The organism is Pseudoalteromonas rubra, assembly GCF_005887095.1.
Lineage (GTDB): Bacteria > Pseudomonadota > Gammaproteobacteria > Enterobacterales > Alteromonadaceae > Pseudoalteromonas > Pseudoalteromonas rubra_E.
The window spans coordinates 1-57671 of record NZ_PNCI01000018.1; the positions used below are offsets into that span (position 1 = coordinate 1).

Here is a 57671-nt window from a genome sequence, read left to right on the forward strand (position 1 = left end):
TTATACCAATTTCACTTAATACCTGTTCTATTTGAAGGAGCAAATATGACGCTAACGGCGTTAAAAATTTCTCATTTAGAACAACTAAATAGCAAAATTTTTGCCTCGCCTACATGGATGTAGGTGCCTCAGCGATAGCAGGACGCGAGAGCGGTGTTATCGACCCTATTTTCTCGCCTCAAAATAGAACACTTAACTAAGCAGATTGGTATTACGACTTTTTGTGCTCCACAGAGTAAAGCTCGCAAAGAAAACTTCCACAAGTACAGGCTTGGACACTCAGTTTAGACCTTTAATCCAACCAGTTACTTATATATACTAAGGCCATTAATTGACAGTAACATGGCTCATTTCGACAAAGCAGCCTGTTTTATACTTAACCCAATTTCAGGAATTTGTATTGTGAGCGACACTAAAACCCAGGCCCGCAGGGTCTTTGAACAAAACGAGCGTTGCCCCATCCGTAATGTGGTGGCACAGATAGGTGACAAATGGTCGATTTTAATCCTGTTTGCACTGGTCGATGGCCCAGACCGTTTCAACGCCCTAAAATCAAGGATTCAGGGAATTTCGCAGCGGATGCTGACACAAACATTGCGTGACCTGGAACGCGATGGCTATATCAAACGTACCGTCTACCCCCAGGTACCAGTAAAAGTGGAATACGAGCTGACTGAACTGGGCCGGGGGCTCGCCAAACCCGCCTGGCAGCTGGTGTCCTGGGCCGACGATCACTTCGATGAAATAAACGCCGCCCGTACTCGGTATGACGAGGCCAATAAGCAGTAATTATTGTGCTTGTCGCTGCCTGAGCGCCGTGACCTGTTCAAAGCCAATCCCCCAGTTGTCAGTCGGGACTTCGTCAATGACCACAAACGTCGTCTGTGGATTTTTACCTAATACATCTACCATCAGCTGGGTGACACCTTTGATCAGTGACTGCTTCTGCGCGTTTGTCACGCCCTCATCGGTGACTTGAATATGAATATAAGGCATAGTTACCCCTGATATGTGTGTGGTAAATTCGCGTACATTTTGTTGACTATCCGCCACTGCCCCTGTTCTTTCAGCAGGCCCAGAAAGTCGATATAGTGATGTTCAAACAGCGGGCATAACACCTTGACCATAGCCTGTTGCCCAAGCCAGTCTATCGCCAGTATCTGATAGACAAATTCATCACCCTTTTCTGCCGGTGAAGTACGGTCGCTGACCAATTGCAGCCATTCATCCCGGGTGCGCCTCAAACCCGGCGCTTTGAGCCAGCAGTCGGGATGAAACAGGTTTCGTAATGTCTCACTATCGCCCTCATGCAGCCCTGTAAAGTAACATTGCACCATGGCCCGGATCTCACTCAGCTCCTTTTTCATTTCGACGTGATGCATTATGCCCCCTGCGCCTGTTCAGCCTGTAAGGCCGCGACAAAACCAGGCATGCAAGTAACCGCTTCAATCATGCTTGCAGTGCGAGGGGGTATTGTAATGTCGACAGGAAAGGCGGCTCCCCAACGCGAGTATACAGCCAGCAAAATATCAGCGACACAAGCATGCTGGCCACCCAGAAATGGCTGAGATTGCAACTGAGATTCAACCTGCTCCCATAACTGATTGATCACCTTTGCGGCCGCCTCAAACAGCTGCTGACGCACAGCACCGCCCTCAGCAACCTGAGCCACAAAAAACAATTTGGAGTAGGCTGGGTGCATGGTGGCATTGGCAAACAGCAAGTGCTCCACTGCACGGCGACGAGCGAGTCCCTGCTCTGTGGGAAACAAACGGCTGGGGTGCTTGCTGGTAAGGTGCAGCATAATCGCAGCCCCTTCAACCAGCTTGTCGTCGCCATCTATCAGTACCGGTACCTGTAGCCCGGGATTCACGGCGGAAAAGTCATTCAGGCTATCTGCGCGGATAAGCGTCACATCCTGCCTAAGCTCACGCAATACCGTATTTACGGCGAGTGAGCAGGCTTCCTGAATATAGTATAGGGTGTACATAGTCATAGTCCTTCTGTTGTGTTTCACGGGCGAATTCAGCGCTTCACCTGTGGATATGTTCAACCCTGTTAGTCTATGACTTGTGCATTGTTTGATATATAACCACAAAAGAAACCAAGTGTTCACACACAAGAAACAGTATATTCTTGATTTGATATGCTCCACTGTCGATAAGGATTATTTAAATGAATAAGTTACGTGCCATTGAACTCTTTGTGAAATTGGCGGAGATTGGCAGCTTTACCCGGGTTGCTGAACAGTTCAACACATCGAAATCGATGATCAGCAAAGAGATTAGCCGCCTTGAGGATCAACTGGGTGCGCGCTTGCTCTATCGTACCACCCGCCATCTCCAGCTGACCCAAGTCGGTGAAGGCTATTTACAACGTGCCAGAGACATTCTCAGTAAACTGGAAGAAGCGGACTCCTTTGTTCTGTCAACGCAGCAGGCGCCCAAAGGCAAGTTAAAAATTAATTTACCTATGGTGCTGGGGATCACAGATTTGGGGAAAGTGTTTGCGGACTTTATGCAGGCTTACCCAAATATAGAACTCGACATTCATCTTGGTGATGAGGATATAGACCTGGTTGAGCAAGGATTTGATCTTGGACTGCGCGCCACCAGCCGACCCATCGACAGTAATTACATTGGACGTGAAATAACCCGTTTTGACTATCACATTTGCGCCAGCCCCGAATACCTGGCAACGAACCCAACCATTGAGTATCCGCGGGATTTAACTCAGCATAACTGCTTTGAATACCGCTACTTTAAAGGAAAAAATATCTGGCCTTTGGATGAAGGAGTGAAGATTTCGGGCACACTCAAAGCGAACAACGTCCTTTTTATGCTGGAGTCCATTAAAGCTGGATTGGGTATTGGTATCTTACCTGAATTTGCCTGCCGGCAAGCAATTGCGAGCAAAGAGGTAGTCAGTATTCTGCCAGACAGTAAGAAGCCACGACTCACCCTGCTGGCACTCTATCCTGCCCGCCATCACGTTCCGGCCAGCGTGTTGCAATGCATTCAGTTTTTACAGCACTGGTTTACGCATCATTATCCGCATACTGACCAGATACTCTGATGCCGTATGAACCGGATCAAAGCGCTATCTCAACCACCCGCAATTGCTGAGATTCATCTCCCTGTGCCAGTACCTTGCCTTGTGGGTCTACAATCAGGCTGTTGCCAATGAAACGAACGCCCGTATTACAGTCGTGGTCCATACCCAAACGATTGGCGGCTATCACATAGACACCATAGTCTTTGGCCGCCTTTTTGATCACTTCCAGGCTATCCTCTCCGCAAAAGTTCGACGGATTAAGAATGATCTGCACACCCTGCTGCTTAAGCGCCTGCAGCCCATCTTCAAACCAGATGTCGTAACACAATAAGACGCCAATTTTGACACCCTGAACTTCATACACGCAGAAATCTTTACCAGGCACAAATCGTAACTGATCCGTTGACGCAAGATGCACTTTGCGGTGAATGCCTAGCAGACCATCCGGACCTGTCAGCAATGTACTGTTGTAGAGCTGCCCCTCATGACACTCAGCAAGGCCAGCAACAATACAAGCCGATTTTTCCTGAGCCAGGGCTTGCAGCATTAGTGAAGATGCACCCTGGTACAAATTTTCTGCCAGGTCAACGACTTGCTGGCGATCGAAGAATATGCTTCCCGTCGTGCACAACTCGGGCAGCAACAAGAGATCAAACTCATGAGGCATCATCAGCGCATGCTTGATGGCGTCACGGTTTTGCTCAGGCTCGGCAAACGCCACATCGAACTGAAAAAAGCCCACTTTCATCCTATTTCCTTACTTATCAAACCTGATCAAACTGACGAAACGTCAGATTAAAACGGGGACCTGCCCCTTCTGATGCCCGCGGCACCGCATGCTGATAGCGTGACTGAAAACCCTCGCCCATGATGAACAAGGAGCCATTTTCCAGCTCAACCGAGTGTACCTCCTGATGATCTTGGGTGTTGCGTATCAGAAAGGTACGCGCTGCGCCTATACTCAAAGAAGGAATAACATTAGTAGAACCAAACGCCGGCAAATCACAGTGAAAATCCATCCACTCTTCTCCGTCAGGATAATAAAGACATACGCACACAGGAAATACTAACCCGGTTTGCGCTGCTAGGCGCTGATGGATCTGCTCAATTAACTCAAACCAGGGTTGTTGTCTGCCGTGGAAAAAGCCGAACTGCCCCGATTTGGCGAGCCCCGGCTCCAACAAGTTAACTTTCCAGGGCAAAATAGCAGCCTCTGAGCCGTCTCCCATGGTAATGGTTTCAGGTTGTGAAAGGTCAAAGTGATCTGTCAACCACTGAAACAAAGCCTGGCTTTCTTCTTGAGTTAAAAAACCCGGGTCGTAGCTGTATTCGCAGTGTAGTGGTAGCTTCATACTTGATTCCTTTACGCGCTTAGGTTTTGCACTTTCACCTATCTTCTGACGGGTGTCAATAACAGGACATTACGTATATTGTGATTGGCCTTTTCACCTGACGCTAGGTAAAATGTCGGCCCTTGAAGTCGAAGCCAGTTGCAGGTTATTTGTGTTAGTCAATTACGCTCCCCCCACCGATCCCTATCTTGATATTCTCTATCAGGATGAACACATGCTGGTGTTAAATAAACCCAGTGGCTTGCTGAGCGTGCCGGGTAAAGATCCAAAGCACTGGGACAGTGTGATCAGTCGGGTTAATCTGGTGTATCCCAACGCAAAGATAGTCCATCGTCTGGATATGGCAACTTCCGGAGTGCTATGTCTGGCCATGCATAAAGCAGCGCATCGCTTTTTGAGTATTCAATTTCAGGATCGTCTGACCGCCAAACGTTATATTGCCCGGGTGCATGGTCATCTGAAACAGGAACAGGGTTCTGTGGATCTACCGCTGATCTGTGACTGGCCAAACCGTCCTAAACAAATGGTCTGCCACGAGACAGGCAAACCCTCTTTGACGCACTTTGAAGTGTTATCACATGAAGCCATGGCAACCCGAGTCAAGCTCACTCCGATCACCGGACGCTCCCATCAGTTGCGGGTGCATATGCTGTCACTCGGCCACCCCATTTTAGGAGATCGCCTCTACTCCCAAGGTGAAGCCCTGGCTGCAGCATCCCGGCTTCAATTGCACGCAGAAATGCTGCAGATCAGTCACCCTGAGTCTGAACAAATGATGACCTTTATTGCACCTGTGCCGTTTTAAACAGATCCAGCGCACTGGCGGTCATCGCACGTACACCGGTTTTTATGGTCAGCGGATAGTCCGGTGCAAACTTGCTCGAATGCAACGAAGGTAGCGCTTCACCCGAAAACTGAGCCTGCTGGTACGCCTCAGGCTCAACGCCACCCAACCAGAAAATCGTTGCCGGGATATTTTCCGGAGTGCGGCCATACAAGCCAAAGTCTTCGCCGGCCATCACAGGCTCAGCCTTGACGACGTGTTCATCACCAAGCTCAGCACGAATGCTCTTTTCAACCCGCACAGCGAGCTCAGGCGTATTGTAAGTCGAAGGAATGCTCTCTTCTTCGTGAACATATACAACCGGAGCGAGTTCTGGCGGCAAGCCCGCACTTTGCGCAATCCCCTTGGTCATGCGCTCCAGTGCGGCAATTTGCTGCGCACGGACATCGGGGTCGTATGAGCGCAGTGTCAGCTGAAGTTTAACTTCGTTAGAAATGATATTGTGTTTTGAACCACCATGAATGGAGCCTACCGTGATCACCGAAGGTTTTAACGGCGAAATTTCGCGGCTGGTAATGGTTTGCGCCGCAAGAACAATGCGTGATGCCAGCACCACAGGATCAACTGTGGTGTGAGGATATGCTCCATGTCCTCCCTTGCCTCTCACTGTGATATCAACTGAGTCCACATTCGCCAATGCATAGCCTGGCGCGATGGCAACCTGACCTGCCGGTAACGACGCACTGACATGTAGCCCCAGAACATGATCGGGCTTAGCAAAGCGGCTAAATAGGCCTTCCTTAAGCATGGCTTTCGCACCGGCCCCGACTTCTTCTGCAGGTTGAGCGACCATCATCAGAGTGCCCTGCCACTGATCGCGATTATTTGCCAGCTGCTGAGCGGTACCAATAAAACTGGTCATATGAATATCATGTCCACACCCATGCATGACACCGACCTCGTTGTTGTTGGCATCTTTAACCCGCACTTTAGATGCGTAGGGTTTACCGGTTTGCTCAACAATAGGTAAGCCATCGGTATCGGCGCGGATCATCACTGTTGGCCCCTCACCGTTGCGCAGTAACCCAACTACGCCATGCCCGCCAACCCGCTCGGTCACGTCAAATCCCAGTTGCTGAAGTTCATATGCCAGTCGCTTTGCGGTCTGCTCTTCCTGATAGGAAAGTTCGGGGTTCTGATGCAAATGCAAATAGAGCGCCTCTAACTCAGGCAAAGCCCGGGATACCTGGGTATCCAGTTGATAGGCCAGCGCGCAATGACTTACCAGCGCCAGCGATAGTGCAGATAGTAGTGTTTTCATCGTTGTTATTCTTACCGTTTTTTTGGATAACCAGCTTGCGAAGAAATTTTTCTAATTGCAACCTCTTTGCGTTATCAGGCTTGCAATAAAGGGCTCAACAGCACCGATTATTCCTTTCTTTCTGCATAACCTTTGCTAAGCTTAAAGTCTGAACAATCATCAAATTGCAGCCGTGAAAACGATTACTATCAATGACTTAAAACCTGGTATGTTTGTGGTCAGTGTCACCCGACAGGCAGGACACGTACGCGTTAAAAGCCAGGGCTGGGTACGCACTGAAGGCGCCATCGGCTCATTACAAAAAGCGGGCGTGCTCGAAGTTGAAATCGATCCGGACAAAACCCTGCAAGCCAAAACCGAGGTTCAGTCTGAACAGCCAAATGAACCACATCAGGATAATGTCACGGTGCATGACCCCTGGCACAAAAGCACCAGTGTTGAGGCCGAGCTGGGTCGTGCGAGTGCTTTATACGAGGAAGCCAAAGGACTGCAGGAAAAAGCCTTCGCTGACGTCAAAGCTGGTAAAGCCATCGCGGTTGAAGAGTTTAAACAAACGGCTTCGGGGTTTATTGACTCCATTTTTCGCAATCAGGATGCGCTGGCCTGCATTGCCCGGATCCGTGAAAAAGACAGCTATTTACTCGAGCATTCACTGAATGTGTCTATTCTGATGAGCATTTTTGCTAAACACCTTGGCCTTGAACGCGACATTATCGAGCAGCTCGCCACCGGCGCCTTGTTACATGACATTGGCAAAATCAAGGTGCCAAACGAAATCCTCAATAAACCCGGTAAGCTCACCGACAACGAATATCAGCAAATGATGGCCCATGCAAAATACAGCTATGAGATTGTTGGCGAAAGCGGACTGGGCCAGATAGCCACAGAGATTGCGGGCTTTCACCATGAACGTCTGGATGGCAGTGGTTACCCCTTTGGTAAACAGGGCGATGACCTGTCTCAGTATGTTCGCATGGCTGCCATCGTTGATGTTTACGATGCCCTGACAGCCGAACGCGTCTACAAGGTAGGGTTAACTCCAATCCGCGCCTTTCGTATTTTAAAAGAGGGTACCCCAGCGCATTATGACGCCGATCTGCTGGCCCATTTTATTAACTGTATTGGCGTGTATCCGGTGGGCACTCTGGTCAAACTCAAAAGCCAGCGTATTGGCGTAGTCGCTTCGAGTAACCCCCATGAGCCACTCAAGCCGGTGGTTAAAGTGTTTTATCACGCCAAGAACATGCTTTATACCGAAGTAAAAGACATTGACCTGGCAGATAAGCGTGTGACCGATGAGCTGGAAGCGGCGATCAAACCGGAAGAGTTCAGCATTGATCTGATCCGCTTTTTCCGCCACACCATGATGCCCTGACTAATAGCAATGTGTAGTTGGTATAAGTATTACTGGTTGTCAGGCCAGTCCTGCATCGCCTGCAGGGTAAACTCTATCCCATCAAAATCGAACATGGCTTGCTCTGGGGTGATCTCCACCAGCTGCAGGGCGCCCATGTTATCGCCTTCATACAATTCACGGTTATTCAGTTTAATCCAACGCTTTTGAGCATCGGTGGCGTAAATATGGGCCTGGTAACGCAACCTTGGCAGGCTGTTTTGCAGCTGCTCTGGCAGTAACTCAACGGGCGTTGCCCGGGCCGACCCACGGGTGCTGGACAAGACTTCAGAGACAATACGATCCGACTTAGGCGCAGTTTCCTCCACAGCCTGTTCAAATGCTTTCTTTAAATCATCGGGCACCCCAGCAAGAGCCTCAACCTCCTGGCGTTGGGCTTCTTGTCGGGCTGCGTTGGCACGAGATTGCTCCAGTGGCACACCCAGTACCCGATAGCCGCTTAAATCTTCCAGCGGCTGCTGGTTGTTCGACATTCTCTGATTTGCAGTAAAAACAGCCTGGTTAGTGGGCCGGAAACCTTGCTGTACCGCTGTATACTGATTACCGACGGGTTGCTGAACAATCTGACCATTGGCAGAGACCGGCACCAGCTGTTGCGAATAAACCGGTTGTCCCTGAGCATCAAAGCCAACCTGGACTGACATCCACTGATAGTGGATCTGACGCTGCGCGTTATGTATAACAGGATTAATCGCCGGATTGACACCCTGATTCATTGGTTGACTGACAACCTGACCAGTCTGAACAACAACCGGATTACCCATAGTAACCTGATTATGAGGCATCTGAGCATTTGCCGGTACTGTCGCAACTTTCGCTGCGGTCGTCGCCGGGCTGTCTTGCTTCTCTGCCTGATTCGCCACTGTAACATCTGCGGCGTCACTGTGTTCAGCGGCTGTTTTCGCAACCACCGCGTCGGCCGGCACCTTCTGAAAGGCTTCTCCGACAAAATAACCAGCACCCAAAGCACACACACTGATCAGCGCGCCACCCAGTGACAGACTTAAACGGCGATAAAAACGGACCTGTCGCTCATGACGTGATTGTTGATAATCCTGCTCAGAGTCGATTTGTTGAGATTGTTTTAATGCATTGATTAGGTACGACATATCACACCACTAAAAAATATACGAAAGACCAATGCCACAAATAAACATGGCAGCCATCCAGCCAGAAACCAGTACCGGCATGTTCACCCCGCGCTCTTTTGCCTGCGGAACCAGATCCAGTGGCAAGGCTTCTTTGGCAGCCTGTACGGCAACGGCCTTAGTCACCACTTGTTGCTGTGCAGAGTAGGTACCCAGTAAACAGCGGTCGGCCAGCAAGTTAATCAGCCGCGGAATGCCAGCTGTCACCTTATGCATATAGGCAATGGCCTGAGGTTCAAACAGACTGGTCTGGCAACCGGCCTTATTGAGACGATGCTTCACATAGGCAAAAACCTGAGATTCTGTCAGCGGCAATAAATGATACCGAGCCGTAATACGCTGTGCTAACTGACGCAACTCATTGCGTTTGAGTAGCTGCTGGAGTTCCGGCTGACCCACAAGCACTATCTGCAATAGTTTTTTATGGTCGGTCTCCAGATTAGTAAGTAATCGCAATTGCTCCAGCACGTCAGCAGCAAGGTGCTGCGCCTCATCAATGATCAACATAGTGTGGCCACCCTGCTGATGATTCTCCAGCAGACGTGCTTTAATGACATCGGTCAGTGACTTAAGCGTCGCATTGTCTGCGTCGTAGTCTATGTTCAGTTCATCACAGATACTTGCAAGCAGTTCCATTTCCGACAACGCCGGATTGAGGATAAATGCCACCTGCGTAGATTCGGGCAACTGTGCCAGCATGCTGCGGGTCACTGTGGTTTTACCTGTTCCCACCTCCCCGGTCAGCAGCACAAAGCCACCGGCATCGCCCAGGCCATAAGTCAGATGAGCAAGCGCTTCCTTATGGCGTTCGCTTAGGAACAAAAACTCCGGGTTTGGTGCTATCGAAAACGGCTTTTCGGTCAGACCAAAATATCGTAAATACACGGCTCGTCTCTTTCTTGTTAGAATGGGGCCTATAATGGCAAAAAAACGGCATAAGTTAAAACCTTGTTTGCTTTTTCAATACGGAATTTACCATGAAAATTTACCTGGTCGGTGGCGCAGTGCGTGATCAACTCCTTGGACGCCCTATTCTGGAGCGCGATTATGTGGTGGTGGGTGCCACCCCTGAACAAATGCAATCTCTGGGCTATCAGCAAGTTGGCAAAGACTTTCCGGTATTTTTACACCCCCAAAGTAAAGATGAACACGCACTGGCCCGCACTGAGCGAAAACAGGGCCAGGGCTATACCGGGTTTATTTGTGATTTTGCCCCCAGTATTACGCTAGAAGAGGACCTGATGCGCCGTGACCTCACGGTCAATGCCATTGCTCAGGATGAGGACGGCACACTCATCGACCCGTACCAGGGGCAACGAGACCTGGAAGCACGTATCTTGCGCCATGTCAGTGATGCCTTTGCTGAAGACCCTCTGCGCGTATTACGAGTGGCCCGCTTTGCCGCTCGCTATCATCATCTTGGCTTTACCATCTCACCAGAAACACAGGCTTTAATGCACCGCATGGTGGATGAGGGTGAACTGACTACCCTGACCAAAGAGCGAGTCTGGCTGGAGATTGAAAAGTCACTCAAAGATGGTGCCATTGAGGTCTTTTCTGAGGCACTGGCCAGCCTGAATGCACTCCACCTGGTGCTGCCCTGGCTGACTAACTGGACCAAGCAAAACAGCACAGTTTTGCAATCGCGTATTGCTCAGCTGGACAAACAAGACCCAGATTTTCTGACGGTCAGCTTTGCACTGTGGCAGCAAGATGCTCAGCTTGAGGGCTATAATCTGGAACAGGACTATAAGATCCCCAAAGCCTATAGCGAAGCACTGCGCGACCTGCAAACCGCATTGCCATTGCTACAGGGTCCCGACTGGCAGCCGGCTACTATCATGCAACTTTTCAGCGCGCTGGATGCATCGCGACGACCACAACGTCTGACTTTACTGTGCAAAGCCGCCCGCACTTTCAGTGATGAACTGGCGCAGCGCTGCGACATGCTGGCGCAGGCACTTCACCTTGCTGCACAAGTCAAGGCACAGGATGTCATCGCCAAAGGGGTTAAGGGACCACAAATCAAAGTCGAAATGGATAAGCTAAAAGAGCAGTCTATCAGTGCCTTGTTTAATACCTAACCGGATAACAAAGGAGAAGCAACCTACCTCAAAACTGATATTATCGCCTCGAGTTTAACTGCAAGACCTGCAAAGCATAGCTCAGAGTCGGGCCGACACCACCGACTCGGCAGCCAAGACTTTCAAAGCGTAACAGTGCCAGCAACAACCCCCTCTGCTGGCACGTTCAGGTGAATTCCTGCACTCATACTCAGCACTGTCACTTCTGTTCATTGCGCTCACAAAAAAGCGACACCTCAGCACAACGCATACCCCGTAGCTAAAACCTCATCCATTTAAAACCATAAACCACTGAAAAGTATACTTTTAATATTAAAATAAAGAATTCAGCCGAATATCAAGGAAACATCATGTGTTTTTTAGGCTGTTCAATAGAGTGTCGTTAGCCGCTGTGACAAAACCGTTCACACTGCGACCTGACATGACAGAGGAACGACGATGACTCAAAACACCTTTATTTTAATTATGAAACCTGTCACCCTGACAACTATCGCATTAAGCACCTTGCTGGCCAGTACTTTGGCGCAGGCGAAGGATGAATTCGGCACCATCACCGGCCCGTTAATGGGCCAGAAACCACCAGGCATGACCGCCGAGCCCTTTGCCCCAGGTATTATTTCCAAAGCAGACTGGGAGCTGGAAGGGGTCTTTGCGCCGGGCATGAAGGAGTTTTACTTTACTCTGGACCGGGGTGTCTATGAAGGGCCCAACAAAACCGGTTTTCGCCCGACTGTGATTGGCTTCAGACAACAGAACAACACCTGGGTGAAGTTCACCGAGTTTTTACGCATCGGCGAAGTGAGCTTTTCGCCCGATGGCCAGCGCATGCATATGGCCGAAGGCTACCGGGACCGCAAGGGCGATAACTGGACAGAGCGGCAAAGTCTGGGCCCCATGTTTGAACGCGAGGACTGGGGCATTATGCGCTTATCGGCATCCCAAAAAGGCACTTATGTCTTTGATGATTATAAAAACAAGGTAGTACGCATTTCCGAGGTTAAGAATGGCCAGCGACAAACACCACGGGTGATGAGTAAAGTAGTCAACTCCGGTGGCATGACCGCCCACCCCTTTATCGCGCCCGATGAGAGCTATCTGATCTGGGATAGCGAACGCGAAGACGGCTTTGGCGATTCCGACCTGTATATCAGCTTTAAACAACAGGACGGCAGCTGGGGAAAAGCAATCAATATGGGCGAGTCCGTTAACTCAGATAAATGGGATGCCTACGCCACCGTGACACCCGATGGTAAATACCTGCTATTTAACCGCGGTGTCAGTGACGACAACAAAAATGTAGATATCTACTGGGTCGATGCCAGCATTATAGATACCCTCAGAGCCCGGCAGTAACACAGTAAAGCTCTGCCAGCGGCTGGCACCGTACGAGGTGTCAGCTGCTGTGTTACCAATACACTTTTCCTTTGTCGTTAAGCATTTGCCTCCATCGCTAAAAGCGGGTAAAACTATTCCCCCGTTCAGCACCGGCAAGGAAAAGGTATGTCAGCAGAAGTCCTCAAACGTATTCAACAAGAACAAAAAGCCAAAACCGGGGTGCTAGATCTCTCCGACTGTATTTTTGACAGCCTGCCCGATGAATTATTTGAGCTAACCTGGTTGAAGGTGTTGTATTTGAGGGTGGCATACCTAAACAGTGTACCCGATAAATTAATTAAACAACAATTCCCAGTATTTCCCACGCCCTCTAAAAGAATAAACTGGGTTGAATTATCGCACACGCAACCTCTGGATAAAATTCAAAGCCCGAACCTTAGCTTGTTAAGTCAGCTGGAATGCTTAATAGCAGACCATGCCTTTGAAAATCAAGAAACACTTTCCCATATAAACCAATTAACCAGACTGCGTGTATTGTCCGCCACGACCAGAAAAACCCCATTCAAACTTAATTTATCTAAACATCTCGAACTTGTGGCTTTGAATTTAGAAAAAACACACATACCATCAAAACTATTAGGTTACCTTCCTAAAAACCTACATTTCTTACAAATTAATGAAGCTGAAATTGAAGATACAGCATGGATTTCTTCTTTGAAAAACATAGAGCACTTGAACTTAAGCAGAAATAAAATAACAAACATGACTCCGGTAAATAAGCTGACGGGCTTAAAAACTCTCGACCTCAGCTTCAACCCTCTGAAAAGTATTCCATCACCAGTTAAATTACCAAATTTACGCGATTTAAATATATCCAATACTAATGTATCAGAAATCAATGAGCTGGCCCTTTTTAAAAACCTAAACACTCTGAATGCAAGTGGTTTGGATCTAAGAAATATAACTGAAATCTCATCACTAAAAAATCTTATAGACTTATCTCTATGGGACAATAAAATTGAAGACATATCACCGCTTTCATCACTGGTAAAACTTGAATATATTGATTTGTCTGACAACATAATTACGGATATATTTGATTTATCGAGACTAATTAAATTAGAATCATTAGATCTAGAAGGAAATGAAATAAAGGATGTATCTCCGCTCTCAAGCTTGAAAGAGTTAGTTTCTTTGGATTTGGATTATAACCCCATAACAAATATTGCACCACTAACTAAACTGGTTTCATTAAAAACTTTACGTTTGGCAAATTGCAAAATATCGTCACCTCTACAATTTGCATCATTTATGAACCTATCAGAGCTTTATATCAACGCCAATCCTATTGAAGAAAAGTACTCTTTATCGCTGGCCCCCCATAAAAACCACCTTCCTGAAATCAAAAACCTACTGCTACGCCTTAAAGATACCAACAGTGAAATTAAACTCCCCTGTAAGGTGGCCTTTTTGGGCAACCACAGTGCAGGTAAGTCCAGTCTGATCCATTACTTAGAGAAAGGTAAGTTAAACACCAATACCCGCTCTACTCATATTCTGGAAGTTGCGTATTATGTGCTCCCAGACAAGAGAAAGAAGCAGCAAGACAAACTAAACAACCCGGCACTCCCGGATGCCATTTTTTATGACTTTGGCGGACAAGATTATTACCACGGAGTATACCGGGTATTTATGCAGCATAAGGCGCTCACCTGTTTATTGTGGAAAGACAAATGTAACCACACCCGTCAGGCGAAAGACAGCCATGGCGAGATGACCCAGCATTTTTCACTGGATTACTGGCTTGCTCAGTGGCAGGGGTTGCGTGAAGCCGAAGAGGCGAAACAAACCCCACTGCTGTTGATCCAGACGCATGCCGACAACGAACCCCGGGGCTGCCTCACGCCAGAGCAAGCCAAAGTGGCAGATAACCAGTTTTATATCAGCCTGGATAAGACGGGTGATTCCGTCGTGAATCAGGCCGCTTTACACTATTTGCAGACCAGCCTGAATGAGCTGATTGAAAAACATAAGCGCACCGCGCCGGGCGACCCCTGGTATCAGGCATTTATCAATTATATTCTAAAGCGCCAACAAGAGCGCGACTTACATACCTATACCCAGCTTGGCCACCTGGTGAAACATTACAAGGCTCGCTCGGACAATGATAAAGAGCACCTAAAAACTGAACTGACACAGTTACACCGCCAGGGCCTGGTGCTTTATTACCCCCAGATCAGCGACAACAAGGTCTGGCTAAACCCGCAGGCAGTGATCCGTCATATTCACACCGAGATCCTTGATCTGGGTACCCTTAAAAATAGCGGTGGCCGGGTGGCTAAAGAATACTTTGATCTGCTGGTTGATGAGCAAGAAATCGATACCGACCTGATTGCGCTGCTTAAACAGGAAAAAGTGATTTTTTATCATGGCCACAGCGATGAATATATCATCCCCAACTACCTGCCGCTGGCCAAGCAGGACCCCAATGGCTACGACCTGCTGACCTTTGGCTATGATCAGACCCTGGCCTTTACGCTGAGGTTTGCCCGCTTTATTCCCATGGGGTTAATCAATCAGTTGATCTGCCACTTTGGTATTTTACCCGACGCCAAAACCTTCTGGCGCAATCAGCTGTTATTTACACTCGGTGTCAGGCAAGATGAATCCGGTAACAAAGACACCAGTCAGGCCAGCAAAGTGCTGATCAAAGTCACTTACCACCCCGAGATCCGCGTACGTGTCTATATCAGCGGACCAAAAGCACAACGGCTGCGGCACACGGCCTATTTATATTATGTGATTATGGGCCTGTATCATGATTTTGATATTACCCGGGAAGTCGCGGAATTTGAGGCTGGCTTTAAAGCCTTTAGCGAGACCAGGGACTCGAATAAAAACCTGGAGAAGCTACAGAAAGCCTTTAAACATCATAATTACTATGTAATTTACAGCCACCCACCCAAAGATTTAAGCATCTCTCTGGATAACACACATTTTGTCAGCGCAACGAAACTGGCCAACAGCGACACCGGCACCAAAATTATGGTCGAAGGGACCAGTCAATTGCTTGATAGCGCCGACTTTCAGCCTTTTACCCACCATCACCTGCGCCGCCCGCTTAAGGTGTTTATCTCCTATTGTCATGATGATATGGCTTACAAACATACACTGGAAGCCCACCTGACCAATCTGGTACGCGACCACAGTATTGAGATCTGGCAGGATGGTCTGATCAAGCCCGGTGAGCTGTGGGACAGCCAGATCCGCAGTGCCATAGACAAAGCCGACGTAGTGATCCTGCTGGTCAGTCAGGCGTTTATTGCCTCCAGCTATGTGCATACCGTTGAGCTGCCCAAAGTGCTCGACAAACTCGCTGACAGAAAAACCCGACTCTACCCCGTGTTACTGAGTGCCTGCGATATTCAGGGCTGGCAGCTGTGGCCACAGGACGTAAAATCCTCGTTGCTGGGTAACCAGGCTGTAGATATGGCAAGCTATCAGTTTTTCCCGCAAGATGATAAGCAGCGCCTGGTCCCCATCAATCAGCTGGCCCATCCCGAGCAGGCCTGGACTGAGCTGACTACGGCGCTGCGAAAGGAAATCAATGCCCAGCGGAATTAGCGAATAACCCCCAAAGACATGCGCGATAGCGCCCCTCTGAGCACGCTTAACATCATATAGGCGCTCCAGTGCAGTGGCTTGGCGCGCGCCACCGGATTGGCCAGCAAGCGCAATGCATGGCCGTATAAACGATGCTTAATATTGCGTTTGGCCAGGTCGCAGATGTGGGTCGCCACATATTTATGGGCCATCGCAGTGTGCGCCACCTCACCGTTTTTAATGGCAGTCAGTAAACGCTCAGCAAACGGACACAGCTGCGACGGCGGCGCTTTATCACAGGCACTGCCCGGCGCGCCCAGAAAGTAAAAGCTCTCAATTGCAGGAGAATACGCAATACGCGATTTCAGGGCGGCCTGCACATAAAAACTCTGATCTTCTCCCATCCATTCACCCACCGGGAACCCGCCCAGCTGGTTAAATGCCGTTTTGTCGACCACTAAGCTCGACATAGTAAAAGGTAAGTCGCCGTTCGCCGCTACTTCAAAGTAGTTGTCCATCTCATAGCCCTCTGGAGCCCAGTTGGTGAGTGCAATTTTGGCATCGATATACTCACCATTGTCCAGCACCTTTTGATAGCGCGAAGCAAACAACCCCGCCTGTGGAAAGGTCTGGATCAATTCCGCCATACGTGCCAAAAAGAAGGGGCTCCAGGTATCATCGGCATCAAGAAATGCCACATACTCATTGCTTGCCGCTTTAACGCCCTTATTGCGTGCAGCAGAAACGCCCTGATTGCTCTGACGCACCAGACGCAGATTAGGCAGGCCCAGATCAATCACTTTTTGCGGACTGTCATCAGTAGAGCCATCGTCAACGACTATGATTTCCGCGGCCTGATGGTGTTGTGCATGAACACTTTGCAGCGCCCGGACAATACACTCGCTTTTATTGTACAGTGGAATAACGACTGTGAATTGAATGCTGTTCATAGTTTTCGCTCCAGTTAGAAAGTGACAAAGTGATGGCCTGACCCAGGCCCAGAGTGGGTGCATCAAAGCCGCGATCCAGGCCGCGATACATCACCCGGAACAGGGTGTCCGGACTAAATTCGTTGGCGTCAAAGGCGTACTGCTCAGGCAAGCCAATCTGTTCACACCACTGCGTGCATTTGGCGTGATATTGCAAACTAATAAAGGGCGTTTGCGTCATATAGGCATAAATTTGTGCATGCAGTCGCATCCCCACCATGACCCTGAACATCGCCATACACTGTAAAATACTGGCCGGGTTCGCCACATAGTGGATCCGCTTAACCCGCACATACTCAGGCAGGCGAGCCACTATTTTGTCGTGGATTGCTCTGTCACTGCCTTTTGTCTGGTCGTTCAGATCCACCAGATAAATGTCTTCGTTGGTAAAGCTCCACACTGTGGTAATAAGGTCAACGGCTTTGGCAATCCGGCGCAGTTCATTGTGCTCGTTGACACTGCCAAACGCATCTATAGATTGCGGACAAAAGTTGAAGGCGATCCCCTGACGCGCCACCGGGTTCAGTCTTCCTTTCAGGTGATGCAACAAAGAAGGCGCAAGGTCAAAGGTGTGCTTCAGGTTAGCGTGAGGTGCCAGTGACTTGGCAATCTCATAGCTTTGCTTGTCACGCAGGGTAACCAGCCCACATTCGTTTAAAAACTTCTTACACTGCTGTTCATCATCCAGGGTTTTGAATGACTCAATGCCCACACCCAGCGCCATGGCCTGTTTGCGACCACTCAGAGCCATCATGTGGCGCTTAAGGGCGATATCGCGGCTGCTGTGCAATACCGAGCCACCACCAAAAATGACATGGTTTGCGCTATAGGCATGACGGTAATGCCACAGCCTCTGGTGACCGCGAAACAGCAGCGGCTGTTGTCCACTGCACCCCAACTGATTGACCAAAGGGTCGCTGTCTGGTGCGCTGATGGTGAGCTGTTCACTGCCCAGAAAATGCCGGGCGCCCATCGCCGCTGCCAGCATAAGCGCATCGTCACCGCTGTTACGCATGCCATAGTAGCCGACAATATAAGCTTTGTTTTTTGCTGTCATTGTGCTGCCTCGCTAAGTTAAGATACTAAGTGATTGCAGCTCTCATGCCAAAATTTAATCTTTTGTTTTTTAATGACTTTATTAATTTCTTTGCACTCATACAAACGCTAATTTGCAAAAGGCGACGCGTTGTCACACTGCAATTATCAAAATAGAAATGGACTTTTAAAAAAGAAAAACCACCGACTGAGTGGTGGTTTTATGTGAAGGTACAAATCGGATTCAAGATAGTGCTCCTGTTGAGTTTAATAAGCGCCTTTGGCGGCAATAACACACGGAATGGTCTTGAGTAAAATGCTCACATCGTTCAGTGCGCTTTGCTCCATAATATACTGCTTGTCCAGCTGAACCTGTTGCGCAAATGTCGTATCGGCACGGCCCGTCACCTGCCACAAGCCAGTCAGACCTTGTTCACTGTTCAGGCGTCCTAACTCATGCTGTTTGTAAGCATGTACCTCTTTTTCCAGCGCCGGACGCGGACCGATTAACAGCATGTCGCCACGCACCACATTCATCAGCTGGGGTAACTCATCAATTGAGTACTTACGGATAAATGCGCCAATGCGGGTAATGCGCGGGTCATTGCGGTACTTAGCACAGACCCCTTCACGGTCGCTTTGAGCCGGATCAGGGTTACGGAAACGCGGATCTTCCGGCATATACATAGAGCGAAACTTATACATAGTGAAGCGACGACCCAGCTTGCCCACCCGGACCTGCTTGTACACACAGGGACCCTGACTTTCCAGTTTGATTAACGCTATCAGAACCAGCAGAAACGGGCTGAGCAGCAGTAATCCGGTTATCGCTGCCAGGCGTTGTAAGCAGGCCGGAATACCATGGTGACGACCATCCAGTTTAACCTGCGCAGATGCCGACGGAGTTACTGGAGTGAACTGAGTTGCTGTGGTTTTTTTGATGCTATACATGATTAAAATCCTCGCAAAGCTTGTTGTAAAACGTAAACACGGAATAGAAAAATCGGATTACCTAGCACATAGCGGTTAAATTTGGCTCTGGGTTCCTGGATCAGGCGCCAGATCCACTCAAGACCCAGCTCTCTCATCCACATTGGCGCACGCGCTATGTTGCCAGAGAAGAAGTCGAATAAGCCGCCCACGGCCAGTGCACACTGTGCCTGGAGTTTATGCTTGTTGTTATCTATCCAGATTTCCTGACGAGGCGACCCCAGCGCCACCAGCACTATGTCGGCGCCGCTTTGATTAATGGTGTTGCAGACTTGCTCGTCATCATCGAAATAACCATGATGAACACTGGCAATGTGCAATCCGGGATACTGCTGACGTAAATTGCTGGCCGCCTGCTCGGCAACACCCGGTTGTGCACCCAGCAGAAATAACGAACGCTTGCGCTCAACAGCGGCTTCGCAAAGCGCCGGCAGCATGTCTGTGCCGTTATTGTTGTCGGCCAGACCCATTCCCGCCTGACGCGCCGCGATGCGCATACCTGACCCGTCGATAAAGTTGCGGTCGCTGCTCTGTAGCGCCTGGTAAAGACGGGCATTCACCGCCGACAAATTAACTGAGTTGACGTTGATGTAATAGGCCGCTCGACATGCAGACTGTAACGGCTGCTGCTGTGCCCCCTGAACAATCCAGTCGACCGCCGTTTGCATGCGAGTGTTACTAAAGGGAATGCCAAATAGTTCGCTGTGTGATGGCATGGATGCAGACTTGCGATACAAGCACAGGCACAGCATCACCTTGATAACCAGACAGGTATCAGCAAACACACTCTGATCTCTTTGTTGCTGCAGCAACGCTAAAGGCGCTTTAACACTGAGTCCGGTCAAACTGTACAGCCACAGGCTGTCAAACAGACCCGGACTGCTGCACGGGGAATGGAAACGCCTGATCACAGGAATACTCACACCGTCGCGTACTAACGGATTGCCTACCAAACGTATCGTGCCACCCAGCACATTTAAAATGGCAGCGCTGCGTTTAAACAGCCCAGCCTGCCAGCAATATAAACGCACTGGCTGCGCGCTGATGTCAATCCAGGTCAGGCGTTTTAGCGGCGCTTTGAAACACAGTAAAGCCAACACACAATTAACAGAAAACACGGGCAACAATGTTGCAACCAGTATCAGGGCAACACAAAAACGCAATGCTTTACGTACTGTCGCCTCGCCTGGCTCTGGTGATGATGTAGTGAGATTAAATGACATCGCGTCCTCCGGTGTTTATCTGTTCACGACAAGGATATAGCGAGGACCATGCCAAATTTTAAGTCATTGATTAAAAATCAATTTATTGGTTTTCAATGTTTTTTTAAGGAGCAAAAGTGCGTTGCATTTTGGGAATTTTTTTATTTTGAGAAGCGCCATGCGGCGCTCAGACAGAGGGGAAATAACGCGGATATAGCCGCTGAATTTGCGCCAGGGTTGCAGGAATACGCAGCTGAACTACGCCCAGCTTGCCTGCCTGCTGATCAGGTTGGGACAGACTATAGCCTAACAACAGACGTGAACATTTGAAAATAAGGGTATGGAAACACTTATCCAGCCAGGAGCATTTCAGCGGTCCATAGTTAAAGTGACGAATGTAGTCAGTCAGCTCTGCGTCATAGGTGTTGTTCCAGCGCCGGTCCAGCTCCGCCACCCCCTCACAGTTGTTGGCATAATGGATCACATGGCCATTTTCACCCCAGCCTATTCCTTGCGACTCAGCCACAGGCTGAGTCATGGCCGCAATCAGGGTGTCAAGCCACTCAATTGCCCGGGCACAGTTGCGCATCAGCATCACCCCGGAATTAAACGCGCCACTATAGCCTCTTGCCAGATGTAAAAAGGTGTTTTCGTCGTATAACGTCTCTAGTGCCGGGCACGTCGTCTGAATACAGGCGTCAGCATCGACAAACAGGACCTGTTTATAGCCAGAAAGCAGTGCAGCTTTGAGCAAGAATAATTTGAGCCAGCAGCACTCCGCCCCCAGCCTGTTAAACCAGGGGCGCGTAACCACCACATAATCGTATCCCATACGCCTGGCGTAGCGGCGCTGGCTGTTTAGATAACGTCGGTAACGCCACTGGTAACCATTCAGGGCAACACTAAACACCAAAGTGTGCGATCTATCAGCGCTCATACTCACCTCCTTTATCGTTTTCCCTACTCAAGCAAGTATTACACCGATCGCAAAAAACAGCACATTAAACCCAATTTCTCCCTACTTGCCTGGGTGGTTTTGAAAAATGGCTATTTTTTGTTTGCAAAGCGCAATGCAGTGCAATTTGCGAAAAACGCGCTTCCCGTTCAAACAAAAACCATAACATACTGATTATAATGACATTAATTTTTGGCATGCTTCGTGAAATGGTCCTTACAGAATCAATCTACACCCTTTTCATTTGGAGCGACGATTATGAAACGATTTAACCTGCTGTACCCTTTACTGGCCTCAGGGCTTCTCTCTTTCACCGCCGGCGCAGTTCAACAAGTTGATGGTCAGTACGTCTGGCAATTCCAGTCTGGACAGGCGTGGCCCGGTGGCTACAACCAGTCCACGGGTAAGCCAGATTCGCTGATTTACACACGCGACCAGTACAGCCCAGAGTTTTTCCAGCGCATTCAAAACGCGCTACCAGAGGCCAGAGTAAATGAAGCCTTTATCACAGGTGATGAAGGGTCTACCATTCACCTGAATGAAGACGCCGAGGTATTTGTCACCTTTATTCATGAAGGCGCTGGGTACAAAAACGCTTTTGGCTACTTCACCTTTGATGCGCAAAATCCGCCTCAAACCCCAGAGGAAGTGCAGGAAACCATTGTCTTTCCCAACCTCAGTTATCCGCATCTGACTAACGGGCATCGCGTAAGCATAGGTAACTTCCCGGCAGGCACCAGTATCGGCTTTTTTATCGCCGCAAACGGCTTTTGGTACTACAGCGGCGTAAAGCCTTTTAAAACTCCCTACTATTATTCGTTGTCTGACCTTAACCCGGAAAGCGACGAAACCCTGCGCCAGCATTGCGTACTGTTACTGGATGAAGCGCAACAGGAAGTGGTAATCGGGTTTGAAGATTTGCCACGTACCTGGGGCGATAACGATTTCAACGATGCGGTTTTCAGTGTTAAAAGCTCCCCGGCCTCTGCGATTTCGGCCCTTAACCTAACCGTTATGCCAGAGCAAAACGATAGCGATGCAGATGGCATCGAAGACGAACAGGATGAGTTTCCCAACGACTTTAATCGCGCATACAGCCAGTACTTTCCCAGTGCACAAGGGGTGACAACTCTGGCATTTGAAGATAACTGGCCCGCACGCGGCGACCACGACATGAATGATTTGGTCGTCAAACAACGTATCCGAATGACCTACAATGCCGACAATCAAATTACTGGCTTTATCATCAACGGCTGGATCACTGCGCGCGGCGCAGCTTTTCAGAATGGCTTTGGGCTTCGTCTGATGAACAGCGATCCGTCACTGATTAAGCAGGCCAGGTTAACCATAGACGGCCAGAGCTATGACAAACTTGCTGAAGACGGGCAAAGTAACGCGGTTTTATCGCTGTGGAGTGACGCCCATGTATTCACTAACACAGGTCAATCCGGCCAGTGCCAGCACTTTAATACCGTGATGACCTGTGACTATTTTGAGCCCGTGCCTTACACCTTCGATGTCAGCTTTGAACAAGGCCTGGATACGCTCAGTGTGAATGACTTCGATTTCTTCTTGTACCGCACACAAGACCGTTCTCTGGAAATTCATCTGGCGGATTACCCACCGACAGACAAGTTTGATACCAGTCGCTTTGGCAATGTGGACGACACATCCAGTGCGCAGTCGGGACGCTATTTCAGAACGGCCGAGAACCTGCCATGGGCACTGATGATCAGTAATGACTGGCATTACCCCAGAGAGTATCTCGATGTGATTTGGGCATATCCCGCTTATGAAACCTGGGTAGAAAGCAACGGCGAACAAGCTCAGGACTGGTTTATGACCAACGAACGCACCACCCATACCTTCAGCGCACACTAAGAGGATACGATAATGAATACATTCACTAAACTTTTTACCCTAACGTTTGTTTGTTTCACCCTGAGTGCCTGTGGCGGCGGCGGCGGTGGTGAGGGCGGCACACCAAGTTCCGCGACCTCAAGCAGCAATACGACCAGTACGTCTGCAAGTAACACCAACACAACAGTGTCCACGGACACGACTTCAGACCAGCAGGATACGAGCGTCACACCCGCTGAGCCTGCCCCCAGTTACGAGCCTGACCCCAGTTTGCTCGACAGCCAGGCCGAAACCTCCAACGACTTGCATGTGAAAGCGGATTTTAACTTTAGCACCAGTAAGACGGTTACACTGGATCTGAGCGGACAAGACGTTTTGGGTGCAAGTCTGGCAAATAAAATGGTCAAAGTGTATGCCCTGCACGAGGTTGTAGACAGCTACGAAGACCAGGCTATAGCAGACAAAGCACTACTGGCGACCACCCGCTTCAACAGTGCCGGTCAAATCACCATGACTCTGGACGTTCCGGTTAATTACAAAACACTGCTGATTAGTGTGGACGGCATGCTGCAAGACAACCATTTGCTTAGCGAACTGAGCATGCAAACAACCACAGTGGCACATCAATTCAACTGAGCCGACAAACCATTCCTCGCAAAACCGTCTGCCATTCACCTCTGGCAGGCGGTTTTATTTATCACCATAAACTCCACGGTATAAATGCTTCAATTTGTCTAAGACTGTGTAATACTTCTATTAACACGCGTTAACTCTGGCAGGATTACATGGAACCGGTTACTAACATTACCTTGCTGTTTGTCGATGACGAACCCCTTATTCTGCGCTCGCTCAAGCGCGCACTGCAAAATGAGCCCTACACCGTATTTATCGCACAAAGTGGAGAAGAAGGTCTGGCCTTGTTAGAACAGCACCCTATCGACGTAGTCGTGTCGGATAAAATGATGCCCAATATGTCAGGCATTGAGTTCCTGGCTCAGGTTGCAGAGCGATTTCCCGATACCATTCGCATGATGCTGACCGCCTTTACTGAAGTGGAAGACCTGATTGACGCCATTAACCAGGGTAAAGTCTGGGGTTACATGCAAAAGCCGTTCGACATGAGTAATATCAAGCTGACCCTCGAACAGGCAATACAGACAAAGATGCTGGTTGCTGAACGTAATATGTTACGTGCCAGCCTGCAGCGCTACCGCAGCTCAATTCGCTCGCAATTTTATCGCTTTGTTGGCGACTCCATTGCCATGCAAATGGTCTATAAGGCCATTGAAAAAGCCGGCCCCAGCCAGGCCAATGTGTTTATCACCGGGCCCAGTGGAACGGGTAAAGAGCTGGCTGCCGATGCCATTCATCGTGCCAGCACCCGCAAAGACAAACCTTTGGTGTGTATTAACTGCGCCGCCATTCCCAGTGAACTGATGGAATCCGAGATCTTTGGTCATATCAAAGGCGCCTTCTCGGGTGCCGTTACCAATCGAGATGGTGCAGCGACGCAGGCAGATGGCGGTACCCTGTTTCTGGATGAAATTGGTGAGATGGACATGAATTTGCAGGCCAAGATCCTGCGCTTTGTGCAGTCGGGAACCTTCCAGAAAGTCGGCAGCGGCAAAGAAGAAAAGGTCGATGTCCGATTTATCTGTGCAACTAACCGTGAGCCTCATCAGGCCATTGCTGATCAGCGTTTACGCGAAGACTTGTTTTATCGCCTCAATGTCATCGCCATTGATTTGCCTGCATTGCATGAACGCGATCATGACGCGTTACAAATCGCGCAGCACTTCCTGAGTAAGTTCAGCGAGCTCGAAAACAAAGTCTTTGTTGGTTTTTCACCTGCTGCAGAACAGTTGATCTTAAACTACGACTGGCCGGGTAATGTGCGCCAGCTCGAAAACCTGGTCCACAGTTGTGTGGTGATGTCAGACGGGCCACTGATCACCAAAGACACTTTGCAAATGCAGCTTAAACTCAAACCCAGCGATGCCCAGGCTTTGCTCAATGGTCAGTCTGGTGGCTCTGGGCCGATACAAAGCAGAGCACCGCAACAATCAGTCAGCGTGCAGGAAAACGGCTATGCATCGCCTCAGCAGGCAGCCGACATCCCATCTGAAAATCAAATCTGCTCGCTGGCCGAGGTAGAGCGAATTGCCATCGAAAAAGCCATCGCGGCATGTGATGACAATGTGGTGAAAGCAGCCAGTTTACTGGAAGTCAGCCCGTCTACTTTGTACCGTAAAATACAGCAGTGGGGAGACAAGAACACAGGCGCCTGATTTTATCGGGCTCTGCCAAATACGCAGATTGCAAATTGCAAAAACCGGCGTCGCAAAATGCAATCTGCGTGCATTTATCTTTGCCAATGTCTCCTCATCACATCGGCTTCGGCTTTGTAGCCGCCCTGCTATAAGTGATTAAAAAAACCTTTACATTCAAAAGATTAAATACTTCTCACAGATTGATTGCGAGCATCTGAGCGCCTTGGTACGGATTTTGGTTAGTGAAGGTATCCGATATCAAGAGAGCGATGCCATGACACACCCAACCAGCACAATGCGGACCCTGCTCAGCAATACCTCATACCTCATAGGTGCAGAGGTGGTTGCCAAGGCGTCGCGGCTGATCAGTATCATGGCGATGGCCGCTTGCCTGTCTGCCACCGAGTATGGCACGGCGATGCTTGCCCTGACGTTACATGAAGTGTTGAGACTGTTACTGCGCTCTGGTGCTGGTGCGCAGGTGATCCGCGCCAGCGATGACGAATTACCCGCTTTTCTGAAAAACGGTCGGTTGCTGCAATGGCTGTTATGTGGCGCACTATGTGTCGTGCAGGTCCTGGTTGCACTGGCCAGCAGCTGGATGTTTCCGGGTCAGGACATGACTTTGCTGATTGCCCTGATGGCACTGACTTATCTGGTATTCCCGTTAGTCTGTAATCAGGTGTTTCTGATGCAACGCCGAAACCAGATGGGTCTGTTTGGCCTGATCAGCAGCGTGTGTATTATCACAGAAAATCTGGCTCTGGCTGCGGCACTTTACCTCGATGCAGGGCTGCTGGCCGTCGTGATCGGTAAATGGGCATTTACCCTGCTTTGGCTGGGATGCTTTGCCTTCGTCCCTTCATCGTCTATGGCGGGACATTACAGTAAGGCTGTTTTTTCCCGACTGCTGGGTGCATCAACACAGCTTGCAGGCAGCGAAATCTTGCGCTCGCTGCGTGTGAATATGGACATGTTCGTGGCAGCACGTCTGTTGACCCCGGAGCTATTCGGTCTCTACAGTTTTGCCAAAAGCGTGGGCGTGGGTCTGGCGATATCTGTCGCTCAGGCTTACACCACCGCACTCTACCCATTTGTTTGCAAACTTAAAAACGCAGGCAATTTTGGCACCAGACACAGTCACCTGCTGCTCGCTATCACTGCGGCTGTGTCTGCAATTTTTATTCTTCAGGCCGTGCTCGTTCCCTGGTACGTGCCGGTGTTATTCAACGAACATTGGCAGGGTAGTTTTACCACCAGTGCGCTGCTTTGCCTGATAGCCACCAGCACAGTGTGGACCGACAGCTACGCCGTAATGCAACGTGCCGCAGGCCGGTTTGCCCGAGAGTGCCAACTGAATGCTTACTGTTTAGTGATTTCACTGGTTGGGCTGTTAATGATACAGCCAGACCAACCCGATTTACTTGCCGCCGTACTGGTCAGCTGTAGCGCCTTGTGGCTGCTCTTTCCATTGGCAGACTTTGCGCTAAGACGTTGTCACGCTGGCGCAGCAAAATCTTCTTTATGATCCGGAGCCCACTATGACTAACTATGTGATTAACTCGAAACCCGTTGTCAGCATCATCATACCTATGTACAACGTTGAAAAATATATTGATAAATGCATCTGTTCAGTACTCAACCAGACCTATCAAAATTTTGAGGTGATCTGTGTTGATGATGGCTGCAGCGATAATACACTGAGCTATCTGAGAGATTATAAAGATCATCGGATCCATATTATTCGCCAGCAAAACCGGGGCCTGTCCGGAGCACGCAACACTGGGATCCGCAACGCCCGGGGCGTTTATATTGCCCTGCTGGATGCCGATGACTACTGGGCGGTCAATAAACTGGAAAAACACGTCGCGCATTTGAATTGCCACCCCAATGTTGATGTCAGTTATTGTCCTTCTTTGTTTGTGGATGATGACAATAAACAACTGGGCATTGGCCAGTTTCCGAAATTAGACAACATTGATGCCAAAACCATTTTTTGCCGTAATCCGGTTGGCAATGGGTCAGCGCCGGTGATCCGTGCAGCCGCACTTGAAAAAGTGGCGTTTCATGACGAAACCCGCAGCTGGCGTCAGTATTTCGATGAAAACCTCAGACAATCAGAAGACATAGAGATGTGGCTGCGCCTGGCGCTGTATACCGATGCGACTTTTGCGGGGATCCCAGAGCCGCTGACCTTTTATCGCGTCAATGCCAGTGGTTTGTCAGCTAACCTGCAAAAGCAATATCAGAGCTGGGAAAGCGCGGTCAATAAACACCGTCGCAGCCATGCGCAGTTTTTTAAGCAATGTGGATCGCTCGCACGCGCGTATCAGCTCAGATACCTGAGCCGCCGTGCCGTGCAATCTCGTAACACCGCAGCCGCACTTAAACTGATCCACAAAGCGCTGTTTACAGACATTCGCATTTTATTGGAAGAACCTGGCCGCACCGCATTGACCTGGTGCTGTGCACTGACCAGCCTGTTGCCAAAATCCTTGTACGATCGTGCCGAGAAGCTGGCAATGCGCACAATAGGACACGCCAGTAAACATCCTGCGGGCTAACCCTTCGCTCCCGGGCCTGTGCGCTTACCTGCTGTTACCAACTCAGCAAGATAGCGCACCTCGCACCGATGGCCCTTAAGCCAGCTTTCGCTGGCTTCTTTTCATTTTGAAACTGCTTTGCAAAATAGAAAAAAGCCCTCTTAAACACCAATCAAAAAACACCCAAGCAACTGATTTATAACACATTTAAAAATTGGCTCAGTTTATGCTCCTATCTCATTAAGACCACCAAGTGAGAGCCACTGCCAAGGAGCCCAATATGAGACAAGCAACTTCAACCACAGCCCTGATGACCCGTATCTCTGCGTTAGTACTGTGTGTGCTTGGCACTGGCTGCACGCTCAGCCCAGATTACAACGAGGACGATTTCTATGGCATGCCACATGCCACAGGTACTCAGTTCAACCAGTCACACTCGGTGTTTGCATCACGCTTGAGCTGTACTGACGCTGACGACTTTGCAGCTGCGGCAAACTTTCGGGTTGACCAACCTATACCGCTTGCTGCCCCCGGCCTGAATCCCAATGAATCAAGCTACCGAGGTGCATTCGGCGCGGCGCCACTGAGCCCGGGCGACCTTATTCAGGTAAAAATGGAGTATGGCGAAGGTTTCAACGGCGACTATGTACTGGACAGCTCAGGCGCACTGACTTTGCCTGTGATTGAGCCAATTTACGCTGCGGGCTTAACCACCAAAGCGCTGGCGCAAAAAGTGGAGTTGGCGCTTATTCGTGCTAAGATTTTTCGTGCTCAAACTTTGGATGTCACCGTTAAGGTAAAAACCTGGGCCGCCATCGAAGTGCCGGTATCCGGAGCCGTATTTTCACCAGGCCGCGTCACCATCAATGCCAAACTACCGGAACAGTTGTTGGATCAGCAGGTCGCAGCCTCTGGCGACCACTCAAAACAGCGCCTGCTATCTGAGGCCATTCGGGCAGCAGCCGGTGTACGTCCTGATGCCAAGCTGGATCAGGTGATTTTAGTTCGTCAGGGCTGGCGCATCGAAGCGGATCTGACCGGCATTATGACCGGCCAGCCGGTCAAAGACCATGTACTCATTGCCGGCGATCAGGTGATTGTTCCCAGCACCGGCTGTTTTCAGCCCAACCTGGTGAAACCGTCGCAGATCACGCCAAAAGGCTTTCGGGTCTTTATGTCTAACCTGATTGACTCTTCGATGAGTAATGCCAATGCCGCCATCGGCCGCTTTTCCAGCAACCTGCCCTACGGCACTCGCTTATTACAGGCTGCAATCTCTGCCAACTGCGTTGGCGGTAAAGAATACACCAATGCACCACGTCGCGTTGTGCTGGTCAGCAACCATCCGCTGACCGGGAAAACCCAGGTGGTCGAGCGTTCAGTGGAGGAACTGATGCGTAAGTCTTATCGCGACCACATTAACCCTTATGTGATGCCTAATGACGCCATTGCCTGCTATGATTCAGATATCACCAATCTACGTGATATCGCCCGGACGCTGTTAGATATCGTTTCACCCTACTCACTTTTGAGTAAGGAGGACTCATGAACACGCAACTTCAGGTAACCACGCCCTATTCACGCTTCAGAGCTGCAATTTATAATACTCTGCGCAAGCCCTATCTGGTAACTTGCCTGGTCAGCTACGCGATTATTTTACTGCTGGTCTTTGCCTATCTGCAACAGCCAGAAAAATATCGCAGCGAGCTGGACATGGTGCTACCCGGCACAGGTGCCAACAGCAATGTCTCGCTCGATGAAGTGGGCCAGGTGGTGTCATCCACCAGCGCGCCGTTTGGCAAAGGATATAACCCCAGAGTAAATTACAAAGAAATGCTGATGAGCAAAAATCTACTTGAGAATGCAGCGACTTCCATGGGCATGTCAGCTAAAGAGTTTGGCCGCCCTAAAGTGCGCCTGACCGAGCAAACCTCAATTTTAAATATTGAGATCACCGGTGCCAGTCCGCGTATCGCCGAAAAAAAAGCCTGGGCTTTGTACAACGCATTGCAGGACCAACTTGACCACCTGCGAGCCGACGAAGTACAGCGTCGCGATGCCAGCATCAAATCTGTGCTGGACCAGTACAGAGAACGGCTCAACCTGACGCGCAGCAATATTACAGATTTTCAGCAGCGCTCTTTACTGATCAGCCGCGACCAGCTTGACCAGCAAATGCGCACACTGACAAACCTGAAAGAACAGGTGGCTATTGTAAAAGCGGAGATTGGCCGTGCGGAGTATTTTGTCGGCCAGCTCAGTGTTGATTTAGGTGTATCCCCTTCCATGGCGGGCCAGGCCTTTGTATTACAATCAGATGGCGAGTTCAGAGCGTATTTGTCTGAACTGGACAAAAGCGCAGCACAGTTGAGTGAATATCGCTCGCGCTGGGATGATGGCCATCCCATGGTTAAAGCGGAACTGGCACGCTTTGAGCAGTCAAAACTGGCACTCAGATCCCGCTCAGAGGGTCTGGTCGGGATCAATGCGGCTCATGCGTTTCATACCACAGATCTGGCTTCTAACCCCAACCGGGCCCAGCTGTTTGCCGATCTGATCAGTGCCTTTGCAGCTAAAAAAGGCTCAGAAGCAAAACTGGTTGAGCTGGAAAACGAAGTACAGCTGCTCAACGAAAAGCTTAAAGTCTACGCCCGGGAAGCCGCTGAGCTGGAACGTCTGGAGCGTGAGTTTGATTTGGCCAAAGCCGTATTCACTTCAGCCGTGGCACGCCTCGAAGCGGGTAAAGCGGATATTTTTGCCTCTTATCCTGTGATCCAATTAATGTCACCACCGTCTTTGCCTACCAACGCGTCCTCTCCTAAAAAGGCAATTGCCGTTGCAGCGGCGCTGGCTGCTATGATCTTTTTATCGATGGCGGTACTGATGATCAATAAACGTCGGGTGATTATCTCGGCGGTGATGAAACAGCCTGACTAGTCGGAGACAAGCATGTTATTTACCGCCTACTTACCCTTTAAGGAAAAACGCTTTATCAGCACAGAAGAAAAGCTGGTCTGGGCGGGTCTGGTGCTCACCTATCCCGCTTTTATGCTAGGCATGTTGTATGTGATGGGGTCCATCATAGGTTGGGTTATCTTTTTGGTGGTGTTGATGCGCTGCTATCTGGACTTGCATGCCAAACCTCGTCCACTCTCGCCGATGATCTGGTTGTGGATAGTGGCCATGCTGCTTATGTTAATCGCCTTGCTCATCGCCCATAGCGAATGGTCATTGGGCACCGGACAAACCATAAAATCATCCATTGGCTGGATGAAGGGCTGGGCCTTGCTGGCCATTTTTCCGGTGATTGCAGCGCTTGCGAAAATTCGCAAAGAAGTGGTGATCCGGGGCGTATGTATTGTTGCCATTCACACCCTGATTTTCTCTTTTATCTCTTTGGCGTTTTATGTGGTTAAGTTACCGGGTGATATCTTCCTGTCGCCGTTAAAAGTAATTGGGGGCCCGGGTGAGAGATTCTTTATGGTCAGTTTTTACGGCATTAACCCCGAAACAGGCGCCGGACGCTGGCGCTTCTTTACCCCCTGGGCACCCGCCGCCGGCTTTATGGCTTGTATTTATCTGGTGTTTTGTTTGCAGGAAAAAAACGCCCGCATTCGTCGCTGGGCCATTGCAGGTTGCTGGGCCATGTTGATCTTGTCACAATCCCGCGCGGGGATAGCCATCTTCATTATGTTGTTTCCGCTGGTGCTATTCAGCGACAAATTTAAAGAGCCCTGGATGCTCTTACTGCTAGGGATCGCCGTACCTGTTATCCTGCTGCTGGGTGAACCCATCTACAACACATTGATGGATTCGTATGAAGCAGTGAAACAGCAGCGCCCGGGGTCCACCCGAGTGCGCAAAGCGCTGGCGAATATCGCCATTCAGCGCTGGCAGGCTGAAGCGCCTATCTGGGGTCATGGCATTGTCGAGCGAGGACCAAAAATGGTGGAGTTTATGCCCATCGGCTCGCATCACAGCTGGTATGGTTTGCTGTTTGTAAAAGGCATTGTCGGGGCCGTGGCACTGGCCGTGCCCATGCTGGTGTCGAGCGTCTATTTATTATGGGCTTCGCAGGATTCAAAAACTGCACAGACCGCACTGTGTCTGATGGCCGTACTAGTCTGCTATAGCTTTTTTGAGAACCTAGAAATTTTATCGTATCTCTACTGGCCCGCATTGTTATGGTTTGGCTTTGCATTTAGCAGTAAGCGCTCATCAATGGCAATGTAACGGGTAGCCGCGCGCTTGAGCGAGTTCGCGGTCAGCTGAGGGACGCCATATACCTCGACCTCACACTCATGGCGGCTTTGAATGCGCTCAGCTAACAGGTCAAAGTCACCATCTCCGGTCAGTAGCACCACCACATCACAATGTGGGGCACACTCCATGGCATCCAGGGTGATGCCCACGTCCCAGTCGCACTTGGCAGAACCATCCGCTCTTTGAATATAGGGCTTCTGTTTTACCTCAAACCCGATTGCCCGCAAAATATTCTGGAACTGTTGCTGTTTAGGGGCATTGGGTTCACTGGAATACGCCAGCGCACGGTATAAAGTACGATCATGCAGCACTGCCTGCCAAAACGCATTGTAGTCAAAACTTCGGCCATAGGCCTGTCTTGTGGTGTAGTATATATTTTGAACATCGACCAGAATGGCGATTTTTTTCATGGTGTTACGGACCTTTTAGGTTCAATCATGATGACAGCCGTGCACCACACTGAGTGTTAATGAATGCATTGATGCCGTCGTAATAAAATTGCTTGCCAAGTTCCGGCTGTAGCTTAATTGCCTTGTCCAGCGCTGCAAGCAAAGTGTCCGGGTTCCAGGCTTGCAGACACAGGCCATCAACCCCAAGTGGTGGATTCAGTTTGAGCGCATCAAGAAAGCCAAATAAATAGCCCTGGCAACCCTGTCTGAGCGCACTGTGCTGCTCAGAACGACAATCATCGACAAAGTGCATAAGCTGGCTTGGCTGATAAGCTTCACTATGAAAACATATCCAGGCCAACATAAAGATAACACTTACCCGCACGTTTGACTCCTTTATATCGGCTGCATTATGTCCCTACTATATCACAGACCCCAGCCAGTAGGGGTCATAAATGAGACCTCAAAAATTCACATCATTTACACTTTTAATACACCAGTTCCCAGGATAATCCCGCGTTTCGTTCAATTACCAAGGAAACTAACATGACGTATAATCTGCGGGTACTGTCGCTGAGCCTGTTGCTGGCCATTAGCCAGTCCCATGCCCACACCGAAGGGCTGGCGGTCCATCCCTATTTGCAATCTGCAACCCCGACCAGTATCTGGATCAAATGGGAAACCAGCAGTGGTGATGAGTCCATTGTAGAATGGGGCGACACAGCAAAGCTTGGCCAGCAAGCCAGCGGCACCAGCGAAACTGGCTATCTGCTGAGCCGCATTCACGAAGTTCAGCTTACCAACCTGGCACCAGATACGGTGTATTTCTACCGGGTGAGAACGGGTGATACCTACAGCCATGTTCACAAATTCAGAACACCTCCTTTGGCTTCTGCAGAGAAAAGCAGTCGGATCCTGGCAGTCAGTGATATGCAGCGTGACTCGGGAAATCCGGGTAAATTCGGCGAGATCATTAATCAGGGCGTGTTACCTTATGTGCAGCAAGCGCTGGGGCTGGAGTTACAAGACGGTCTTAATATGACCTTGATCCCCGGCGACTTGGTCGACAACGGTCAGGATTACAACAGCTGGCGCACCAGCTTCTTTTCACCCATTGCGGCGCTGGCCAGCTCAGTGCCCCTTTACCCAGCCCCGGGCAATCACGAACGCGATACACCGACTTACTTTAAATATTTTCACCTGCCCGAAAACGGTACACCTGGGTATGAAGAACACTGGTGGTATCAGGATCATTCCAATATTCGCGTACTGTCACTCGACACCAATACCAATTACCGGATTGATGAGCAGCTGATCTGGCTGGACAAAGTGCTGGCCGAAACCTGCCTGCGGACACAAACCGACTTTGTCTTCGCCCAGATGCACCACCCGCATAAGTCGGAGATGTGGATAGCCGGAGAAACCGACTACAGCGGTAAGATTGTTGAACGCCTGGAAGCCTTTTCTACCCGCTGTAACAAACCCAGTATTCACTTTTTTGGCCATACCCATGCCTACTCTCGCGGTACCAGCCGGGATCACAATCACACTATGGTGAACGTGGCCTCCGCCGGGGGCAACCTGGATTATTTTGGTGAATTTGCCCAGCGCGACTACACCGAATTCTCGGTCAGCGAAGACGAGTATGGCTTTGTGGTGGTCGATGTTACCGCCGGTGACGACCCGGCCTTCGAACTCAAACGCATTTCAATGGGCGATGAGCAGGTGCCACTGAACAGCCAGATCAAGGACACGCTGACTGTAAGATTAAACAACACGGCACCGTTTACGCCTAAAATATTAGCCCCCACAGCCAACATTTCAGCAAGCTGTGCCAATGCAGTCGCCACTTTATTTGCGGATCCAGACAAAGACCGCTTTGGTGCTGCACACTGGCAACTTAGTAGCCGCTGTGATGACTTTGGTCAGCCACTGGTCGATACCTGGTATCAACACGAAAACATCTGGGATGGTGTCGATACCCGAGCGGGACTGGCACCAAACCGCTTTGCACTCGGCCAGCTGGAACCCGGTGCTCAGTATTGTCTGCGAGTGAGAATGCGAGACCGTTCACTGGCCTGGAGTGACTGGTCACAACCACACCCATTCACCACCACAGACAGCGCACATCTGACCGATAATCTGTTGCACAACCCGGGTGCAGAGCTGGGCACCGACAGCTGGCAAGGTGAGGGACCACTGGAAAGCCTGACAGATAAAGCCTGTGGCTCAGTGTCACCCTATCAGGGCGAACGCTTTTTTGCCGTCGGGGGCGTGTGTGACAATGAAAGTGACCAGGGTCGGGCATATCAGCGTGTTGATGTCAGCAACTGGGCTGCCAGCATTGACAACGGTACGCTCAAAGCCCTGTACATAGCCAGGCTTCGCAGCTGGGGAGGCAGCGATATTCCCGCTGTTGCGCTTGAATTTCGTGATGCGAGCCTGACACTACTGAGCCGTACAACCGAGGTCAAAGGCAGTAGCGCCAGCTGGCAGCAACATCGCCATGAAGCCCAGCTCCCTGCGAACACTCGCTATATCGATTTTGTGCTGACAGGCCAGCGTACCAGCGGCACTGACAACGACAGCTATTTTGACAACCTGGAGCTAAGACTGGCTGAGCAAAGTAGCTGCACAAGGGTGCCAGACAGAGGGCCGGCTGGCGTAGCCGATGAGTTTATTACCCAAAAACCAGGCAACTCTGAAAATTTACTGCAAAACCACGGCGCTGAAGCAGGTACTCAAGGCTGGAGCGGCGCAGGTCCGGTAGAATCCCTGACCAACTATCAATGTGATTCAATCCCTGCAGCAACCGGCCAGCGCTTTTTTGCCGTGGGTGGTGTCTGCAATGGAGAATCTGCTCAGGGACAGATCAGCCAGAAAATCTCGGTGCAGCACTATGCCAGTTTAATCGCTGCAGGCCAGGTTAAGGTGCTGTACGGCGGCAAGCTTCGTAACTACAGTGGTAAAGACACGCCCTCGATACAGCTGCGTTTTCTTGATAATCGCGGCCAGTTGCTTAATAACAGTGAAAAACTCAGCACAACGGCTGCACAGTGGACAACCGTATCCGGGCAATCATTGCTCCTCGCAAACACAGCCTATATTGAGTTTGTCTTGCAAGGAACGCGTAATCAGGGCAGCGACAATGACAGCTACTTTGATGATTTGATATTGAAGGTAGTGGTTAATTAAGACTCCCGCCGCCGATCCATATCGGCGGTATCTTGAACTTTTTGCATCATGACACTTTTTTGCTTGTTTTTCGCTCATCTCCGGTCCGATATCTGATACATTCAACTTGCGTAAAAAGCACTCAATTTACGCGCCCTCACAGATACGACATAAAAAGGATGTGTTTATGAAACAAGACAAAAACCGCTCTGGCATTAACCCCGACGTTAGCTCCAGACGTCATTTTCTCAAAACCTCTCTGGCAATGGGTGGCGCCATCGGCGCAGCCCCACTGATGCTCAGTAATCCGGCAGCGGCCAGCTCTCAGTATGGTCAGTACCACAAAGTGTACGCCGACGATGCCAGATTTGACTCCATGTTAACCGGTTCCAATCTGAGGTTCCCCAATCAACCTGGCTATATTGCGGTGTGTAGCTCGGCACATGAAGTCTATATGGCAGCACGAGAAGCCGTTGCTAACCACCTCAGGCTCACCGTTCGCTCAGGCGGCCACTGCTATGAAGGCTTTGTGGTGAATGATCAGGGTGTGGTGGTCGATCTGAGCAATATGGATCGCGTCTATCGCAGTGGTGACTATTATGTCGTCGAAGCCGGCGCCTCTTTGGGACATACCTATAAAACCCTGTTTAAGGAGTTTGGCGTGATTATGCCCGGTGGCTCTTGCTTTGGTGTGGGTGTCGGCGGCCATGTCTGTGGTGGTGGGTTCGGCATTCACTCCCGGCAATACGGACTGAGCAGTGACTATCTGGCAGGCGTTGAATTGATATCCTTTGACCAATGGGGCGGGCAGGCCAACTATCCTCGCACCTACTTTAAGGGACAATCTGCACGAGCTGACGAAATTGTCTGGGCACATCAGGGTGGAGGTGGCGGCAACTTTGGAATAGTCACTAAGTATTTCTTTAAAGACTTGCCACCGGTGCCCGCTTACCTGCACTTGCAGGAAATTGCTTTGCCCTGGCATTTGTTCGACTATGATCAGTTTGCCACGCTGCTGCGCAACTTTGGTGAGTTCTGGCAAACACACAATGGGCCCGACAGTCGCTTTAATCCGCTGCATGTTTCGATGGCCATACCCAACTCAGTGGGTGGCAGCGGTGAAATCCGGCTATCCCTGTATTGTAGTGGCGATCCTGCGCTCATTGACGAGTTTATCGATAGGCTGTTCACCCCAGCGCAACTGCAGGATGCCAAAAAAGGGTTACGCACCACCAACCATATGGGCTTACAGGAACAGGAAAATGCGCCTCAGCGCCCGGTACCGCCTGGTAGCTACTTCAGCATGCCCTGGTGGTATGGCACCCAATATGGTGCGGGCACTTTGGTTGGTGCGCGTGGTAAAAATAAATCGGCCTATATGAAAAAGCCTTTTCCTGAGGCCCAGATCCAAACCCTGTGGAACACACTGCGCCATGGTGACTACCTGAGCCCCGGTGGTATGTTGCAGCTGTCATCTTATGGTGGTCAGATCAATGCGCTATCTCAGACAGAAACCGCCGTATCCCACCGAGACTCTATTATGAAGCTGCAATACCAGACCTACTGGTTTGAAGCCGCGCAGGACCCCTATCATATTGGCTGGATCAACGGCTTCTATCACGCAATGTATGGCGATGCGGGTCCGGTACCCGATGAGGTGATGGATGGCTGTTATGTCAACTATGCCGACGTCGATATCCCTGACTGGCAGCATTTATACTACAAACACAACTACGTCAGATTACAGCAGGTGAAACGTCAGTTGGATCCCCACAACCAGCTCCACCATGCTCAATCGATAGAAGTTTAACGCATTAACTGTGAGGCCTCTCCATGGCCTCTGCTACCGCGGCGCTATTTAGCTTGCGCCATATAGTCCAGGGTAAACTCAGTCAGCGCCCGCGTGCCCAGTTTAAACGAAGACTCATCGGCAATGAAATACGGTGAGTGGTTACTGGCAGCGTCTTTGGGATCTGTGCCTTTAGGAGTACCGCCCAAAAATACGAATAATCCGGGCACTTCCATCGCATAGAATGAAAAGTCTTCAGCGCCTGTCACTTTAGGCATTTCAATCATGCCCTGAGCACCAAACACTTTCTCAAGCGTAGGCAGCATTTGCTCAGTCAGGGCCGGGTCGTTCACCGTGACCGGATAACCTTCAATGATCTTTACTTCTGCCGTGTTACCGGAGGCCTGAGCGATATGCTCTGCGGTATGGGTCAGTTTTTTAAATATCTGCGCGCGGTTATCCATATCAAAATTACGTATGGTACCGACCATATTTACTTCTTCCGGTATGATGTTGTTGCGCACACCACCGGCGATTTTACCGAATGACACAATCGCAGGTTCTTTGGTGATATTGATCTGACGACTGACAATGTGGTTAACCCCAGACACTATCTGTGCAGCAGCAGCAATCGGATCTGCGCCGGCCCAGGGTGTAGAACCATGAGTTTGCTCTCCTTTGACACTGATCTCAAAACGATCGGCACTGGCCATAGTTGGGCCACTGCGATATCCCAGCTGACCCACATTCAGCTTAGAGGTAATATGTAAACCAAACGCCACATCAGGTTGGTGTTTCTTAAAGATCCCTTCTTTGAGCATCAATTCAGCGCCACCTTCTTCGCCCTCAGGTGCGCCTTCTTCGGCAGGTTGGAAGACAAACATCACATTGCCTGCGAGCTCATCACGCATGCCGGCAAGTACCTCGGCCGCGCCCATTAACATGGCCACATGGGTGTCGTGGCCACAGGCATGCATAATGCCCACATCCACCCCCCGGTAATTGGTGGTTTTGGTGGATTTAAACGGCAGGTCGTTCTTCTCGGTCACCGGCAGCGCATCCATATCCGCACGCAACATCACAGTCGGCCCAGGCTTAGCGCCTTTGAGCATACCCACCACTCCGGTATACGCTATTCCGGTTTCCACTTCCATGCCCAGCGCTTTAAGGTGTTTAGCCACCTTAGCCGCGGTGCGTACCTCACGATTACCCAGCTCAGGATTTTGGTGAATATCCCGGCGCCATTCAATCACTTTAGGCTCCACCTGCTTAAGCAAACTGGCATGCTCCGCCGCCTGAACGCTCATACTCAAAGCCCCCAGAATCGACGCCAAACTCAGACTCAGCATAGATTTGTTCATACCCCTTCCTTTTATATTTGTTATTAGTCATCAAACAAAATAACAGACAAAATTATTAGGGAAAGAGATTTGCGACAGAGCTGGGATGGCTGCGGTGAGCTAAACTGAACAGGCAAGGTAGCCATAGAACAAGGATTGGATAATGAATATAGTAGCTGATGACCGTGAACAAGCGTCTGGAATACTCCAATTACTCTCTACCTGTCAGTCCGTCAACCTGATAAAACAGCGCCTGACTGTTGGTGACTACCTGATCGATGACTGGCTGATTATAGAACGCAAACAAATCAGAGATCTGCTGATTTCCATCATTGATGGCAGGCTGTTTAGCCAGGCGCAACGGCTCTCTGACTCAGGTTTTCAGCCACTCCTAATCATTGAAGGCAACGCCGCTGATATCCGGGACTGCACTATGGATAGGCGAGCAGTGCTAGGCGCGCTGGCCAGCATAGGACTGATTTATGCCATAACAACACTCAGAACGCACAATCAACAAGAAACGGTAAAGCTTATGCAATATGCTGCGCAGCAGCAGCGCCGTTTAAACTCTGATGTATTGCCGCGCAAGGGTTTTAGACCAAAAACATATATGAGAAAACAGCTATACCTGCTGCAAGGCCTGCCAAATGTCGGCCCCAAACTGGCCAAAAGATTGCTACACCATTTTGGCTCAATTGAAGCCGTATTTAATGCCACCCAGTCCCAGTTAATGGCTGTTGACGGCATAGGCGCAGATACCGCCAAAGCCATTCGGACTATTTTAACGACACCCAGCCTCTAAGATGACAAAAATTTTATTGCCAAAACTTTTGACAATAAATTTATTGTCACTACACTTTGACTATAAGAATTTTGTCAGGAGGCATTATGGCAGGTCAGGTGGTTCGGGGTGATAAATATTTCCCCAGAGAAAAAGATCAAAATAAGCTGTTGCGGCGGCTCAGAGACGGAAGTCACTTGCTGGTCCTTGCCCCGCGGCGTGTCGGTAAAACGTCTATGCTGTTTTACCTGCAAGACAACCCACCCGATGGCTACGTGTTTCTCTATAATATCGTGCAATCCTGTGCAACCGAGCACGAATACTACAAACAGATCATAGACAACCTATTCCATTCCGAGTTTACCGACCAACTGAGTAGCCTTTTTAAATGGGGCAAAGATCAAATTGACAAGTTTCGCAGCAGCATTACCGGCGTATCAGTCGGCGCCACGGGTATCAAGTTTGATCAACAGGACCGTCAGCTCACTCACCGAGATCTCAGCGCCGCCCTCAATGCACTGACACTGGACAAAAAGCTGGTGCTAATCATTGACGAGTTCCCGGATGTTGTTGAGAAGATCTATGATCAGCAAGATCACAAAAGCGCGGAGTCATTTTTATCTGGTTGTCGTGAGTTATGGTCAGAGCAAAGGCTCAACCAACATGTGCAGTTTGTGCTGACGGGCTCAATTGGGCTGGACACGCTGGTGAGCAAAATGGCACTGTCAGATCTCATCAATGTGCTCATCCCGGTGTCTATTGCGCCACTAAGCCAGGCTCAGGGCCGCGAGTTTATCAACACGCTCAACCATCGTGAACAGGAGCCCATCCAGATTGATGCCACAGCGCAGGATTATCTGCTCGACAAGGTTGGCTGGCTGATGCCCTATTACATCGAGATCCTGTGGATGCAGCTGGTTGATGTGTATTTTGATGAAGGACTGGATTCTGTCAGCCCGGCAAATATTGACGCCGCTTACAACACACTGTTCTCGATACAGTATCAATCTCACTTTAATCACTGGGCAGAACGACTAAACCGTTTTGCGGACAGCGAAAAAGCACTGGCAAGTGACGTATTAACAGCGATGTGTGAGCATGCACAGCTGCCGGGATCCCACTTGTTTAACCTCTCGCAGGCAAGCCGATATCAGCAAATCAATTGCCAATACGTGATCGATTGTCTGATCCACGATGGTTATATTTTTATCAATCAGGCGCAGTGTTATCAGTTCACCTCGCCCATGCTCAAAGAATGGTGGGGGCGCTATGCAACTCGACGACTATAAAGAAGGCGTAAAGCTATACAACGCACAAAATGCATCAGACCAGTTCATTAAAACGCACTTTGTGATCCGCCTGAAAGAATACAAAAAAATCTGGCGTGCCATTGCCAGCACCAACAAAGAGGTGCCCGAACAAAATTACCTGATCCAGGGCGTGCGCGGCGCCGGTAAAACCACCTTGCTGCGACGCCTTGCCATAGAGCTTGCACAAAGTGACGTGCTGAACACCTGGCTGCTTCCTGTCACCTTTAAAGAAGAAGAATACGGGATCAGCTCTTTGTTTACGCTCTGGGAGCGCGTTGCTGAAGAGCTGGAAGAGCATTATCATGACCAGTTTGCCGGGCTGCTGGATGGGCTGGATGCCATTGCAGGTCAGGATCCAGACCCTAAAGCCGCGATTCAGTTGCTGAGTGACCGGCTCAAAAAGCAAGACAAACGGGTTGTGTTATTTATTGATAACCTGGTGGAACTATTCGAAAACTTTAATCGCAAAGAAACAGAAATACTAAGGGAAGTGCTCACCACCAACCCTTACTTCAGGCTAATAGGTGGCTCGGCGGTCAGCCTGGAAGCTTTTTACGATCACCAGGCCCCTTTTTACCAATTCTTTGAAGTGATCAATTTAGCTGGATTAGACAAGCCAGATACCGAGGCGCTGTTGCGGGCACTGGCTAGTCACAGTGGTGAACGTGAAGAACAAAGGTTGCTGACTATCCTTGAGCAAGAGCCGCAGCGTATTGAATCTATCCGGCGCTTAACGGGCGGTATTCCGCGCACACTGGTTATTTTGTTTAATATTCTGATGGAAGGCGCCTACGGCCAGACCTATGCACTACTGGAAGAAACCATAGACCGCACCACGCCGCTGTATAAACACCGTATGGACGACCTGGCACCACAGCAAAAACCCATAGTCAACGCCATCGCACTGCACTGGGATGCCATTTCAGCCAAGGAGATAGCCGAAAAAACCCGCCTGCCCAGCAAAAATATCTCGGCCCAGCTCAGCCAGCTGGAGAAAAACTGGGTCATCGAGAAAATCAAAACTGATAGCAAGAACAACCTGTATCGCATCAAGGAGCGCTTTTTTAATATCTGGTATCTGATGCGCTATGGCAGACGCCGGGACAAAAACCGGGTCCTTTGGCTAACGCGTTTTATGGAAGTCTGGTGCGTTGGCGACGAGCTAAAACACCGCAGCCAGTCTTTTCTTGCGCAACTCACAGGCCAATGCCATCCCCAAGCCACACTGACGTTTGCCAATGCATTGTTGTGTAGTGACCAGCTTGAACACACAGACAAACAACAAATTCTTGAGCAAACTCAGCAGTATCTGAGCAGCGCGGGGCACACCGCACTGAGTAAAGAGCTGATTGATATCACAGATGTGCAGGATGATAAAAACAAACAGATCCTGATTGAGTGGCTGCAAAGTGACGAGCCGGCAGATATGACTGAGGCCGTTAAAGAGGCTGTGAGTGCACTTTCTGTAAAGAGCATTTGTCAGGTCGCCATGGCCAAGGGCAAAGACATTAAATCAAGTAAACTAATCACGCTCGCCGAAGCATTAGAAGAAATAGATAGCATTAAAGGCCTCATATTTAAAGGCATTGCCTACTTGAGATCAGGCAAAAGTGCTGATGCGGAGTTGGCATTAAAGCAAATCACAGACATAGAACCAGGGAATACCTTTGCCGCAATGGGGTTGAACCGAATTTATCAAAATTCAGCTCAATGGGATAAGGCCCGAATAGCTTTACAAGCTGCAGAATCTGAACTGCAAAGCAGTCTCCCAGGTTACTATCACAGAAACATAGGTGAAATATACCATCAACTAGGTGAATATGACCTTTCAGAACAACACTTTCTATCCGCTCTGGACGCTGGAGAACCTGTATTGGCCATGTTGGGCTGTCTAAACGTGTACAAAGCAAACTTCTCACAGGCAATTGACTATTTTGAGCAACTCCTTAGCAACGATAAAAGCCATGTGATTTATACCATGCTGGCATGGTGCTACTACTTCCAGGCAGATCCAATCAACAAATTTGCGGCTTTACAATGCGCCAGGCAGGGAATGGAAAAAACCCCATCGTCAAATTCCACTGCCGCACTAATTCGAGCTATGTTATGGAATAACCTCTTTCAAGACGCAACCCAAACCATGGACGTGCTACTCAGTCAGAATGGCGTACTTGACAGTGCTGATGAGCCCCTGCTCACAGGTCTCTTTATTCCATTCCTAGCCAAAGGCCAGACGAACCTGGTTGAGCGCTGGTTCGATCAATACGAACTGAAAGAACGTTTTAAGCCCATCTACTATGCCCTGATGACCTTGATACAGGATAAATATCCCAATGAGGTATTAAAAATGGGCGAAGAGCTTAAAGAAACCGTTGATGAAGTGCTCAACGAAATAGAAGATTGGTCGGTGAAATATGCTTAAAAGTAGGCATCAAGAAAGTAGTGAGCGAGTGCCACACACTTTCTGTTCGCTCAATGATTCTTTTCATTACGGCTATGTGACCCTGGCGGAGCGATGTCACTTCGTAGCAGACATGCTCCCCCCTCCTTCGTCATACCGGCCTTGAGCCGGTATCTACTCACAAACCAAAAGTGGGATCATCAGAGCCTTTACAGTCAAACAGAACTGTAAAATACGAGTGGTTGGTAAGCAGATCCCGCGTCAAGCGCGGGACGACACAGAGCGGTGTTTGAATTAAGGGTTTTAAGGTTAGTTGCCAAACCTGACGCCAATATTAAATGCTCTACTATTATACTGGCCCTCTCCTTCGTCATACCGGCCTTGAGCCGGTATCTACCCACAGACTAAAAAGGGGGTCATCTGAGCCTGTATAGTCAAACACAGCGCTCAAATATGCGTTCTCAATAAGCAGAAGCCACTTACAACTTAAACAGCGGCTTGCCCTTACCCCGATACAGCCCAACTGGAATCAGACTGGTTTTGCCTTCAGCCACACTGAGCTGGTAATAATTCTGCGTGCATTCATAAGAAAAAGCGTTATTGGCTCTGGCGACCAGTTTACGTTTTTCGCCTTGTCCTTTTTGCCCGTACAGAATCCCCTCCTCAAACGTCACTTTAAGCTGCTGCTTGCCAGCTGACTGATACTCGCCAACTAAGGTTTTGGCAAAATGATTCAGCTCCGTATCTGACAAGGGTTTTGGTGTTATGTTCAGGTACTGCGCGACCATATCCAGCAGTGCAGGGCCCGGGTGTAGGGTATCCTGGTTACTCAGGCTAATCGCGTATAAATCAGCTTCTGGGAAATAAACTGACATAGCTAAAAACCCGGGGACTCCCCCTTCGTGGAAATAGCTTGGCTGCCCGGCAAGCTCAAAGGTGTAAAAACCATAGCCATAGTTGGCAGCAGAGCCATCATTAAGTGTAGCACTGGTGATCATTGCCTGATAACTGGACGGACTGACGACTTTGCCGGCTTTCAGGCCACGGTGCCAGCGGCTCATGTCGGCCAGTGTTGTCTCGATGCCACCGGCTGAATAGATCCAACTGCGATCAACATAAAAAGGGGCGACAGGTGTCTTTTTATCGTCTACTGAGCTGTAGCCTTTTACTTCATCGCCGCCTGTCCCCTTGGTGAGTACCTGCGAATGTTTCATACCCAGCGGTGTAAAGATATGCTGTTGCAGGTAGTCTTTGTAGCTCAACCCGGAAACCTGCTCGATGACCTTACCTAGCAGCAAATAGCCAGTGTTAGAGTATCTATGCCCTTCACCCGCAGGGTAAAGTACAGGTGCTTGTACAATCTCTGCCAGGATCTGATCCAGTGTACGATAGTGTGCCATCTTGGCGCCAATCTCTGGACCTTCGTTGTAATTCGGTAAACCTGCCGTATGCGACAGCACCCGTTCAATTGTCAGTTTGGCATAGTCAGAGCGCAATGTTGGAATGAATTTTCCCAGTGGATCCTGTATGGACAGCTTCTTCCTATCAGCCAACTGCAAAATGGCCGCAGCCGTAAATTGCTTAGTGATGGAGCCAATCTGAAATCTCTGTTTTGTGTGCAGTGGCAGAGCGCGCTTGATATCAGCGACGCCAGCTGCCCCGCTATAGATCAGCTTTTTGCCCTGCTCAATTCGTACCGCAATGCCCGGCTGATCAGCCTCTGTATAGCAGGCCAGCGTGGCATCAAAGTCAATACTGGTATTTGCCTGTACGCCACAGCTCAGTGCACATAAAACAAGCCCACTGTGGAGCAATCGAATTGTCATAACGCATTCCTTGTAGTTCTTTTTATTATTGATCCTCACCGACGTTAGCACAGTGTCTAAATGTTAACAATACCGCTTCTTTTCTCATCACCTGGGCTCAAACGCACCAAAGGTGCTCGTCCTGCACGACATGCCAGGCACAAAAAAACCCGGTCTCTGTAAGCCGGGTTTTTTTAGTTCATTCAGAAGTAGCGATTACTTCTTCTTCACGGCCTTTTTGTTAGGCAGGTCAGTGATTGAACCTTCGAAGATCTCAGCCGCCAGACCGATTGACTCGTTCAGCGTTGGGTGAGCGTGGATAGTCAGTGCCACGTCTTCTGCGTCTGCACCCATCTCAACTGCCAGGCCGATCTCGCCCAGCATTTCACCGGCGTTGATACCAACCATAGCACCACCGATCACGCGACCAGTCTCTTTGTCGAAGATCATCTTAGTCTGACCTTCAGTACGTGCAGAAGCAATTGCACGGCCAGAAGCTGCCCACGGGAATACCGCAGTTTCAATGCTCAGACCTTGCTCTTTCGCTTCTTTCTCAGTCACACCAACCCATGCGATTTCTGGATCTGTGTACGCGATTGAAGGAATGCACTTAGGATCGAAGTAGTGTTTCTTACCAGAGATCACTTCAGCAGCAACGTGTGCTTCGTGAACCGCTTTGTGCGCAAGCATAGGCTGACCTACGATGTCACCAATCGCATAGATGTGGTTTACGTTCGTCTTCATTTGCTTGTCAGTGTTGATAAAGCCACGCTCGTCAACCGCAACGCCCGCTTTGTCTGCATCAAGCAGTTTACCGTTAGGCGTACGACCAACAGCAACCAGTACTTTGTCGTAACGTACCTGGCCTTCTGGTGCTTGCTTGCCTTCGAAAGAAACGTAGATACCGTCTTCTTTCGCTTCAACTGCAACAACTTTAGTAGAAAGCATGACGTTGAACTTGTCTTTCACGTACTTCTGGTAAATCTTGATTACGTCTTTGTCAGCCGCAGGAACCAGTTGGTCTGCAAATTCAACCACGTCGATTTGTGAGCCCAGTGCACGGTACACAGTACCCATCTCAAGACCGATGATACCACCACCCAGAACAAGCAGTTTTTCTGGTACGTCTTTCAGCTCAAGTGCGCCAGTTGAGTCAATGATACGCTCATCTTCTGGGATGAAAGGCAGGTTTACAGGCTGAGAACCCGCAGCAATGATAGCATTGTCGAAGTTTACAGTCGTTGTGCCGTCAGCACCTTCAACCGCGATAGAGTTAGAGCCGGTGAATTTACCGTAGCCGCTAACTACTTTCACTTTACGCATTTTCGCCATGCCAGACAGACCGCCTGTCAGCTGACCAATTACAGACTCTTTCCAGCTACGGATTTTGTCCAGGTCGATTTGAGGAGCACCGAAAGTTACACCGTGTGAAGCCATTTCAGCTGCGTCGTCGATTACCTTAGCCACGTGTAAAAGTGCTTTTGAAGGAATACAACCTACGTTCAAGCACACACCACCCAGGGTATCGCGAGATTCGATCAATGTAACTTCTAAACCTAGGTCTGCTGCACGGAATGCTGCAGAGTAACCACCAGGACCACCGCCTAGTACAACAACTTGAGTTTTGATTTCGTTGCTCATGTTATTACCTTAACTATTATTCGAACGGGACTCTACTCGAGTGAGTATCCGCACCCAATTGTGCCTGATCATCGGCAAGCGCTGCCACCAACAACCAGAGAGAGTTTTTTGTTGCGCGAAAGTGTATCATTCGCACCCACAGATGTCCCGCCCAAATATCAGACAGGACAGTAAAAATATGACAAAACCGCACAACCTGGGGTCATGCGGTTTTGCTTTGGCTTACATTACCAGCTGACGAATGTCGCTCAGGTAATTGGCCAGCGTCACAGTAAAGCGGGCTGCCAGTGCACCGTCAATAACACGGTGGTCGTATGAACAGCTCAGCGGCACCATCAGGCGCGGCTCAAACTCTTTACCATTCCACTTCGGCTTCATCTCAGACTTAGAGACACCTAAGATAGCCACTTCCGGTGCATTCACGATAGGCGTAAATGCCGTACCACCGATGCCACCCAGGCTTGAGATAGTGAAACAACCGCCCTGCATATCAGCGGCAGTCAGCTTACCTTCACGGGCTTTCTTAGAGACGTCCATCAGCTCGCGAGACAGCTCGATGATGCCTTTCTTGTTGACGTCTTTGAAGACAGGCACAACCAGGCCATTTGGCGTATCAACTGCCACACCGATGTTCACATACTTCTTCAGGATCAGGCTTTCACCGTCTTCCGAAAGTGATGAGTTAAAGGTCGGGAACTCTTCCAGCGCTTTTGCCGCTGCTTTCATCACGAATACCAATGGGGTGATCTTCACGCCCATTTTCTTCTTCTCTGCCAGTACATTCTGCTCTTTACGGAATGCTTCCAGCGTGGTGATGTCAGCTTCATCAAACTGAGTAACGTGTGGGATCTGAACCCAGTTACGGTGCAGGTTAGCGCCAGAGATCTTCTGGATACGAGACAGTTTCTTCTCTTCTACTTCACCAAACTTGCTGAAGTCGACTTTTGGCCAAGGGATCAGACCCAGCTCACCGCCACCTGTGCTGCCGCCTTTGCTGATCTCGCCAGACTCAACCTTACGAACCAGTTCTTTAACATAGTTCTGCACGTCTTCTTTCAGTACACGGTTCTTACGGCCAGTACCTTTAACGCGTGCCAGGTTAACGCCAAACTCGCGCGCCAGACGACGTACCACAGGCGAAGCATGGGCATAATCATCATTAGCAACAAACTCGTCTTTGGCTGCACTTGGCGCAGGAGCCGCAGCCGGAGCCGGAGCCGTTTTGGCCGCCGGAGCTGGCGCAGCTGCTGATGCAGCAGGTGCTGCCGGAGCTGGTGCTGTAGCTGCAACAGTTTCAAATACGAAGATCAGTGAGCCCGTTGACACTTTGTCGCCAGCAGCAACTTTGATTTCTTTCACAGTACCGGCAAATGGCGCAGGCACTTCCATTGAGGCCTTGTCGCCTTCAACGGTGATCAAAGACTGCTCTTCTTCAACGCTGTCGCCTACTGCCACCATGATTTCAGTGACTTCAACTTCGTCGCCACCGATATCTGGTACTTGTACTTCCTGCAGTGAAGGCGTTGCTTCAACCGGGGCTGCGGCAGGCGCAGTTTCTGCTGCAACCGGTGCTGCTGCACTCGCAGTTTCAAACACAAAAACTAAGCTGCCGGTGGCCACTTTGCCGCCAATCTCAACTTTGATTTCTTTCACAGTACCGGCAAATGGTGCTGGTACTTCCATTGACGCCTTGTCACCTTCAACCGTGATCAAAGACTGCTCGGCTTCAACGCTGTCGCCAACCGCAACCAGAATTTCAGTGACTTCAACTTCGTCACCACCTATGTCTGGTACGTGGACTTCTTTCACTTCAGCAGTTGCCGGTGCTGGCGCTGCTGCGGCCGGAGCCGCCGCAGGTGCTGCCTCAGCAGCAGGCGCATCGCCCGCTGCTTCGAAGACCATGATCAGTGAACCGGTCGACACTTTGTCGCCTTCACTGATCTTGATTTCTTTAACCGTACCCGCTTGCGCAGCAGGCACTTCCATTGACGCTTTGTCGCCTTCAACGGTGATCAGCGACTGCTCTTCTTCTACCGTGTCGCCAACGCTGACCAAAATCTCGGTTACTTCAACCTCATCGGCGCCAATATCTGGTACATGAATTTCGATTGCCATCACTTAGCCTCTTATGCGTAAAGTGGGTTGGTTTTGGTTGTGTCGATATCAAATTTCTTGATAGCGTCTGTTACTACTGATTTTTCAACTTTGCCTTGCTTAACCAGCTCGCTCAGTGCAGCAACCACGACATAGCCTGCATTCACTTCGAAGTGACGACGCAGGTTTTCACGGCTGTCAGAACGGCCGTAACCGTCGGTGCCCAGCACTTTGTAAGAAACGCTTGGCATGAAAGCACGAACCTGATCGGCATAGCTCTTCATATAGTCAGTGGCCGCAATTGCCGGAGCTTCGCCCAGTACAGTGCTGATGTAAGATACTTTTTGCTCTGCATCCGGGTTCAGCATGTTGAAACGCTCAGCGTCCTGACCGTCACGTGCCAGTTCATTGAATGACGTGACAGAGAATACGTCTGACGCAATACCGTAATCGTCGCTCAGGATCTGCGCTGCTTTACGTACTTCGTTCAGAATAGTACCTGAACCCATCAGCTGTACCTGAGCCTTGTCGCCAGTGTAGCTTTCCAGCTTGTAGATACCCTTACGGATACCCTCTTCGGCGCCTTCTGGCATAGCAGGCTGATGATAGTTTTCGTTCATCAGCGTCAGGTAGTAGAACACGTTTTCCTGCTCTGGACCGTACATACGACGGATACCGTCTTGCAGAATAACCGCCACTTCAAACGCAAACGTTGGGTCGTAAGAAATACAGTTAGGGATCGTGCCCGCCTGAATGTGCGAGTGACCATCTTCGTGCTGCAGACCTTCACCGTTAAGCGTTGTACGACCTGCTGTTGCACCTAGCAAGAAGCCGCGTGCCTGCTGGTCACCCGCCATCCACGCCATGTCGCCAACACGTTGGAAACCGAACATAGAGTAGTAGATGTAGAACGGGATCATTGGCAGGTCATTGGTGCTGTAAGACGTTGCCGCAGCCACCCATGAAGACATTGCACCCAGCTCGTTGATACCTTCTTGCAGTACCTGACCAGACGTGGCTTCTTTGTAGTAAGAAACAATGTCGCGGTCCTGAGGGGTATAGTTCTGACCGTGCGGGTTGTAAATACCAATCTGTCGGAACAGGCCTTCCATACCGAAAGTACGCGCTTCATCGGCGATGATAGGTACGATGTTTTTGCCCACGCCCTTGTCTTTCAACAGGATGTTCAACGCACGAACATACGCCATAGTCGTTGAGATATCACGCTTTTGCTCTTCCAGCAGCGGCTTGAACGCATCCAGCTCTGGCAGCGTCAGCGCTTCTGAGAAGTTAGGCAAACGCTGCGGCGTGTAACCGTGTAGTGCCTTACGACGTGCGTGCAGATATTCGTACTCTGCAGACCCTTCTTCCAGTGTCAGGTAAGGCAAATCTTTGATTTGCTCGTCAGATACCAGGTCTTCCAGGCCCAGACGTGAACGCAGGTGCTCAACGTGCGTCATGTCCATTTTCTTCACCTGGTGGGCGATGTTTTTACCTTCCGCCGCTTCACCCATGCCGTAACCTTTTACAGTCTTAGCCAGGATCACCGTCGGACGACCTTTAGTCTCTTGTGCCGCTTTAAATGCTGCGAACAGTTTAGATGGCTCATGACCACCACGCTTCAGCGCGAAGATCTCTTCATCTGTCATATCCGCAACCAGTGCCGCTGTCTCCGGGTAACGACCGAAGAAGTGCTCACGTACGTATGCGCCATCTTTGGCTTTATACGTCTGATAGTCACCATCGATGGTTTCATTCATCAGCTGTAGCAGCTTACCTGTAGTGTCTTTCGCCAGTAGCTTGTCCCAGCCTGAACCCCAGACAACTTTGATGACGTTCCAGCCAGCACCTTTGAACAGACCTTCCAGTTCCTGAATGATCTTACCATTACCCATTACCGGTCCATCCAGACGCTGTAGGTTACAGTTGATCAGGTAACACAGGTTATCCAGCTTCTCGCGGGCCGCGAAAGAAATCGCACCACGAGATTCTGGCTCATCCATTTCACCGTCGCCCAGGAAGGCGTATACACGCTGCTCGGCTGTGTCTTTCAGACCACGGCCGTCAAGGTATTTCAGGAAACGTGCCTGATAGATAGACGCGATTGGACCCAGACCCATAGATACAGTTGGGAACTGCCAGAATTCAGGCATCAGTTTAGGGTGCGGGTAAGAAGACAGACCTTTGCCGTCTACTTCCTGACGGAAGTTGTCCAGCTGCTCAGCAGTCAAACGACCTTCCACGAACGCACGGGCGTAGATACCTGGAGAAATGTGGCCCTGATAATAAACCAGGTCGCCGCCGTCTTTTTCATTTGGTGCGCGGAAGAAATGGTTAAAACACATTTCATAAAACGCTGCAGACGACTGGTACGACGCCATATGTCCGCCCAGCTCCAGATCTTTCTTAGAAGCGCGCAGTACGATCATGATCGCATTCCAGCGGATGATAGAGCGAATACGACGCTCCAGATTCACATCCCCCGGATAGGCAGGTTCCTGATCTGCCGGGATAGTGTTGACATAGTTGGTCGTAATACCGGTTGGCATATCAACACCGTCCAGACGCGCCTGCTCAAGTACCTGCTCAAGCAGGAATTGTGCGCGCTCTACGCCTTCTTCTTTTACAACCGACTCAAGCGCCTGCAACCACTCTTGGGTTTCTAGCGCGTCTACGTCAAATTTATTGACTTCAGACATATGGAGTGTTCCTTATGTTTAAAATACGAATTTATTCTATAGCGTTAGCTTATGGCTCTGTTTGTGTACTACTGTGCTTTGGTGCGACGCAAGCTGCGCTCAATGCGCGACCGCTCCCGCCCGGCTTCCAGCAACGCCTCTTCAATAAAGGCTAAGTGCGCGTTACTGGCCAGCCTTGCCTGCTCAGGCTTACCTTCGATCACGGCGTTTTTTAACACCTCGCGATGATGGGCAAGCTGTGCGCTGGCATCCGGCTTTTGCACTAACACCGTTAAGTTCTGCAATACATTTTGTTCCAGTAAAGACTGCATGCCCCGCATCAGATGCAACAACACCACATTGTGTGAGGCTTCTGCTACGGTAAAGTGGAAGGTATTGATGGCTCTGGCCTTTTGCACCAGGTCATCGCCAACGCTGGCAATATCATCAAAGCTTTGTTCCACTTTATCGAGATCCGTTTGCGTGCCACGCATGGCGGCGTAATACGCTGCAATGCCCTCCAGGGCATGACGAAACTCCAGCAAATCAAACTGCGACTCGGGGTGTTTACTGATCAACTCAAACAAGGGATCAGTGAGACCTTCTTCAAGCTGATTTTTTACATAGGTACCGCCACCCTGACGCCGGGTAACCAGCCCTTTGGCTTCAAGCTTCTGAATTGCTTCTCGCAGCGATGGCCGCGACACTTCAAACTGCTTGGCCAGTTCACGCTCCGGCGGCAGCTTCTCCCCTGGCATCAACGACCCTTCGAGGATCATATTTTCCAGTTGCTCCAGAATGACATCTGATAATTTCGCTGCTTTTATCTTTAAAGACATTGATTAAACGCCGAGTTTATAGGTGAAACCCCAAGCCAGCTGTCTCTGTTCCTGCCCGCCAAATACCGGCAAGATACTGATCCAGCTCACTCTTTACTTAAACAGATCCGGTAAGGCCAACCCTAAAGGTAAATTGGTCATACCAAATTTGTGCACTACGTTATCAAAATCAAGCGCAACTGTCAAAAATCGGCGCTTTGCGGCTAAAAGTAATACAAAAAAGCCACCACAAAGTGTCTAAACTTTATACAAGTTAAATGATTTAAAAAAGAAAAATAAAATGGTCAGACCAGATGAGCATAGAGATGAAAAAGACCCGTCATAATTGTACGCTGACGGGTTGCGCTTTATTGGTTTTGCGGCCTGGCTAACTTAGACCCACATGTAACCTCACCACACCTTGGTGCTGACTACCACTTTCAAAACTCGGCTCGGGATCATAACGCAAAAAGCGCACTCAGCTGGTTTATCAACTTGAACCTTTTTCAGGTAAAAAGCGATACACAATAAATCGGGAATAAGATAACGTTAAATCCAAACGAACAAGGTTGATAAAAAGTAAAGGGAAATAAGAAAACAATGAAGCTATCCATAGTCGCACTGAGTGCTCTCGCACTGAGCAATGTCAGTCAGGCCACCACCCTCACCGAATCACATTTTAACCGCTATCTGGATTTTAACTGGGGCGCGTGTCCGGCGCAGTTTCAGTCCGCAGATAACAACAATACTTGTACGCTGGCAGACGTGCCTCTGAACTGGCAGGAACCAGACGGTAAAAAAATCTCCGTGCTGGTCTCTAAATCCCCTGCAAAGTCGGCAAACAGTAAGGGGCAAATTTGGCTGTTACAGGGCGGACCGGGTGGCTCTGGCAGCTTTTTTATTCAGCAATTAAACACCACTTTGGCGCCTTTTACCGAGCACTATGATTTATACGTGCTGGAACATCGCGGCGTTGGCTGGTCGACTCATCTGGCGTGCGGCAATCCGGTTGACGTCGATTACGCTCAGTATGCCCAAACCTGTTTTGATGATCTCCATCAGCAATGGGGCGATGGCCTGTTTGAGTTTAATACCACAGCAGCAGCACGGGACCTGGATTATGTGATCGGCAAAAGTAAGGTGCGAGACTGGCAACCCAGCTATGTATATGGCGTTTCTTATGGCACGCTGTGGGCACAAAGGTTCAGTCAGGTTGCCCCAACCGGTGCTCAGGCCATTATCCTTGATTCAGTGCTGCCACCCGCAGAATTTGGTAATGATCTGTGGGATGAGAACTTTAACGCGACACTGGACGATTTGCTCGCCTACTGCCAGCTTGATACAAGCTGTCAGTCACGGTTAAATTTCAGTTCGCTGTCGCAGCTCAAACAGCGCCTTAATGATATTTTTACCGCCCAGCACTGCCCCGGGCTGGACTTTGACCGCCGGGCTTTACATATCCTGGCATCCCTCGGCTTATCTCGCTCTGTGGAGCAAATATTGTTGCCCGCGCTGCATCGCCTGAACCGGTGTAGCAACGATGACGTCGTGGCCCTGAATAACCTGCATAATTTTGTCTTTAAAGGCCTGGGTAAAAAAGTGCTACCACTTGGGGACAAAGATCCTTTGGGCTTTTCGCAGGTTGTTTCAAAACTTATTACCCACAACGAAATTAATCATGTGCAACGCGATTTGCACACCAAGCTGGCTTATTGTCAGGATGCCATTGCCTGCTACCCTGACTTTATGAGCTATCGTATACACATAGATAAACAGATCTGGAGCAATCGTTACAGCGACCCTTATATCTATCAGCCAATGCACCATTATATGCCGACGCTGGTACTCAATGGTGACCTGGACCCACAAACGCCCCATACCTATATACCGCTGATCCAAAATGCGTTTACAAATATTAACCAGCGTTATGTTGAGCTGCCGCAGACCCATCATGGGGTGCTTTTTGTCAGCCAGACCAAGGACGTAAACGCCAACACCTGTGGTGCAACAATCATGCAAAACTTTATTGAGGATATTTGGAGCCAGCCAGATACCAGCTGTATCGCAGATTTGCAGGGGCTTAACTTTGACGCATCCACCATGGCAAGCCAGGTGTTGTTTGGTACGACCGATGCTTTTGATGGCCAGCCAGCGGTCATGTCAGAGGCCGATATCATGCAGCTCAAGGCATCTGATCCACAAGCATTTGCGCAGGCATCCGCCACCTTTATGCCACTAATCGATTTCTGATAGGTTTATTTCACATTTAACACAATGACTGGAACCACTTTATCCGGTTTCAGTCATTGACTCGCAGGGTATATCAAAATCAACATGGTAGTGTTCATCATGACGAACCCAGGACGGTTTTTTTGAAAACTGAATCTGGGTTTTCAGATATTCCCCATACTGCGTGCTGAACAGGTTAGGTTGCAAATTAGGATCGAAAATAACGCGCCAGATATCATGACCGCGACGTATTGCCTGCTGATGTAACGCGACAATGTGCGCCGCCATCGCATCATAGTCTATTCGCAAGCCATCAAACTGCTCCTGTTTATCAAATTCGATAAGGTAGCCAAACTTATTAAATGGATGTGTTGGCAAGTGTACCGACTCACCCGCTGTATTGATAACGGGCGTCATAAAATCCACCGATAAACCATTACGATGGGTTTTATGTGGCCTGAACTGTCCGCCTGCGGCAAAACCTGTCTCAGCATACTTGTACACTTTATCTGGGTGCGATTGTTCCAGCGCCTGATAGGCCGCTGTCACAATTTCATACACCTCTGAATGTACATAGGTACGCCCGGCCAGGCGCGCAAGCTGGCTGTAACCTTCGAAGTTGTTCCCTGAATACGGTAGTTCAACCCCGCCGCTCAACGCACCTCGTGCCGTTGTACCATAACAGGTGCTGGTTTTGGCGTTCACAAGCACAGGCACGAGCATAATGAACAGTAATAAATTGCGATATGTCATTGCGGCAATGTAACTACACAGAGCTGAATAGTTGCTGACAAAAGCCGACGATATTCTTGCTAAGAAATGTGCCTGCAATCGCTAAATTGCAACGTTCAGCTGGGCCAAATAAGGCCCAGCCAGTTTTAAGGGGGTTAAGGGAAAGTAACCCTCAGTGGTGCCAGTTTAAAGGCCCCCTGTTTTGCCTCATTCAGGCCAGTCAGGGCGATAAAGCTGGTTTGGGTTTGGCGCTGGTAGTGATCTTCAGCATAGCCAAGTTGCTTTGCCTGCTCGGGACTCCCAAGTGGGTTATGTTCAAACGCAAAGCTCATCAGCCAGTAAGTTTCGTAATCGCGGGCATAGGTATTGCGATTAAGAAATGCCCCATACTGCGAAGGAATATCCCAGGCAATTTTGGTCTGGATCTGTTCGGAGTCCGTTGCGCTTTGATAGCTTAAAGTAAAAAACGGTGCCAAAAAGGCTTTGGCATTGCCGCGCAGCGCCCCCAGTTCGTAAACCGGATTATCCCAATTCCAGACGCCAAAATCGGTTGCTGCGACGCTCAGACCATCTTGCTCCACGTCTTCTTTAAACAACAAGCGGGAGATATAACCATCCAATACTACCTCGCCCTTGATAGGCAAGATCAGGTGTCCAGGTTCACCGTAGCCTGGGTGGCTGTAGTCGCATTTCCCAAACCGTGAGTTGAGACAATACACAATGTCATTGTCGGCCGAGGCTTGATTGAGGTCGCTGGGATGCTGCATTTTCAGAGCATAAGGCAGACGTGTTGCATCATGATGTTGTAATAACTTCAACAGTGCGGTTCGACTATATGATAAGTCGGTTACAAAACTTTGCGGCTTGCCATCAACCCGGCGCTCGCTATTTACCCATATGCCCAGCGTATTGCTGTCCTGTAGCCGCGCCAGTGCCTCACGCACGGGCAAGTCTGCCGCCCAGGCCTGTCTGTCACTTTGCTGACGCTCGGGCATAAAGGTCCCACAATGCAAGTAGCTATGCTCTGTATAGACATCAAAATACGCAAACTCCAATTGGCTTGCAGCAAAGCGTGCCCGCAGATGTGGTTCGCCCTGTTTGTCTATGATATCGAAACCAAGAAACCGTAGCGAAGGGTCGGCTTTAAAATCGGCTTGACTGGCGGAGTGTGTACTTTGTAAGAGGTGCTGTTCACTCAACGCGGTACTGCAGGCGTTATCCACCAGTTGCGTGCTTGCCAGGCTTATCTGGGTAAAGGAGAGTGCTGTAAAAAAGAAAAAACGCGATAATACTGTCATGATCTAATCCTTGAAATGATCCAATGTTAACGAGCAGCCATAGGCTACACCTGTTATTGCGGCACTGCGTTACTACCGAGCTGAGATCTAACAGCAAACCACGCAAGCCGCAAACCAATAAATTAACATTCAAACACCAATTTTAACAGAGTTAAATTGAGCATTGGTGTGCTGTTGCTATCAATGCAATTTCAGGAGAGTAGATGATAAAACGATTGCCCTATTTGCAGCGTTATGGATAGCCACTCCAGTAAACTGCAACAGTGATGACACCAGCTCACTACCTATGTGCCTTTTCCCCTCATTGTTACAGCTGGTTTTGCTTGGGAAGCCACAACCTTGCTCTGGCTCAGGCTAACAATGATTATCCATGGCCCGTACCGGGCTAATGTAACCAGTAATAACTCCCTTACGAGAACATTCACTTTGTCAGTATAAAAAAGGGAAGTGATTCAATCATCAACTCCCCACAAAAGGAACAACCATCCTTCAATTACATCAAGTAAATGAGTAACTTTTTACCCAAATAGGTTATATAAATTACATAGAATAAACGTTACGTAATAACATATTACCATTCACCCATTTTTCTGTTGATATTTTATTCTCAACTGTTAGTTTTCTAGGTCCATTTGTAACATTTCAGGAGGTAACCTTTTCACTCAGGGTCAATCATGTTGAAGCTGAAAAAGACCAGAGAGGGTAAATTTATTCACCAAACAGGAAGGTCCCAGCATCAAAAATAAAAACAATTTAAATTAGAGAAAAATAATGAAAAAACTCACCTTGACACTCAGCGTGTCATTAGGGCTAAGTACACAGCTATTTTTGCCCAAATCATTTGCAAATAATTTACAAGGCCCTTGCTACGACTACGCATCCCGGACCAGCAGCACCTCCACTACCGTCGACTATCAAAGTGGTGCACTGTCTCTGGCAAACAATTTTGCCGGACTGGCTTTTGAGAGCAGCCCAGCTTTAAGTGTGGTC

At 49.6% G+C, this 57671-nt stretch carries 45 protein-coding genes and 1 pseudogene (1 of these 46 running past the window's edge); 23 read left to right on the forward strand and 23 right to left on the reverse strand.

Features of this window, described 5'->3' with window-relative positions; translation table 11 throughout:
- Positions 1-402 precede the first annotated feature (402 nt).
- Positions 403-789: a winged helix-turn-helix transcriptional regulator gene (locus CWB99_RS08720; RefSeq protein ID WP_212748507.1), complete on the forward strand. Its 387-nt coding sequence runs from the start codon at positions 403-405 to the stop codon at positions 787-789.
- On the opposite strand, the gene CWB99_RS08725 is transcribed toward CWB99_RS08720, so the two are convergent.
- Genes CWB99_RS08725 through CWB99_RS08735 form a run of 3 tightly spaced genes read right to left on the reverse strand, consistent with a single transcriptional unit; the run spans position 790 to position 1990 of the window.
- Positions 790-996 (reverse strand): tautomerase family protein, encoded by a 207-nt coding sequence (locus tag CWB99_RS08725; protein ID WP_138551145.1) that lies wholly within the window; start codon positions 994-996, stop codon positions 790-792. It abuts the gene before it with no gap.
- Between the two features lie 2 nt (positions 997-998).
- The gene (locus CWB99_RS08730) at positions 999-1382 is read right to left on the reverse strand and encodes a nuclear transport factor 2 family protein (protein ID WP_138551144.1); all 384 of its coding nucleotides are present in this window, start codon (positions 1380-1382) and stop codon (positions 999-1001) included.
- On the reverse strand, positions 1382-1990 hold the full coding sequence (locus CWB99_RS08735) for a glutathione S-transferase family protein (protein ID WP_138551143.1): 609 nt from the start codon (positions 1988-1990) through the stop codon (positions 1382-1384). Before CWB99_RS08735 ends, CWB99_RS08730 begins: the two co-directional genes overlap by 1 nt.
- A 185-nt stretch (positions 1991-2175) precedes the next feature.
- Here CWB99_RS08735 and CWB99_RS08740 point away from each other — a divergent pair, with 185 nt between their 5' ends.
- Positions 2176-3075, forward strand: coding sequence for a LysR family transcriptional regulator (locus CWB99_RS08740; protein WP_138551142.1), 900 nt, complete (start codon positions 2176-2178; stop codon positions 3073-3075).
- Between the two features lie 16 nt (positions 3076-3091).
- On the opposite strand, the gene CWB99_RS08745 is transcribed toward CWB99_RS08740, so the two are convergent.
- Positions 3092-3802, reverse strand: a complete 711-nt coding sequence (locus CWB99_RS08745) for a nitrilase-related carbon-nitrogen hydrolase (RefSeq protein ID WP_138551141.1) — start codon at positions 3800-3802, stop codon at positions 3092-3094.
- 16 nt (positions 3803-3818) lie between these two features.
- Positions 3819-4406, reverse strand: coding sequence for an alpha-ketoglutarate-dependent dioxygenase AlkB (locus CWB99_RS08750; protein ID WP_138551140.1), 588 nt, complete (start codon positions 4404-4406; stop codon positions 3819-3821).
- A 151-nt stretch (positions 4407-4557) separates the two neighbouring features.
- Here CWB99_RS08750 and rluA point away from each other — a divergent pair, with 151 nt between their 5' ends.
- On the forward strand, positions 4558-5211 hold the full coding sequence (gene rluA / locus CWB99_RS08755; RefSeq protein WP_171045295.1) for a bifunctional tRNA pseudouridine(32) synthase/23S rRNA pseudouridine(746) synthase RluA: 654 nt from the start codon (positions 4558-4560) through the stop codon (positions 5209-5211).
- Here the strand turns inward: rluA and CWB99_RS08760 are convergent.
- Complete coding sequence (locus CWB99_RS08760; RefSeq protein ID WP_138551138.1) at positions 5189-6511, reverse strand: M20 metallopeptidase family protein; 1323 nt, start codon at positions 6509-6511, stop codon at positions 5189-5191. The two genes, rluA and CWB99_RS08760, sit on opposite strands and share 23 nt — an antisense overlap.
- A gap of 172 nt (positions 6512-6683) precedes the next feature.
- Here CWB99_RS08760 and CWB99_RS08765 point away from each other — a divergent pair, with 172 nt between their 5' ends.
- Positions 6684-7886 (forward strand): HD-GYP domain-containing protein, encoded by a 1203-nt coding sequence (locus CWB99_RS08765; RefSeq protein ID WP_138551137.1) that lies wholly within the window; start codon positions 6684-6686, stop codon positions 7884-7886.
- A gap of 29 nt (positions 7887-7915) precedes the next feature.
- Here CWB99_RS08765 and CWB99_RS08770 read toward each other — a convergent pair whose 3' ends face one another.
- Positions 7916-9034, reverse strand: a complete 1119-nt coding sequence (locus CWB99_RS08770) for a general secretion pathway protein GspB (RefSeq protein WP_138551136.1) — start codon at positions 9032-9034, stop codon at positions 7916-7918.
- 9 nt (positions 9035-9043) lie between these two features.
- The gene (locus tag CWB99_RS08775) at positions 9044-9958 is read right to left on the reverse strand and encodes an ExeA family protein (RefSeq protein WP_138551135.1); all 915 of its coding nucleotides are present in this window, start codon (positions 9956-9958) and stop codon (positions 9044-9046) included.
- Between the two features lie 92 nt (positions 9959-10050).
- Between CWB99_RS08775 and CWB99_RS08780 the strand changes: the two genes are divergently transcribed.
- The 4 genes and pseudogenes from CWB99_RS08780 to CWB99_RS08790 all read left to right on the forward strand — a co-directional run bounded on the left by CWB99_RS08780 (position 10051) and on the right by CWB99_RS08790 (position 16116).
- On the forward strand, positions 10051-11157 hold the full coding sequence (locus tag CWB99_RS08780; protein ID WP_138551134.1) for a tRNA nucleotidyltransferase: 1107 nt from the start codon (positions 10051-10053) through the stop codon (positions 11155-11157).
- A 465-nt stretch (positions 11158-11622) separates the two neighbouring features.
- Positions 11623-12510, forward strand: coding sequence for a TolB family protein (locus tag CWB99_RS08785; RefSeq protein ID WP_138551149.1), 888 nt, complete (start codon positions 11623-11625; stop codon positions 12508-12510).
- 744 nt (positions 12511-13254) lie between these two features.
- Positions 13255-13719: pseudogene (locus CWB99_RS24880) on the forward strand (leucine-rich repeat domain-containing protein); the annotation flags it as partial.
- Positions 13720-13803: 84 nt separating this feature from the next.
- Positions 13804-16116 carry a COR domain-containing protein gene (locus CWB99_RS08790; RefSeq protein ID WP_249331803.1) on the forward strand — a complete coding sequence of 771 codons (2313 nt, stop codon included), beginning with the start codon at positions 13804-13806 and terminating at the stop codon, positions 16114-16116.
- On the opposite strand, the gene CWB99_RS08795 is transcribed toward CWB99_RS08790, so the two are convergent.
- From CWB99_RS08795 to CWB99_RS08815, 5 genes are all read right to left on the reverse strand, one after another.
- Positions 16113-17045, reverse strand: coding sequence for a glycosyltransferase family 2 protein (locus CWB99_RS08795; RefSeq protein ID WP_054015918.1), 933 nt, complete (start codon positions 17043-17045; stop codon positions 16113-16115). The two genes, CWB99_RS08790 and CWB99_RS08795, sit on opposite strands and share 4 nt — an antisense overlap.
- Positions 17002-18141 (reverse strand): polysaccharide pyruvyl transferase family protein, encoded by a 1140-nt coding sequence (locus CWB99_RS08800; RefSeq protein WP_138551132.1) that lies wholly within the window; start codon positions 18139-18141, stop codon positions 17002-17004. Before CWB99_RS08800 ends, CWB99_RS08795 begins: the two co-directional genes overlap by 44 nt.
- A 245-nt stretch (positions 18142-18386) precedes the next feature.
- Entirely contained in the window at positions 18387-19070 is a 684-nt protein-coding gene (locus CWB99_RS08805; protein ID WP_138551131.1) for a sugar transferase, read from the reverse strand.
- Between the two features lie 2 nt (positions 19071-19072).
- Positions 19073-20332, reverse strand: a complete 1260-nt coding sequence (locus tag CWB99_RS08810) for a WecB/TagA/CpsF family glycosyltransferase (protein ID WP_138551130.1) — start codon at positions 20330-20332, stop codon at positions 19073-19075.
- A 166-nt stretch (positions 20333-20498) separates the two neighbouring features.
- Complete coding sequence (locus CWB99_RS08815) at positions 20499-21248, reverse strand: hypothetical protein (RefSeq protein WP_138551129.1); 750 nt, start codon at positions 21246-21248, stop codon at positions 20499-20501.
- A gap of 276 nt (positions 21249-21524) precedes the next feature.
- On the opposite strand from CWB99_RS08815, the gene CWB99_RS08820 reads away from it, so the two are divergent.
- The 8 genes from CWB99_RS08820 to CWB99_RS08855 all read left to right on the forward strand — a co-directional run bounded on the left by CWB99_RS08820 (position 21525) and on the right by CWB99_RS08855 (position 32172).
- Positions 21525-23147, forward strand: a complete 1623-nt coding sequence (locus CWB99_RS08820) for an LruC domain-containing protein (RefSeq protein WP_138551128.1) — start codon at positions 21525-21527, stop codon at positions 23145-23147.
- Positions 23148-23159: 12 nt separating this feature from the next.
- A complete protein-coding gene (locus CWB99_RS08825; protein WP_138551127.1) occupies positions 23160-23762 on the forward strand; it encodes a hypothetical protein in 603 nt (200 codons plus the stop codon).
- 149 nt (positions 23763-23911) lie between these two features.
- Positions 23912-25414: a sigma-54-dependent transcriptional regulator gene (locus tag CWB99_RS08830; RefSeq protein ID WP_138551126.1), complete on the forward strand. Its 1503-nt coding sequence runs from the start codon at positions 23912-23914 to the stop codon at positions 25412-25414.
- A 256-nt stretch (positions 25415-25670) separates the two neighbouring features.
- Entirely contained in the window at positions 25671-26924 is a 1254-nt protein-coding gene (locus CWB99_RS08835; RefSeq protein ID WP_138551125.1) for an oligosaccharide flippase family protein, read from the forward strand.
- Between the two features lie 13 nt (positions 26925-26937).
- Positions 26938-27960, forward strand: coding sequence for a glycosyltransferase family 2 protein (locus CWB99_RS08840; RefSeq protein ID WP_138551124.1), 1023 nt, complete (start codon positions 26938-26940; stop codon positions 27958-27960).
- A gap of 259 nt (positions 27961-28219) precedes the next feature.
- Positions 28220-29488, forward strand: a complete 1269-nt coding sequence (locus CWB99_RS08845; RefSeq protein WP_138551123.1) for a polysaccharide biosynthesis/export family protein — start codon at positions 28220-28222, stop codon at positions 29486-29488.
- Complete coding sequence (locus CWB99_RS08850) at positions 29485-30876, forward strand: GumC family protein (protein WP_138551122.1); 1392 nt, start codon at positions 29485-29487, stop codon at positions 30874-30876. Before CWB99_RS08845 ends, CWB99_RS08850 begins: the two co-directional genes overlap by 4 nt.
- A 12-nt stretch (positions 30877-30888) precedes the next feature.
- On the forward strand, positions 30889-32172 hold the full coding sequence (locus CWB99_RS08855) for an O-antigen ligase family protein (protein ID WP_138551121.1): 1284 nt from the start codon (positions 30889-30891) through the stop codon (positions 32170-32172).
- Here CWB99_RS08855 and CWB99_RS08860 read toward each other — a convergent pair.
- Positions 32106-32612, reverse strand: a complete 507-nt coding sequence (locus CWB99_RS08860) for an NYN domain-containing protein (protein WP_138551120.1) — start codon at positions 32610-32612, stop codon at positions 32106-32108. The two genes, CWB99_RS08855 and CWB99_RS08860, sit on opposite strands and share 67 nt — an antisense overlap.
- A gap of 25 nt (positions 32613-32637) precedes the next feature.
- Positions 32638-32976, reverse strand: a complete 339-nt coding sequence (locus CWB99_RS08865; protein WP_138551119.1) for a hypothetical protein — start codon at positions 32974-32976, stop codon at positions 32638-32640.
- A 161-nt stretch (positions 32977-33137) separates the two neighbouring features.
- Here CWB99_RS08865 and CWB99_RS08870 point away from each other — a divergent pair, with 161 nt between their 5' ends.
- Together CWB99_RS08870 and CWB99_RS08875 are read left to right on the forward strand one after the other, a co-directional pair.
- The gene (locus CWB99_RS08870) at positions 33138-35786 is read left to right on the forward strand and encodes a purple acid phosphatase family protein (RefSeq protein ID WP_138551118.1); all 2649 of its coding nucleotides are present in this window, start codon (positions 33138-33140) and stop codon (positions 35784-35786) included.
- 166 nt (positions 35787-35952) lie between these two features.
- On the forward strand, positions 35953-37575 hold the full coding sequence (locus tag CWB99_RS08875; protein ID WP_138551117.1) for an FAD-binding protein: 1623 nt from the start codon (positions 35953-35955) through the stop codon (positions 37573-37575).
- Between the two features lie 44 nt (positions 37576-37619).
- On the opposite strand, the gene CWB99_RS08880 is transcribed toward CWB99_RS08875, so the two are convergent.
- A complete protein-coding gene (locus CWB99_RS08880) occupies positions 37620-38861 on the reverse strand; it encodes an amidohydrolase (RefSeq protein ID WP_432760827.1) in 1242 nt (413 codons plus the stop codon).
- Positions 38862-39057: 196 nt separating this feature from the next.
- Between CWB99_RS08880 and CWB99_RS08885 the strand changes: the two genes are divergently transcribed.
- The 3 genes from CWB99_RS08885 (at position 39058) to CWB99_RS08895 (ending at position 43407) form a co-directional block, all read left to right on the forward strand.
- Positions 39058-39696, forward strand: coding sequence for an ERCC4 domain-containing protein (locus CWB99_RS08885; protein ID WP_138551115.1), 639 nt, complete (start codon positions 39058-39060; stop codon positions 39694-39696).
- An 86-nt stretch (positions 39697-39782) separates the two neighbouring features.
- A complete protein-coding gene (locus CWB99_RS08890; protein ID WP_138551114.1) occupies positions 39783-40964 on the forward strand; it encodes an ATP-binding protein in 1182 nt (393 codons plus the stop codon).
- Entirely contained in the window at positions 40945-43407 is a 2463-nt protein-coding gene (locus tag CWB99_RS08895; protein WP_171045297.1) for an ATP-binding protein, read from the forward strand. The genes CWB99_RS08890 and CWB99_RS08895 overlap by 20 nt, the downstream gene beginning before the upstream one ends.
- A 458-nt stretch (positions 43408-43865) precedes the next feature.
- Here the strand turns inward: CWB99_RS08895 and CWB99_RS08900 are convergent, their stop codons facing one another.
- The 5 genes from CWB99_RS08900 to pdhR form a co-directional block, all read right to left on the reverse strand.
- Positions 43866-45212 carry a serine hydrolase domain-containing protein gene (locus CWB99_RS08900; RefSeq protein ID WP_138551112.1) on the reverse strand — a complete coding sequence of 449 codons (1347 nt, stop codon included), beginning with the start codon at positions 45210-45212 and terminating at the stop codon, positions 43866-43868.
- 195 nt (positions 45213-45407) lie between these two features.
- On the reverse strand, positions 45408-46832 hold the full coding sequence (lpdA, locus tag CWB99_RS08905) for a dihydrolipoyl dehydrogenase (protein ID WP_046003627.1): 1425 nt from the start codon (positions 46830-46832) through the stop codon (positions 45408-45410).
- Between the two features lie 222 nt (positions 46833-47054).
- Entirely contained in the window at positions 47055-48947 is a 1893-nt protein-coding gene (gene aceF / locus CWB99_RS08910; protein WP_138551111.1) for a pyruvate dehydrogenase complex dihydrolipoyllysine-residue acetyltransferase, read from the reverse strand.
- Positions 48948-48958: 11 nt separating this feature from the next.
- The gene (aceE, locus tag CWB99_RS08915; RefSeq protein WP_138551110.1) at positions 48959-51625 is read right to left on the reverse strand and encodes a pyruvate dehydrogenase (acetyl-transferring), homodimeric type; all 2667 of its coding nucleotides are present in this window, start codon (positions 51623-51625) and stop codon (positions 48959-48961) included.
- A 68-nt stretch (positions 51626-51693) separates the two neighbouring features.
- Complete coding sequence (gene pdhR, locus CWB99_RS08920) at positions 51694-52443, reverse strand: pyruvate dehydrogenase complex transcriptional repressor PdhR (RefSeq protein WP_046003630.1); 750 nt, start codon at positions 52441-52443, stop codon at positions 51694-51696.
- 579 nt (positions 52444-53022) lie between these two features.
- On the opposite strand from pdhR, the gene CWB99_RS08925 reads away from it, so the two are divergent.
- On the forward strand, positions 53023-54672 hold the full coding sequence (locus tag CWB99_RS08925) for an alpha/beta fold hydrolase (RefSeq protein ID WP_138551109.1): 1650 nt from the start codon (positions 53023-53025) through the stop codon (positions 54670-54672).
- A gap of 39 nt (positions 54673-54711) precedes the next feature.
- Here the strand turns inward: CWB99_RS08925 and CWB99_RS08930 are convergent, their stop codons facing one another.
- Together CWB99_RS08930 and CWB99_RS08935 are read right to left on the reverse strand one after the other, a co-directional pair.
- Positions 54712-55404, reverse strand: a complete 693-nt coding sequence (locus CWB99_RS08930; protein ID WP_138551108.1) for a penicillin-insensitive murein endopeptidase — start codon at positions 55402-55404, stop codon at positions 54712-54714.
- A gap of 134 nt (positions 55405-55538) precedes the next feature.
- A complete protein-coding gene (locus CWB99_RS08935; RefSeq protein ID WP_138551107.1) occupies positions 55539-56681 on the reverse strand; it encodes a hypothetical protein in 1143 nt (380 codons plus the stop codon).
- A gap of 771 nt (positions 56682-57452) precedes the next feature.
- Here CWB99_RS08935 and CWB99_RS08940 point away from each other — a divergent pair.
- Positions 57453-57671, forward strand: the start of a protein-coding gene (locus CWB99_RS08940) for an RICIN domain-containing protein (RefSeq protein ID WP_138551106.1). Its footprint extends 2142 nt past the window's final position; only the first 219 of its 2361 coding nucleotides appear in the window; the start codon lies at positions 57453-57455; its stop codon lies beyond the right edge, outside the window.

Excerpts from the sequence above, each read along its gene's own strand:
- CWB99_RS08725 (WP_138551145.1), bottom strand. The coding sequence starts at position 996 with ATGCCTTATATTCATATTCAAGTCACCGATGAGGGCGTGACAAACGCG.
- CWB99_RS08730 (WP_138551144.1), bottom strand. The coding sequence starts at position 1,382 with ATGCATCACGTCGAAATGAAAAAGGAGCTGAGTGAGATCCGGGCCATG.
- CWB99_RS08735 (WP_138551143.1), bottom strand. The coding sequence starts at position 1,990 with ATGTACACCCTATACTATATTCAGGAAGCCTGCTCACTCGCCGTAAAT.
- CWB99_RS08740 (WP_138551142.1), top strand. The coding sequence starts at position 2,176 with ATGAATAAGTTACGTGCCATTGAACTCTTTGTGAAATTGGCGGAGATT.
- CWB99_RS08745 (WP_138551141.1), bottom strand. The coding sequence starts at position 3,802 with ATGAAAGTGGGCTTTTTTCAGTTCGATGTGGCGTTTGCCGAGCCTGAG.
- CWB99_RS08750 (WP_138551140.1), bottom strand. The coding sequence starts at position 4,406 with ATGAAGCTACCACTACACTGCGAATACAGCTACGACCCGGGTTTTTTA.
- CWB99_RS08760 (WP_138551138.1), bottom strand. The coding sequence starts at position 6,511 with ATGAAAACACTACTATCTGCACTATCGCTGGCGCTGGTAAGTCATTGC.
- CWB99_RS08770 (WP_138551136.1), bottom strand. The coding sequence starts at position 9,034 with ATGTCGTACCTAATCAATGCATTAAAACAATCTCAACAAATCGACTCT.
- CWB99_RS08780 (WP_138551134.1), top strand. The coding sequence starts at position 10,051 with ATGAAAATTTACCTGGTCGGTGGCGCAGTGCGTGATCAACTCCTTGGA.
- CWB99_RS08785 (WP_138551149.1), top strand. The coding sequence starts at position 11,623 with ATGAAACCTGTCACCCTGACAACTATCGCATTAAGCACCTTGCTGGCC.
- CWB99_RS08790 (WP_249331803.1), top strand. The coding sequence starts at position 13,804 with ATGAACCTATCAGAGCTTTATATCAACGCCAATCCTATTGAAGAAAAG.
- CWB99_RS08795 (WP_054015918.1), bottom strand. The coding sequence starts at position 17,045 with ATGAACAGCATTCAATTCACAGTCGTTATTCCACTGTACAATAAAAGC.
- CWB99_RS08800 (WP_138551132.1), bottom strand. The coding sequence starts at position 18,141 with ATGACAGCAAAAAACAAAGCTTATATTGTCGGCTACTATGGCATGCGT.
- CWB99_RS08805 (WP_138551131.1), bottom strand. The coding sequence starts at position 19,070 with ATGTATAGCATCAAAAAAACCACAGCAACTCAGTTCACTCCAGTAACT.
- CWB99_RS08810 (WP_138551130.1), bottom strand. The coding sequence starts at position 20,332 with ATGTCATTTAATCTCACTACATCATCACCAGAGCCAGGCGAGGCGACA.
- CWB99_RS08815 (WP_138551129.1), bottom strand. The coding sequence starts at position 21,248 with ATGAGCGCTGATAGATCGCACACTTTGGTGTTTAGTGTTGCCCTGAAT.
- CWB99_RS08820 (WP_138551128.1), top strand. The coding sequence starts at position 21,525 with ATGAAACGATTTAACCTGCTGTACCCTTTACTGGCCTCAGGGCTTCTC.
- CWB99_RS08825 (WP_138551127.1), top strand. The coding sequence starts at position 23,160 with ATGAATACATTCACTAAACTTTTTACCCTAACGTTTGTTTGTTTCACC.
- CWB99_RS08830 (WP_138551126.1), top strand. The coding sequence starts at position 23,912 with ATGGAACCGGTTACTAACATTACCTTGCTGTTTGTCGATGACGAACCC.
- CWB99_RS08835 (WP_138551125.1), top strand. The coding sequence starts at position 25,671 with ATGACACACCCAACCAGCACAATGCGGACCCTGCTCAGCAATACCTCA.
- CWB99_RS08840 (WP_138551124.1), top strand. The coding sequence starts at position 26,938 with ATGACTAACTATGTGATTAACTCGAAACCCGTTGTCAGCATCATCATA.
- CWB99_RS08845 (WP_138551123.1), top strand. The coding sequence starts at position 28,220 with ATGAGACAAGCAACTTCAACCACAGCCCTGATGACCCGTATCTCTGCG.
- CWB99_RS08850 (WP_138551122.1), top strand. The coding sequence starts at position 29,485 with ATGAACACGCAACTTCAGGTAACCACGCCCTATTCACGCTTCAGAGCT.
- CWB99_RS08855 (WP_138551121.1), top strand. The coding sequence starts at position 30,889 with ATGTTATTTACCGCCTACTTACCCTTTAAGGAAAAACGCTTTATCAGC.
- CWB99_RS08860 (WP_138551120.1), bottom strand. The coding sequence starts at position 32,612 with ATGAAAAAAATCGCCATTCTGGTCGATGTTCAAAATATATACTACACC.
- CWB99_RS08870 (WP_138551118.1), top strand. The coding sequence starts at position 33,138 with ATGACGTATAATCTGCGGGTACTGTCGCTGAGCCTGTTGCTGGCCATT.
- CWB99_RS08875 (WP_138551117.1), top strand. The coding sequence starts at position 35,953 with ATGAAACAAGACAAAAACCGCTCTGGCATTAACCCCGACGTTAGCTCC.
- CWB99_RS08880 (WP_432760827.1), bottom strand. The coding sequence starts at position 38,861 with ATGAGCGTTCAGGCGGCGGAGCATGCCAGTTTGCTTAAGCAGGTGGAG.
- CWB99_RS08885 (WP_138551115.1), top strand. The coding sequence starts at position 39,058 with ATGAATATAGTAGCTGATGACCGTGAACAAGCGTCTGGAATACTCCAA.
- CWB99_RS08890 (WP_138551114.1), top strand. The coding sequence starts at position 39,783 with ATGGCAGGTCAGGTGGTTCGGGGTGATAAATATTTCCCCAGAGAAAAA.
- CWB99_RS08895 (WP_171045297.1), top strand. The coding sequence starts at position 40,945 with ATGCAACTCGACGACTATAAAGAAGGCGTAAAGCTATACAACGCACAA.
- CWB99_RS08900 (WP_138551112.1), bottom strand. The coding sequence starts at position 45,212 with ATGACAATTCGATTGCTCCACAGTGGGCTTGTTTTATGTGCACTGAGC.
- lpdA (WP_046003627.1), bottom strand. The coding sequence starts at position 46,832 with ATGAGCAACGAAATCAAAACTCAAGTTGTTGTACTAGGCGGTGGTCCT.
- aceF (WP_138551111.1), bottom strand. The coding sequence starts at position 48,947 with ATGGCAATCGAAATTCATGTACCAGATATTGGCGCCGATGAGGTTGAA.
- aceE (WP_138551110.1), bottom strand. The coding sequence starts at position 51,625 with ATGTCTGAAGTCAATAAATTTGACGTAGACGCGCTAGAAACCCAAGAG.
- pdhR (WP_046003630.1), bottom strand. The coding sequence starts at position 52,443 with ATGTCTTTAAAGATAAAAGCAGCGAAATTATCAGATGTCATTCTGGAG.
- CWB99_RS08925 (WP_138551109.1), top strand. The coding sequence starts at position 53,023 with ATGAAGCTATCCATAGTCGCACTGAGTGCTCTCGCACTGAGCAATGTC.
- CWB99_RS08930 (WP_138551108.1), bottom strand. The coding sequence starts at position 55,404 with ATGACATATCGCAATTTATTACTGTTCATTATGCTCGTGCCTGTGCTT.
- CWB99_RS08935 (WP_138551107.1), bottom strand. The coding sequence starts at position 56,681 with ATGACAGTATTATCGCGTTTTTTCTTTTTTACAGCACTCTCCTTTACC.